The sequence below is a fragment of the Coprococcus sp. AF19-8AC genome (genome assembly GCF_003603115.1).
In the GTDB taxonomy this organism is placed as follows: domain Bacteria; phylum Bacillota; class Clostridia; order Lachnospirales; family Lachnospiraceae; genus Coprococcus; species Coprococcus aceti.
The window spans coordinates 2,501-60,171 of the sequence record NZ_QTMI01000002.1 but is presented as its reverse complement, the minus strand read 5'-3'; the positions used below and the strand labels follow the sequence as shown (position 1 = coordinate 60,171).

General features: G+C 44.8%; 48 protein-coding genes, 1 riboswitch and 1 other annotated feature (1 of these 50 cut by a window edge). Of the genes, 44 read left to right on the top strand and 4 right to left on the bottom strand.

Annotation, left to right across the window (positions count from 1 at the left end):
• Positions 1 to 202: 202 nt before the first annotated feature.
• From DWX57_RS05120 to DWX57_RS05040, 16 genes are all read left to right on the top strand, one after another.
• Complete coding sequence (locus DWX57_RS05120; protein WP_120123161.1) at positions 203 to 607, top strand: MerR family transcriptional regulator; 405 nt, start codon at positions 203 to 205, stop codon at positions 605 to 607.
• Positions 608 to 628: 21 nt separating this feature from the next.
• Positions 629 to 2,380: a 1-deoxy-D-xylulose-5-phosphate synthase gene (locus DWX57_RS05115; RefSeq protein ID WP_120123160.1), complete on the top strand. Its 1,752-nt coding sequence runs from the start codon at positions 629 to 631 to the stop codon at positions 2,378 to 2,380.
• A gap of 325 nt (positions 2,381 to 2,705) precedes the next feature.
• Positions 2,706 to 4,043, top strand: a complete 1,338-nt coding sequence (locus tag DWX57_RS05110; RefSeq protein ID WP_117549526.1) for a TrkH family potassium uptake protein — start codon at positions 2,706 to 2,708, stop codon at positions 4,041 to 4,043.
• A 15-nt stretch (positions 4,044 to 4,058) separates the two neighbouring features.
• Entirely contained in the window at positions 4,059 to 4,706 is a 648-nt protein-coding gene (locus DWX57_RS05105) for a potassium channel family protein (protein WP_015534220.1), read from the top strand.
• A 15-nt stretch (positions 4,707 to 4,721) separates the two neighbouring features.
• On the top strand, positions 4,722 to 4,976 hold the full coding sequence (locus DWX57_RS05100; protein WP_015534219.1) for a hypothetical protein: 255 nt from the start codon (positions 4,722 to 4,724) through the stop codon (positions 4,974 to 4,976).
• Positions 4,977 to 5,039: 63 nt separating this feature from the next.
• On the top strand, positions 5,040 to 7,016 hold the full coding sequence (locus DWX57_RS05095) for an ATP-binding protein (protein ID WP_120123159.1): 1,977 nt from the start codon (positions 5,040 to 5,042) through the stop codon (positions 7,014 to 7,016).
• Positions 7,009 to 7,710 carry a response regulator gene (locus tag DWX57_RS05090; RefSeq protein ID WP_015534217.1) on the top strand — a complete coding sequence of 234 codons (702 nt, stop codon included), beginning with the start codon at positions 7,009 to 7,011 and terminating at the stop codon, positions 7,708 to 7,710. Before DWX57_RS05095 ends, DWX57_RS05090 begins: the two co-directional genes overlap by 8 nt.
• Before the next feature lie 439 nt (positions 7,711 to 8,149).
• Positions 8,150 to 9,091: an EamA family transporter gene (locus tag DWX57_RS05080; RefSeq protein ID WP_120123158.1), complete on the top strand. Its 942-nt coding sequence runs from the start codon at positions 8,150 to 8,152 to the stop codon at positions 9,089 to 9,091.
• Positions 9,092 to 9,251: 160 nt separating this feature from the next.
• Positions 9,252 to 9,449 carry a zinc dependent phospholipase C family protein gene (locus tag DWX57_RS14375; protein WP_243105000.1) on the top strand — a complete coding sequence of 66 codons (198 nt, stop codon included), beginning with the start codon at positions 9,252 to 9,254 and terminating at the stop codon, positions 9,447 to 9,449.
• A 262-nt stretch (positions 9,450 to 9,711) separates the two neighbouring features.
• The gene (locus tag DWX57_RS05070; RefSeq protein ID WP_118649385.1) at positions 9,712 to 10,956 is read left to right on the top strand and encodes an ammonium transporter; all 1,245 of its coding nucleotides are present in this window, start codon (positions 9,712 to 9,714) and stop codon (positions 10,954 to 10,956) included.
• 139 nt (positions 10,957 to 11,095) lie between these two features.
• The gene (locus DWX57_RS05065; protein WP_004850656.1) at positions 11,096 to 11,443 is read left to right on the top strand and encodes a P-II family nitrogen regulator; all 348 of its coding nucleotides are present in this window, start codon (positions 11,096 to 11,098) and stop codon (positions 11,441 to 11,443) included.
• A 327-nt stretch (positions 11,444 to 11,770) separates the two neighbouring features.
• Positions 11,771 to 14,437: a cation-translocating P-type ATPase gene (locus tag DWX57_RS05060; RefSeq protein WP_120123157.1), complete on the top strand. Its 2,667-nt coding sequence runs from the start codon at positions 11,771 to 11,773 to the stop codon at positions 14,435 to 14,437.
• A 2-nt stretch (positions 14,438 to 14,439) separates the two neighbouring features.
• Positions 14,440 to 15,501, top strand: coding sequence for an inorganic phosphate transporter (locus DWX57_RS05055; RefSeq protein WP_118649383.1), 1,062 nt, complete (start codon positions 14,440 to 14,442; stop codon positions 15,499 to 15,501).
• A gap of 152 nt (positions 15,502 to 15,653) precedes the next feature.
• Positions 15,654 to 16,274, top strand: coding sequence for a DUF47 domain-containing protein (locus DWX57_RS05050; RefSeq protein WP_158579442.1), 621 nt, complete (start codon positions 15,654 to 15,656; stop codon positions 16,272 to 16,274).
• A gap of 313 nt (positions 16,275 to 16,587) precedes the next feature.
• Entirely contained in the window at positions 16,588 to 16,956 is a 369-nt protein-coding gene (locus tag DWX57_RS05045; protein WP_118758521.1) for a CidA/LrgA family protein, read from the top strand.
• Positions 16,949 to 17,641 carry an LrgB family protein gene (locus DWX57_RS05040; protein ID WP_015534210.1) on the top strand — a complete coding sequence of 231 codons (693 nt, stop codon included), beginning with the start codon at positions 16,949 to 16,951 and terminating at the stop codon, positions 17,639 to 17,641. Before DWX57_RS05045 ends, DWX57_RS05040 begins: the two co-directional genes overlap by 8 nt.
• A 19-nt stretch (positions 17,642 to 17,660) precedes the next feature.
• Here DWX57_RS05040 and DWX57_RS05035 read toward each other — a convergent pair whose 3' ends face one another.
• Positions 17,661 to 18,800, bottom strand: coding sequence for a PucR family transcriptional regulator (locus DWX57_RS05035; RefSeq protein ID WP_165852766.1), 1,140 nt, complete (start codon positions 18,798 to 18,800; stop codon positions 17,661 to 17,663).
• 271 nt (positions 18,801 to 19,071) lie between these two features.
• Between DWX57_RS05035 and DWX57_RS05030 the strand changes: the two genes are divergently transcribed.
• The 5 genes from DWX57_RS05030 (at position 19,072) to DWX57_RS14590 (ending at position 26,200) form a co-directional block, all read left to right on the top strand.
• Positions 19,072 to 20,427 carry an aspartate aminotransferase family protein gene (locus DWX57_RS05030; RefSeq protein WP_117549513.1) on the top strand — a complete coding sequence of 452 codons (1,356 nt, stop codon included), beginning with the start codon at positions 19,072 to 19,074 and terminating at the stop codon, positions 20,425 to 20,427.
• 188 nt (positions 20,428 to 20,615) lie between these two features.
• Complete coding sequence (locus tag DWX57_RS05025) at positions 20,616 to 21,170, top strand: XRE family transcriptional regulator (protein ID WP_022058947.1); 555 nt, start codon at positions 20,616 to 20,618, stop codon at positions 21,168 to 21,170.
• 358 nt (positions 21,171 to 21,528) lie between these two features.
• Positions 21,529 to 22,746: an aspartate aminotransferase family protein gene (locus DWX57_RS05020; RefSeq protein WP_022058946.1), complete on the top strand. Its 1,218-nt coding sequence runs from the start codon at positions 21,529 to 21,531 to the stop codon at positions 22,744 to 22,746.
• Positions 22,747 to 22,780: 34 nt separating this feature from the next.
• Entirely contained in the window at positions 22,781 to 23,374 is a 594-nt protein-coding gene (locus DWX57_RS05015) for a cytidylate kinase-like family protein (protein WP_022058945.1), read from the top strand.
• A 171-nt stretch (positions 23,375 to 23,545) separates the two neighbouring features.
• Positions 23,546 to 26,200 (top strand): bifunctional amino acid transporter/iron-containing alcohol dehydrogenase, encoded by a 2,655-nt coding sequence (locus DWX57_RS14590; RefSeq protein ID WP_120123155.1) that lies wholly within the window; start codon positions 23,546 to 23,548, stop codon positions 26,198 to 26,200.
• Positions 26,201 to 26,260: 60 nt separating this feature from the next.
• Here the strand turns inward: DWX57_RS14590 and DWX57_RS05005 are convergent, their stop codons facing one another.
• The gene (locus DWX57_RS05005) at positions 26,261 to 26,779 is read right to left on the bottom strand and encodes a type III toxin-antitoxin system ToxN/AbiQ family toxin (protein ID WP_118649377.1); all 519 of its coding nucleotides are present in this window, start codon (positions 26,777 to 26,779) and stop codon (positions 26,261 to 26,263) included.
• Between the two features lie 356 nt (positions 26,780 to 27,135).
• On the opposite strand from DWX57_RS05005, the gene DWX57_RS05000 reads away from it, so the two are divergent.
• Positions 27,136 to 27,807, top strand: a complete 672-nt coding sequence (locus DWX57_RS05000) for a YoaK family protein (protein ID WP_055224431.1) — start codon at positions 27,136 to 27,138, stop codon at positions 27,805 to 27,807.
• Positions 27,808 to 27,954: 147 nt separating this feature from the next.
• Here DWX57_RS05000 and DWX57_RS04995 read toward each other — a convergent pair whose 3' ends face one another.
• Positions 27,955 to 29,427: a DUF1846 domain-containing protein gene (locus DWX57_RS04995; protein ID WP_015534206.1), complete on the bottom strand. Its 1,473-nt coding sequence runs from the start codon at positions 29,425 to 29,427 to the stop codon at positions 27,955 to 27,957.
• A gap of 287 nt (positions 29,428 to 29,714) precedes the next feature.
• On the opposite strand from DWX57_RS04995, the gene DWX57_RS04990 reads away from it, so the two are divergent.
• The 6 genes from DWX57_RS04990 (at position 29,715) to DWX57_RS04970 (ending at position 33,745) form a co-directional block, all read left to right on the top strand.
• Positions 29,715 to 30,191, top strand: a complete 477-nt coding sequence (locus tag DWX57_RS04990) for a methylglyoxal synthase (RefSeq protein ID WP_055147786.1) — start codon at positions 29,715 to 29,717, stop codon at positions 30,189 to 30,191.
• Between the two features lie 169 nt (positions 30,192 to 30,360).
• Positions 30,361 to 30,519 (top strand): hypothetical protein, encoded by a 159-nt coding sequence (locus DWX57_RS14055; protein WP_158564602.1) that lies wholly within the window; start codon positions 30,361 to 30,363, stop codon positions 30,517 to 30,519.
• Positions 30,520 to 30,651: 132 nt separating this feature from the next.
• A complete protein-coding gene (locus DWX57_RS04985; RefSeq protein WP_158564601.1) occupies positions 30,652 to 31,587 on the top strand; it encodes a DUF4097 family beta strand repeat-containing protein in 936 nt (311 codons plus the stop codon).
• A gap of 26 nt (positions 31,588 to 31,613) precedes the next feature.
• Positions 31,614 to 32,144, top strand: a complete 531-nt coding sequence (locus DWX57_RS04980) for a GNAT family N-acetyltransferase (RefSeq protein ID WP_118758525.1) — start codon at positions 31,614 to 31,616, stop codon at positions 32,142 to 32,144.
• Between the two features lie 289 nt (positions 32,145 to 32,433).
• Positions 32,434 to 32,970 carry a TIGR01440 family protein gene (locus DWX57_RS04975; protein WP_117550523.1) on the top strand — a complete coding sequence of 179 codons (537 nt, stop codon included), beginning with the start codon at positions 32,434 to 32,436 and terminating at the stop codon, positions 32,968 to 32,970.
• Positions 32,971 to 32,998: 28 nt separating this feature from the next.
• Positions 32,999 to 33,745 carry an HAD family hydrolase gene (locus tag DWX57_RS04970; RefSeq protein WP_158579443.1) on the top strand — a complete coding sequence of 249 codons (747 nt, stop codon included), beginning with the start codon at positions 32,999 to 33,001 and terminating at the stop codon, positions 33,743 to 33,745.
• Positions 33,746 to 33,823: 78 nt separating this feature from the next.
• Here DWX57_RS04970 and panD read toward each other — a convergent pair whose 3' ends face one another.
• Positions 33,824 to 34,210 (bottom strand): aspartate 1-decarboxylase, encoded by a 387-nt coding sequence (gene panD / locus DWX57_RS04965; protein WP_015534201.1) that lies wholly within the window; start codon positions 34,208 to 34,210, stop codon positions 33,824 to 33,826.
• Between the two features lie 163 nt (positions 34,211 to 34,373).
• On the opposite strand from panD, the gene DWX57_RS04960 reads away from it, so the two are divergent.
• The 16 genes from DWX57_RS04960 to DWX57_RS04885 all read left to right on the top strand — a co-directional run.
• The gene (locus DWX57_RS04960) at positions 34,374 to 36,122 is read left to right on the top strand and encodes an alpha/beta hydrolase fold domain-containing protein (protein ID WP_022216758.1); all 1,749 of its coding nucleotides are present in this window, start codon (positions 34,374 to 34,376) and stop codon (positions 36,120 to 36,122) included.
• A 55-nt stretch (positions 36,123 to 36,177) separates the two neighbouring features.
• Positions 36,178 to 37,143 carry a glycoside hydrolase family 25 protein gene (locus DWX57_RS04955; RefSeq protein WP_022216759.1) on the top strand — a complete coding sequence of 322 codons (966 nt, stop codon included), beginning with the start codon at positions 36,178 to 36,180 and terminating at the stop codon, positions 37,141 to 37,143.
• Positions 37,144 to 37,225: 82 nt separating this feature from the next.
• A complete protein-coding gene (locus DWX57_RS04950) occupies positions 37,226 to 37,759 on the top strand; it encodes an N-acetylmuramoyl-L-alanine amidase family protein (RefSeq protein ID WP_015534198.1) in 534 nt (177 codons plus the stop codon).
• A gap of 84 nt (positions 37,760 to 37,843) precedes the next feature.
• Positions 37,844 to 37,981 (top strand) — a sequence feature (ribosomal protein L10 leader region).
• Between the two features lie 36 nt (positions 37,982 to 38,017).
• Positions 38,018 to 38,506 carry a 50S ribosomal protein L10 gene (gene rplJ / locus DWX57_RS04945; RefSeq protein ID WP_120123154.1) on the top strand — a complete coding sequence of 163 codons (489 nt, stop codon included), beginning with the start codon at positions 38,018 to 38,020 and terminating at the stop codon, positions 38,504 to 38,506.
• Positions 38,507 to 38,672: 166 nt separating this feature from the next.
• The gene (rplL, locus tag DWX57_RS04940; protein WP_015534196.1) at positions 38,673 to 39,041 is read left to right on the top strand and encodes a 50S ribosomal protein L7/L12; all 369 of its coding nucleotides are present in this window, start codon (positions 38,673 to 38,675) and stop codon (positions 39,039 to 39,041) included.
• A gap of 287 nt (positions 39,042 to 39,328) precedes the next feature.
• Positions 39,329 to 43,231, top strand: a complete 3,903-nt coding sequence (gene rpoB / locus DWX57_RS04935) for a DNA-directed RNA polymerase subunit beta (RefSeq protein ID WP_022216760.1) — start codon at positions 39,329 to 39,331, stop codon at positions 43,229 to 43,231.
• 17 nt (positions 43,232 to 43,248) lie between these two features.
• The gene (rpoC, locus tag DWX57_RS04930) at positions 43,249 to 46,971 is read left to right on the top strand and encodes a DNA-directed RNA polymerase subunit beta' (RefSeq protein WP_015534192.1); all 3,723 of its coding nucleotides are present in this window, start codon (positions 43,249 to 43,251) and stop codon (positions 46,969 to 46,971) included.
• Positions 46,972 to 47,150: 179 nt separating this feature from the next.
• Positions 47,151 to 47,693: a hypothetical protein gene (locus tag DWX57_RS04925; RefSeq protein WP_015534191.1), complete on the top strand. Its 543-nt coding sequence runs from the start codon at positions 47,151 to 47,153 to the stop codon at positions 47,691 to 47,693.
• 93 nt (positions 47,694 to 47,786) lie between these two features.
• Positions 47,787 to 48,206 (top strand): 30S ribosomal protein S12, encoded by a 420-nt coding sequence (gene rpsL, locus DWX57_RS04920; protein ID WP_004850608.1) that lies wholly within the window; start codon positions 47,787 to 47,789, stop codon positions 48,204 to 48,206.
• A 166-nt stretch (positions 48,207 to 48,372) separates the two neighbouring features.
• Entirely contained in the window at positions 48,373 to 48,843 is a 471-nt protein-coding gene (gene rpsG / locus DWX57_RS04915) for a 30S ribosomal protein S7 (RefSeq protein WP_004850607.1), read from the top strand.
• A gap of 92 nt (positions 48,844 to 48,935) precedes the next feature.
• Entirely contained in the window at positions 48,936 to 51,053 is a 2,118-nt protein-coding gene (gene fusA, locus DWX57_RS04910; RefSeq protein ID WP_071849530.1) for an elongation factor G, read from the top strand.
• 202 nt (positions 51,054 to 51,255) lie between these two features.
• On the top strand, positions 51,256 to 52,443 hold the full coding sequence (gene tuf / locus DWX57_RS04905) for an elongation factor Tu (RefSeq protein ID WP_004850603.1): 1,188 nt from the start codon (positions 51,256 to 51,258) through the stop codon (positions 52,441 to 52,443).
• A 456-nt stretch (positions 52,444 to 52,899) separates the two neighbouring features.
• Positions 52,900 to 53,703 (top strand): hypothetical protein, encoded by an 804-nt coding sequence (locus DWX57_RS04900; protein WP_133300873.1) that lies wholly within the window; start codon positions 52,900 to 52,902, stop codon positions 53,701 to 53,703.
• Between the two features lie 683 nt (positions 53,704 to 54,386).
• Positions 54,387 to 54,956 carry a helix-turn-helix domain-containing protein gene (locus DWX57_RS04895; RefSeq protein WP_120123153.1) on the top strand — a complete coding sequence of 190 codons (570 nt, stop codon included), beginning with the start codon at positions 54,387 to 54,389 and terminating at the stop codon, positions 54,954 to 54,956.
• A 262-nt stretch (positions 54,957 to 55,218) separates the two neighbouring features.
• A riboswitch (purine riboswitch) is annotated at positions 55,219 to 55,317 on the top strand.
• A gap of 90 nt (positions 55,318 to 55,407) precedes the next feature.
• Positions 55,408 to 56,781 carry an NAD(P)/FAD-dependent oxidoreductase gene (locus tag DWX57_RS04890; protein WP_120123152.1) on the top strand — a complete coding sequence of 458 codons (1,374 nt, stop codon included), beginning with the start codon at positions 55,408 to 55,410 and terminating at the stop codon, positions 56,779 to 56,781.
• Between the two features lie 366 nt (positions 56,782 to 57,147).
• Positions 57,148 to 57,671 carry the 5' portion of a Gfo/Idh/MocA family protein gene (locus tag DWX57_RS04885; protein ID WP_120123151.1) on the top strand. The gene runs 448 nt beyond the window's last position, so 524 of the gene's 972 nt are visible here — the first part of the coding sequence; its start codon is at positions 57,148 to 57,150; its stop codon lies beyond the right edge, outside the window.

The following is a 57,671-nucleotide window of genomic DNA, read 5'->3' as shown; positions in this document are numbered from 1 at the left end:
TATATCCTGTATGGGGTTAGGCACCTCCGTCCCCAGGGGGACACTGTATGGGGCAGGTACCTCCGTCCCCAGGGGGGAGAAAATTGGGGGTTGACTTGGAGTGAGCTCCAAGTGATATATTCAATGTAACATATAGGTATTGTGTGAGTGCATATAGCTATAAATAGAAAGGTTTTCTTGAAATTAGGAAAGAGGTGGCAATATGACTATCAAAGAAGTAAGTGAAAAGTTTGATATCACCGCTGATACGCTCAGGTATTACGAGAGAGTCGGGCTTATCCCTCCTGTCGCTAGAAATGCTAGTGGCAACAGGGATTATCAGGAAAAAGATGTCGATTGGGTTGAACACACTGTATGCATGAGAAATGCTGGTGTTCCGATAGAGGCGCTTATTGAATATGTAAAACTCTTCCAGATGGGAGATGCTACATTTGGCGCGAGGCTGGATCTCCTTGAGGAGCAGTATGAGAAGCTTGAGGAGCAGAGAAAACAGATCGAAGCCACCATGGATAGATTACATTACAAGATATCCAAATATGAGGAGGCCGTGAAGACCGGCAAGCTTGTATGGGACAGGAAAATTACCGATGGCGAATGCACTATGTAAAAACAGGAGGATAAAGAAAAAATGTATATTGAAAATATCAACGGACCACAGGATGTAAAGAAACTGACAGTAGACGAGATGGGAACACTTGCAGACGAGATGAGACATGCACTTCTCATCAGAGCTAGCAAACACGGCGGACATTTTGGACCAAACTTTGGTATGGTTGAGGCAGCCATAGCACTTCACTATGTATTTGAATCACCAAAGGATAAGATTGTGTATGACGTGTCACACCAGAGCTATCCGCACAAGATGCTTACTGGAAGAAAGGATGCATACCTCTATGAGGAGAACTATGATGATGTGACTGGTTACAGCAACCCGCATGAGAGCGAGCACGACTTCTTCACGGTTGGACATACTTCAACATCCATCAGTCTGGCTGCAGGCCTTGCAAAGGCAAGGGATCTCCAGGGGGCAGAGGGCAATGTGATAGCGGTGATAGGCGATGGCTCCCTGTCAGGAGGAGAGGCCCTTGAAGGCTTGGACTACGCTAAAGAACTGGATGGCAACCTTATCATAGTTGTAAATGACAACGATATGTCCATAGCCGAGAACCACGGAGGACTCTATACAAATCTCAAATTACTCAGAGACACTAATGGAACAGCAGAGTGCAATCTGTTCCGCGCCATGGGACTTGATTATTATTACGTGCATGAAGGCAATGATGTGGCAGCCCTCATAGACACATTCCAGAAGGTAAAAGATTCAAAGAAGCCTGTTGTGGTCCACATCAGAACCCTCAAGGGAAAGGGTTATGCCCCAGCTGAGGAGCACAAGGAGCAGTGGCACTACAGCGGACCATTTGACATAGAGGCAGGAAGATCATTATTTGAAGGTGACGAGGAGGACTACTCAAGCGTGTCCTGTGATTACCTGCTTGACAAGATGAAGAAGGATCCAAAGGTCGTTGCCATCACAGCGGGAACACCGACGGTTATAGGATTTACAGAGGATAAGAGACGTGAGGCCGGAAAGCAGTTTGTCGACGTGGGAATCGCAGAGGAGACAGCGGTGGCACTTGCGTCGGGAATTGCAGCAGGCGGCGGAAAACCAGTGTTCGGTGTGTACAGCTCATTTGTGCAGAGAACATTTGACCAGATATCCCAGGATCTCTGTATCAACAACAATGCAGCCACTATAGTGACATTTGCAGGATCTGTATATGGAATGAATGATGTGACACATCTGGGATTTCAGGATATCCCTATGCTTTCAAATATCCCGAATCTTGTATATCTTGCTCCGACAACAAAGGAAGAGTATATTGTTATGCTTGACTGGAGCATAGAGCAGAATGAGCATCCTGTGGCCATCAAGCTCCCAGGCGGTGCAATGGTAAGTGGAAGCCCTGTGACGAAGAACTTTGGAGATCTGAATAAATATGAGGTGACACAGAAGGGAAGCAAGGTTGCCCTACTCGGCCTTGGAACCTTCTACAGTCTGGCAAACGCTGCAGCAGACGAGATGAAGAGTGAGTTTGGAATAGATGCCACTGTCATCAATCCTTACTATATCACAGGTCTCGATGAGGAACTTCTTGAAAACCTCAAGGCAGAACACTCAGTTGTCATCACTATTGAAGATGGTATACTGGACGGCGGATTCGGTGAGAAGATTGCAAGATTCTACGGTGATTCAGATATGAAGGTGCTGAATTATGGTCTCAAGAAGGAATTCCTTGACAGGTACGATGTCGAAGAGGTTCTTAAGGATAATCGTCTTGATGCAGAGATGATCGTAGAGGACGTTAAGGGCCTTTTGTAAAGAGTATGATTATCTATGATAGATATGTTTATGTGAATAATTTATTAGTAGAAATATAGAACAGACATAAAATGCCCCATATAATTCTGAAATTATTTATTTCTGAATTTATATGGGGATATTTTATTTGAATGTCTGATCATGATATGATGCCAAGTTCTGTCAGAATGGATATAGCACCTTCGGCGTTTGCTATACTCTGCACTGTTTTTTCAAAGAATGAGCATCTTAATGCAATCTTAATACAGCACACCGGATCATTACACCGTTTTTTTATATTTCATAATATACTCTTTATAAACAAACAAAAACAGGAGAAGTATATATGTCTGAAATTACACATAGAAAAAAGCGACTGTCATCCTTTAAGCTGATCGTTTTGGGCTTTGCCGGGGTTATTCTGATCGGAGCACTGATATTGATGCTGCCGTTTTCATCGACTGCCGGAGTTGTTACGCCGTTTCACGAGGCGCTGTTCACATCGACCTCGGCCGTTTGCGTTACGGGGCTGGTCGTGCAGGATACGGGCAGTTATTGGTCCGCTTTCGGGCAGACGGTAATACTGCTGATGATCCAGATAGGCGGGCTCGGTGTTGTGACAGTTGCGGCATTTTTCGCCATGCTGTCTGGCAGAAAAATATCGCTGATGCAGCGCAGTACCATGCAGGACGCCATCTCTGCCCCGAAGGTCGGCGGGATCGTCCGCCTGACCCGCTTTATTGTACGGGGAACTTTTTTGATCGAGCTTATCGGAATGATCGTCATGCTGCCGACATTTTGCGGAAACTTCGGTATCAAGGGAATTTGGATGGCGGCATTTCATTCGATTTCCGCCTTTTGCAACGCCGGCTTTGACATACTCGGCACCGCAGAAAACAAATACCCGTCTCTTACGGGATACATCGGAGAGCCTACAATAAACATTGCAATTATGCTTTTAATTATTGTGGGCGGTATTGGATTTTTGACCTGGGACGATATTTGCACAAACAAGTGGCATTTCAAAAAATACCGGATGCAGAGCAAGGTCATATTGGTAACAACGGCAATCCTCATTATCGCTCCCGCAGTATTCTTTTTCTTCTGCGATTTTACGGGACTGCCGCTCGCCGAAAGGATTCTTGCGTCGCTTTTTCAGTCTGTCACACCGAGAACCGCCGGTTTCAATACCGCCGATCTTCCCGCTATGACCGGTTCCTCCAAGGCAATTATGATTCTGCTGATGCTCGTCGGCGGATCGCCCGGCTCCACGGCAGGCGGTATGAAAACGACCACGCTTGCCGTTCTGATTCTGAGTGCATTCTCCGTCTGTTGCAAAAAGGACGATGTCGAAGTCTGCGGCAGGCGCATTGACGGTTCGGCAGTGAAAAACGCCGCAGCCGTTGCCGTAATGTATTTCCTGCTGTTTTTTGTCGGCGGCATTGTTATCAGCACGGCAGAAGGTCTGCCGCTTAGCACCTGCCTTTACGAAACGGCGTCCGCTGTCGGAACGGTCGGGCTTACCCTTGGGATCACACCGCAGCTCGGTGTTCTTTCTCAGCTTATTTTGATCGTCTTGATGTATCTCGGCAGAGTCGGCGGACTTACCCTGATTTATGCGGCGATCTCCAATAAAAATCAGAGCGGTGCAAAGCTGCCGCTCGAAAATATCACAGTCGGATAAAGGAGTTACTATATTATGAAAAACATATTGTTGATAGGTCTCGGCAGATTCGGTAGGCATATCGCTTTGCAGCTGAATAAGCTCGGGCATGAGGTGATGGCGGTAGACAGCAACGAAGAAAGGGTCAATAAAATTCTGCCGATCGTTACTAACGCACAGATAGGTGACAGCACAAACACGGAATTTTTAAAGTCGCTCGGAATCGGAAACTTTGATGTGTGCATAGTCACCATAGGAGGAAATTTTCAAAATTCGCTGGAAACCACTTCTTTGCTGAAAGAACTCGGCGCAAAATTAGTTGTATCCCGTGCCGAGCGTGATGTGCAGGAGAAATTTCTTCTGCGTAACGGAGCGGACGAGGTCGTTTACCCAGAAAAACAGGTAGCAAATTGGGCTGCTATTCGGTACACCGCCGATCACATACGGGATTACATCGAGGTCGATGAGGCTCATGCCATTTTTGAGGTAGAGGTTCCGGAGGGGTGGATCGGAAAAACCGTCGGAGAGCTGGATATCCGCAGAAAATACAGCATCAATATCATGGCGACCAAGGAGAACGGAAAGATAAATATGGCAGTTTCACCGGAAACCGTTCTTACGAACAAGACCACTCTTTTGGTTCTCGGTGCTTACAAAGAACTGCAAAAGTGTTTTCGCATTTAACAGAGGTGAGTGAGGATGGCTGAACTATTGCTGATCGTCAGCCTGCTTGGCATATTTGCTTTCGGATTTTATCTTATGAGCAGGCTGGATCGATTTCTTGAAGAAAACAGAAAAGCATTGTTAAAGGAAAACGAATCCCGTGAGCCTTCCGAAATTCTGCTGCCGCAGGGGCTGTCCGAAAGTGAAATATTATGTGAGATCCGCCGTTTTCGTGAAACGCACGGAAATGTCGATATTATTCTTTCCGATGGGCAGAAGAATGATTTTTAGACTGCGGTAGATTTTTTTACAGTTTTACTGTATAATAATAAAATAAAAATGGCGGTGAAACCGATGAAAGTACAAAACGAACAGTCAAAATTCGATACAGACGAGCATATCCTTGTCTGCCTATCCTCTTCTCCGTCCAATGCAAGGATCATACACACCGCCGCAAAGATGGCTAAGACCCTTCATGCAAGATTTACCGCCATCTATGTGCAGACGGATACGGTCATAAATGATGAGGATCAGTCCCGACTTTCGCAGAACATACAGCTCGCGCAAAGGCTCGGCGCCGAGATCGTTATGACGCACGGCGAGGATGTACCGCTGCAGATCTCGGAATATGTCAGGCTTTCCGATGTCACAAAAATTGTGATCGGGCAAAGCAGTGCCAGACGCAGATGGCTGTTCGGAAGACCGACTCTTACTGAAAAGCTGATCTCCTCCGCCCCCGATGTTGACATTCATATTATTCCCGATGCACTGAACTACACAAAGCCGCACAGACGCCGTCTGTTCTTAGGTGCAGAGATACCGTCGCTGCGGGATATTGCCGTGACCGTCTTGGCGCTTGCCGTATGTACGGCGATCGGGTTTCTGTTCGACCATCTCGACTTTCCCGATACCAATATCGTTACGGTATACATCCTAGGTGTGCTGATGATCTCCGTTTTGACCAAAGGATACCTTTGCAGTATGGCAGGCTCACTTCTAAGTGTTGTATTGTTCGGATTTTTCCTTACCGAACCCAGGTTGTCCTTTCAGACCTATGCCGTAGGCTATCCCGTTACCTTTGCAGTCATGCTGGCGTCTTCCGTTCTCACCGGCACACTTGCTTCGAAGCTGAAAGATCATGCAAGGCTCTCGGCTCGCTCCGCGTTCCGTGTGCAGGTGCTGTTCGACACTGACCGTCTGTTGCAAAAAGCAAAAAGCAACGATGATGTTTTAAGCGTGACCTGTATGCAGCTCTCGCGGCTGCTTGACCGCAGTATTGTTGCCTATACGAAAGGCGAAAACGGAATGTTGTCCGGGCGGCTGTATGCCGAAAAAAAGGATACACACGCTGAAAAGCTGCTAAGCGATGCAGAGCGGCAGACCGCAGAATGGGTGCTTCAAAACGATTGCCGTGCAGGAGCAGCGACAGCACAGTTTGGAAAATCCGAATGTCTTTATCTTGCGATCCGTGCAGGCGGCAGAGTATACGGTGTAATCGGGATACCGATGAAACCCGAAAGGCCCGATTCATTTGAGAGCAGCATCGTACTGTCGGTTGTGAACGAATGTGCGCTGGCAATGGATAATGCTCACAACGCCGCCGAAAAGGAACGGGCGGCAGATCTTGCAAAAAGCGAGCAGCTGCGCGCCGACCTTTTGCGGTCGATCTCACACGATCTGCGCACGCCGCTTTGCTCCGTTTCGGGTAATGCGGACACGCTTTTGCATAACGGAAACTGCCTGGACGAAGCAACCAAGCAGCAGATCTATAAAGATATTTATGACGATTCCGAATGGCTGATCGGCGTGGTGGAAAATCTGCTGTATGTTACACGGCTGAATGACGGACGCCTGAAGCTGGAGCTTACCGACCAGCTTGTAGACGAAGTGGTCAACGAAGCCGTTTCGCACTTGAAGAAAAAATCCGTCGGACACAAGGTGACGGTAAGGTGCGACGATTTGATCCTTGCCCGTATGGACGCACAGCTTATCGTGCAGGTCATTGTCAACCTTATTGATAATGCTTTGAAATATACCGAACAAGGCTCCGAGATCTGCGTAAGTGCCGAAAAACAGGGTGGGGATGCCGTGATCCGAGTTACCGATAACGGAAACGGAATTGCAGACGATATGAAGCCGCATATTTTTGAGATGTTTTACACCGGAAAAAATACCGTCGCAGACAGCCGCAGAAGCTTCGGGATCGGGCTTACCCTGTGTAAATCTATCGTAGAGCTGCACGGCGGAACGCTGACGCTTACGGATAACGTACCGCACGGCTGCATATTTACCTTTACTTTACCGCTCAGCGAGGTGACTCTGAATGAATAAACCCCTTGTTCTCGTTGTGGAGGACGACCGTCCCGTCCGCAATCTGATCGTAACAACATTAAAGGCGCACGATTACCGCTACCTGACCGCGGAGAACGGACACAGCGCTATTATAGAAGCGACCTCCCATAACCCGGATATCGTTCTGCTGGATCTGGGGCTGCCGGATATCGACGGCACACAGGTGATCGAAAGCATCCGCTCATGGTCAAATATGCCCATTATTGTGATCAGTGCGCGCAGCGAGGATAAAGACAAAATCACGGCGCTGGATGCCGGGGCGGACGACTATCTGACAAAGCCCTTTTCCATAGAGGAGCTTTTGGCACGCCTTCGGGTCACGCAAAGACGGCTGCTGCTGCTTCAGGCAAGCGGCGACGCCGACTCACCCGTTTTCCAAAACGGCAAGCTTAAAATTGATTATGCTGCCGGCTGCGCTTATCTAAATGGGGAGGAATTGCACCTGACCCCGATTGAATACAAGCTTTTGTGTCTGCTCTCTCATAATGTCGGAAAGGTGCTGACGCACACCTATATCACGCAGCAGATTTGGGGCAGCAGCTGGGAAAAAGATATTGCTTCTCTGCGGGTGTTTATGGCGACCCTGCGCAAAAAGCTGGAGTCACAAAAGGACAGTCCGCAATATATTCAGACGCATATCGGCGTCGGTTACCGTATGCTGCGGGTAGACTGAGAAAAGCGAGGAAACAAGGATTTGAACTGATATGCAATAGAAAATCTTTTCGGAATTGAAGGGCTGAATATCGCTTGGTATGGACTCATTATCGCCTGCGGTATGGTGCTTGGCTTTGCTTTGGGGAGCATAAAACACAGCCTGTGCCAATTTGCCGTCCGAAACCTTAATCAAAGATCAAAATTTTTTCTAATCATTTTCCTGTTAGCTATAAAAAAGCACAACGCCACAGAGTTTTAAATCTCTGTGGCGTTGTGCTGCTCTCAATCGGTCACTTTTTGAAAGTGTCCTTATGTGAGCCTGCCTTTTATGCGGCTTTGAGCGGGGTTGCCGCAAGGATGGATTTGGAGCCAAAATAGTGTTACCCTATAGTAAAGATGATACAAAATGATAAATGTAAGTATGGCTTACGGTCACATATAAATGGGAGGCGCGTAAAATGTGGATATTATTTGCAGTGGGTTCTTCGTCATTTGCGGGGATCACGGCGATACTTGCAAAATGCGGTATAAGAAAGACGGATTCTGATGTGGCGACGGCTATAAGGACAGTTGTGGTTCTGCTGTTTGCTTGGCTGATGGTTCTTGTCACAGGAGCCTGGACTGCAGACACACATATCAGCGGTAAGACACTTCTCTTTCTGATCCTCTCCGGCCTTGCAACTGGAGCATCCTGGCTGTGTTATTTCAGGGCGCTGCAGAAAGGGGATATCAACAAGGTCGTTCCCATAGACAAATCAAGCACCGTGCTCACGATTCTGCTTGCCCTCATATTCCTACATGAGGGGATCACCTGGGTTAAGGGTATCTCAATAGTTATGATAGGTGTGGGCACCATGCTTATGATCACCAAAAAGAAAACTGCAGATGATCAGGAGATGTCAGGGAAAGATGTCGAATATATGTCAACAGACGGTGGCAGTGTGGCACAGAAACAGCGGGGAATGGGACTTTTTCATGGCAGCTGGCTGCTGTACGCGGTGCTCTCAGCTGTCTTTGCCAGTTTGACAGCGATACTCGGCAAGGTAGGGATATCGGATATCAACTCAAATCTGGGCACGGCGATCAGGACAACGGTGGTTCTTGTCATGGCTTGGCTTATGGTGTTTGTGTCAGGAAAACAGCATGAGATAAAGGGCATAGAGAAGAAGGAGCTGCTGTTTATTGCGCTCTCCGGAATAGCCACGGGAGCATCCTGGCTGTGTTATTACAGGGCACTTCAGGACGGACCGGCAAGCGTGGTAGTACCGATAGACAAGCTGAGCATGCTCATCACCATTGCATTTTCAGGAATCGTGTTCCACGAAAAGCTGACCAAGAAAGCGGCTGTTGGCGTGGTATGCATCACTGCTGGAACTCTCTTAATTGCCATGAATTTCTGAATATTTTACGGTCTATTTAGAAAGTATTTATAGTTTCTTCCTGTGGATTTTATATCTATCGTTTACACTATATACAACGAAAAAGATATAGAGGATACATTTGTACATGAGAAGCTTATCAAGCTGTGCTTGATGGCAGAACAGGCAGGAGGCGTTAAATATGAGAACAGCAGACCACATGAATCTGAGCAGATATATTATGGATCACATGGATGCCGGCGCATCTAAGCTGCAGAAGGCGGCGTTCATATTTGGCAGCATAGAGCCGGATATTAATATGGATGCCGGTTACGGCAAATGCAAGTATGGCAGCAGCTGGCAAGATTGGAATGGAGTCTACAGGGGTGGCGTAGGATAGCACGCCGTAAAAAAGTCCAGCATATCGAAATTGAGCCGACAACAAAGACTTGGTTAAGAAACTTCATAAAAACAACAAAACAGCTTGAGAAAAACAATTTTAAATTACCTCTTGCATTATTTTCTGAAGTCTGCTATTATAAATCACGACAAAGGCGTCAAATGAATCGAAAAGATTCGTTTGGCGCCTTTTCGCGTATGTAGTACCGGGAGAATGAGATATCGCATCCTTCGGGTGAATAAAGGTTAAGGAGGAAGAAACTATGAATACGGGAGATACTGGTTTTATTATGATCTGTGCGGCTCTGGTGTTCTTCATGACACCCGGACTTGCATTCTTCTACGGAGGCCTCGTCAGGAGGAAAAATGTTGTAAATACCATCATGGCATGTACAGCCATCATGGGACTTTCAGTTGTCATGTGGGTGCTGTTCGGTTACTCGCTCTCATTTGGCACGAACCACGGAGGTGTTATAGGAGATCTCAAGTGGTTTGCACTTAACGGGATAAAGATGGATGAGGCTGGTCCTTATGCGGACAATATACCTCACCTTGTATACGTTGCATTTCAGATGATGTTCGCCATGATCACACCGGCGCTTATCACCGGCTCACTGGTCGGACGTGTGAAGTTCAAGGCGTTGTTCTTCTTCATCATGCTCTGGTCGATCATCGTTTATTACCCAATGGCTCACATGGTATGGGGCCAGGGTGGTTTCCTCGGAGAGATCGGATCAGTTGATTTCGCGGGAGGAAATGTAGTGCATATAAGCTCAGGTGTGAGCGCCCTTGTATTCTCTATCATCCTTGGAAGAAGAAAGGGATACGAGAACACAGCATACAGAGTTCACAACATTCCATTTGTCGCACTCGGTGCATTCATTCTTTGGTTTGGATGGTTCGGTTTCAATGCCGGAAGTGCCCTCGGTGCAAATGGCCTTGCAGCACATGCATTTATGACAACAGCGATTGCCAGTGCCAGCGCAATGCTCTCATGGATGATAATAGATGTTATAAAGGACGGAAAGCCTACTCTGGTCGGTGCATCAACAGGTCTTGTAGTTGGTCTTGTGGCTATAACACCTGGTGCAGGATTCGTACCGATCTGGTCATCATTCATCATCGGTGCACTTGTCAGCCCGATCTGCTGCTTTACAATCTCATTCCTGAAGGGTAAGCTGAAGATAGACGATGCACTTGATGCATTTGGATGTCATGGTATCGGAGGTATCTGGGGAGGTATCGCAACAGGTTTATTTGCAAAGAGCTCGATCAACAGTGTAGCTCGTTGGGATGGTCTGGTATTTGGCGATGTACATCTGTTCCTGGTGCAGCTTTTAGGTATCGTTGTAACGATCGCGGTAGCCATAGTCGGAACACTTATCTGTCTTGGGATCGTGAGACTCTTCACACCACTCCGTGTAACAGACAGAGAAGAGAAGGTAGGTCTGGATATCTCAGAGCACGGTGAGAGTGCATATCCAACATTCAATGGACTTGATTCGTAGGACAGCAATGTCGAACTTGATATGTATTGATAGTTGAGATTGTTTAGCTAAACAATCTCAACTAGGTATATGTTATGAGGTTCGAATTGCATGTTTATTGGTATAGATAGATTTTAGAATAAGGAAGGAGAGATCTGATATGATGATAAAGGTTGAGGCTATCGTGCGCGAGGAGGTCTTTGAGGACGTCAAGGAAGCGTTGAATGCCATAGATGTAAATGGAATTACAGTGTCTCAGGTTATGGGATGCGGAGCACAGAGAGGATATAAGAAGCTTGTCCGTGGTACTGAGGTAGATGTGGTGATGCAGCCGAAGATCAAGTTTGAGATAGTTGTGTCATCTGAGGAATGGGAGAAGAAGACCATCGAGGCTATCCAGAAGGCGGCATATACAGGTGAGGTTGGAGATGGCAAGATATTCAGCTATGAGATCCGTACTGCAACTAAGATCCGTACAAAGGAGAGCGGATATGATGCGCTGAATTAAAAGTTTATAAATTCTTTACCAAATACTAGCCGGGAATCCTTTGACAATCAAAGGGTTCCCGTGTTATTATGTCGAAAATATCAGGGAGTAGTTCACATCGGTTATAAGATGTTGTGCGATCTCGTCATCACGTTTTCTGGCTGGGACATACCTGTGCAGGGAACCGGGACGCACGCTTTCGGAGTATATATAGTAGTGTATATAGAACTTGAAAGGAACGAGACTTTTATTGTGTGTTTATCATGCAATGAAGGTCTCGTTCCTTTTTCTTTGCATGACACACACAACCTGTTTACAGAGATTAAGAAGAAAAGGAGTCTGGTGTGTATGACAGAGAAAAATTTTTGGAACTGTTCCGGTGATGAATTACTAAAAGAATTCAAGACAGACAGCCGCGGACTGTCGACGGAGCGGGCAGAGGAGATCCGCAGTGAAAAGGGAGAAAATGTTCTCCAGGAAGGCAAGAGAAAGAGCACATTACAGGTGTTCCTCAGCCAGTTTTGTGACCTGCTGGTGATCATACTGATCATAGCAGCGGTCATTTCTATGTTTTCTGACAATATCGAGAGTACCATAGTAATCTTGGCGGTACTCGTCATGAATGCTGTGCTTGGAACGGTGCAGCATGTGAAAGCTGAGCGTTCGCTTGACAGTTTGAAACAGCTTTCATCCCCAAATGCAAAAGTTATGAGAGATGGTGTGAAGCAGGAGCTTCCGTCCCGCGAGATAGTTCCGGGTGATATCGTGCTGCTCGAGGCGGGCGATATGATAGTTGCCGATGGAAGGATACTCAGGAACTTCTCACTCCAGGTAAATGAGAGTTCACTCACCGGAGAATCTACAAATGTGGAAAAGAATGATGCAATAATAGAAGGTTCCGTGCCTCTTGCAGACAGGACAAATATGGTGTATTCAGGAAGTCTTGTTACATACGGACGAGCAGAGGTGCTTGTGACCGGAACAGGAATGGATACGGAGCTCGGTAAGATCGCAGGACTTATGAATGCGGCAAAGGAGAGAAAGACTCCGCTTCAGGAGAGCCTTGACAAGTTCAGTGCAAGGCTTGCGGCATTCATCATGATCGTGTGCGCGCTGGTATTTGTCCTCTGTATATACAGGAAGATGGCGGTGCTTGATTCCATGATGTTCGCAGTCGCCCTTGCAGTTGCAGCTATACCTGAGGCTCTTGGTTCGATAGTTACCATCGTGCAGGCATTTGGCACCCAGAAGATGGCGAAGGAGAATGCGATCATCAAGAACCTCAAGGCGGTTGAAAGCCTTGGATGCGTGTCAGTCATCTGCTCAGACAAGACCGGAACACTTACACAGAACAAGATGACCGTGCAGGAGATATATCTGGATGGAAAACTTTACAAGCCGGAGGAGCTTGATTCCCATAACCAGCTCCACAGATATCTGCTATATGATGCGGTTCTCACCAATGATTCCAGCATAGTGGATGGAAAAGGAATAGGAGATCCGACGGAATATGCATTGCTTGAGATGTTCCGTCAGGTCCACATGATGCCAGGCATGGAGACGGATGGTACAGGTATCTCTGTTCCTGCGGAGACTGTAAAATGGAGTCTGAAGGAGGATGTACTCAGGGACTGCATGGACAGAATGGAGGAGGTTCCGTTCGACTCGGACAGAAAGCTTATGAGTACAAAGTATCTGCTTCATGGGGTTCCGACCATACTCACCAAGGGTGCTGTGGATGTGCTGCTTGACAGATGCGTGAGCGTGAGATACAGCGATGGCGTAAAGCCTATGACAGATGAAGAAAAAGCGAAGATCAAGGCTCAGAACAAGGCATTCTCAGAGAATGGCCTCCGTGTACTGTCATTTGCATATAAGGAAAGTGATGAGGTACTGGGAGTTGATACTGAGTATGGATTTACATTCCTTGGACTTGTGTCCATGGTGGATCCGCCACGCCCGGAGTCTATGGCAGCGGTTGCCGATGCAAGGCGTGCGGGCATAAAGCCGGTCATGATAACCGGAGACCACAAGATCACAGCGGTTGCCATAGCGAAGCAGATCGGAATATACGAAGATGGGGACATGGCACTCACGGGAGAGGAGCTTGACGCTCTGTCTGATGAGGAGCTTGCACGTGACATAACAAAGATATCTGTATATGCCAGGGTGTCACCGGAGAATAAGATAAGGATAGTCGATGCATGGCAGAAGAACGGCAATATAGTAGCCATGACAGGCGATGGTGTCAATGATGCCCCTGCACTCAAGAAGGCAGACATAGGTGTTGCCATGGGAATAACCGGCACGGAGGTGTCCAAGGATGCGGCGGCTATGATACTCTCAGATGACAACTTTGCAACCATCATCAAGGCGGTGTCAAATGGACGAAATGTATACAGGAACATAAAGAATGCGATACTGTTCCTGCTGTCAGGAAACACAGCTGGAATACTGGCGGTGCTTTATACTTCGATAGCGGCCCTGCCTATTCCGTTTGCACCTGTACATCTGTTGTTCATCAACCTGCTCACAGATTCTCTTCCTGCGCTCGCGATAGGAATGGAGCCGGCTGATCCATCGCTGCTCTCAGAAAAACCGAGGGATCCTAAGAAGGGAATACTGACATCTGACTTTATGGCAAAGATGCTCTCGGAGGGCCTTCTCATCGCTATAGCGACCATGACAGCATTCCATCTTGGCCTGCCGGTGAGTCCGGCAAAAGCCACTACCATGGCATTTGCAACACTGACACTCGCCAGACTGTTCCACGGTTTTAACTGCAGAAGTGAGGAGTCGATGTTTAAGCTTGGATTTAGATCAAATAAATACAGCGTATATGCATTTTTAGCCGGAGTGGCATTTCTGGCTGCGGTCCTGTTCATACCGGGACTTCACAGTCTGTTCAGCGTGGTAAGTCTTGGAGCGGCGGATGTGCTGAAGATAGCGGGACTTGCATTTGCACCAACTGCGATAATACAGATCATTAAGGCCATACAGGACAAGAGGAGATAGACATGCTGGAGAATATTACATTTTCATATTTTGCAGAGCAGGTTGTGAGCCATCCGGCGCTTTTGATCGCCGTTCTGCTGACACTTGGAGTAATTCTGGTAAATGGATGGACGGATGCACCAAATGCCATAGCGACGTGTGTGTCTACCAGATGCATAGATGTGGATAAGGCGATAATTATGGCGGCTGCCTGCAATTTCCTTGGGGTTCTTATCATGTCGCTTGTCAATTCAAAGGTAGCCATGACTATCAAGAACATGGTGAATTTCGGCGGTGACACAGACTCAGCGATGATCGCTCTATGTGCGGCAATGACGGCGATCGTAATATGGGCAATCGGTGCATGGGCATTTGGCATACCGACAAGTGAGAGCCATGCACTGATTGCCGGACTTACGGGGGCAGCCATAGCACTTCAGGGAGGACTGGACGGTGTAAATCCTTCAGAGTGGATAAAAGTAATATATGGTCTTGTGCTGTCGACTGTTCTCGGATTCGCAGTCGGATTTGTGGTGTGCAAGCTGCTCACGGTTATCTGTTACCGCTTTGACAGAAGAAAGACAAATGCTTTCTTCTCAAAAGCACAGGTGGCCGGCTCGGCGGCGGTGGCATTCATGCACGGAGCCCAGGATGGCCAGAAGTTCCTGGGAGTTCTCCTGCTTGGGCTGTTTCTCGTAAATGGACAGAGCAGTGCAGAAAATGTAACGATACCAATATGGATGATGATACTTTGTTCGGTTGTCATGGGACTTGGAACATCAATTGGAGGAAAGAAGATCATCAAGTCTGTTGGAATGGATATGGTAAAGCTTGAGAAATACCAGGGATTTGCGGCTGATCTGTCGGCAGCACTCTGTATCCTGCTCTCGACGGTATGTGGAATCCCGGTCAGCACCACCCATGTGAAGACGACAGCCATCATGGGCGTGGGTGCTGAGAAGAGGGCATCTGCGATCAACCTCAAGGTGGTGCGCGATATGGTGCTTGCCTGGGTGCTCACATTCCCGGGCTGTGGTGTCATAGGATATGGCATGGCAAAGCTGCTGATCGTGTGGCTGGGGTAGGTTGTAGGTGGTTGAAAATGCAGGCGCCACCTAAGGACCGGCGGCTGCGTATTCCCCTGATTTGGTAATGCAAAAATCACTTACACTATTACAGCTTATGAGTTTTTCAATCACCTACGAATATAGAGTTTTGATTATAAGGAGAGAATATTGTGAAGAAGAAAAAGGACGAGTTTTATTTTAAGAATCTGAATACATGTGTGGAGATCTCGTATCAGGCCGCGGAGTTTCTGAAGAATGTAGTCGTGGATTTTTCGGTGGACACCATCAAGGAAGACCTTGATCGTATGCATGAGCTTGAGCAGAAGGCCGATGGCAAGAAACATAAGATGATGACTGTGCTCAGTCAGGCGTTCATAACACCGATTGAACGGGAGGATCTGGTTGCCCTGTCTAACTATCTGGATGATATTACCGATGCTGTTGAGGATGTGTTCCTGCAGATTTATATGTGCAATGTGGATACTATCAGAGAGGATGTACCCCAGATGGTAGAACTGCTCCTCGAGTGCATCAAGGCACTGCAGGATGTGATCGGAGAATTGAAGAGATTCAAGAGTTCAAAGACCATTGAGCAGAGCATAATCAGGGTAAATGATCTTGAGGAGCAGGGAGACAGATTGTATGTGGAGAATATGCACAGACTGTACGGTGAGAGTGACCTTAGGACTGTGGTCGTGTGGAAAAACATATATGCCTGCATAGAGAACTGTATGGATGTGTGCGAGCACGCAGCGGATATTGTGAACACAGTGATCATGAAAAATTCATAGGATGAGATTCCTGCAAAAATAATAGTCAATAGAAATATTTACGAAATATTTTCAGATTGAATTAAAAAAATTGTTATATTTATCAAAATTAAAAAAATGCAGAATATTCTATTGAATAAAATCAAAGTGAGAATATAATAATCAAAGGGTTAAAGGGTGGTTTGAATATACAGAGTAACTATATCTGTGTATCGAACCTCCTTTTTTATGAAAAAGGCTCGATATGTGGAGGTTGTATACAGGCATGTATACCAAGGTTGTGAATCGTTGCTCCATATGTGTATGATAAATATATAGAAGGAAGACAAAAAAGATGAAATATTTGAAGCAGTTTCTTATAATCCTCGCCATATCCTTTATCGGTGAGATACTTAAGTACATAGTTCCACTACCGATTCCGGCGAGTATATATGGTATGGTTATCATGTTTATCTGCCTACAGACCAAGATCCTCAAGCTGGAAGATGTGAAGAGTGTGGGCAAGTTTCTTATAGAGATCATGCCGGTCATGTTCATACCAGCTGGTGTGGGCCTTATGTCGTCGTGGGGAACGCTTAAGCCTGTGCTTGTGCCAGTCAGCGTCATAACGGTGGTTGTCGTCATAACGGTCATGCTTGCTTCAGGCTGGGTATCACAGCTTATAATAAGGAGAGACAGGAAGAAGGAGACTGAAAATGAGTGATATGTTTGAATCGTCCATATTTGCAGGGGTGACTATAAGCCTTCTGGCATATATGTTTGGAAGTGTACTTAAAAAGAAACTTAAGATAGCTATACTTAACCCACTGCTGGTGTCCATCATAGTGACTATAGTGGTGCTGGTTGTGGCTGATGTGGATTACGATGTGTACAATGAAGGCGCAAAGTATCTGAGTTGGTTCCTCACACCGGCTACAGTGTGTCTTGCAATCCCACTCTATGAGCAGTGGGAGCTTTTAAAGCACAATTATAAGGCTGTGCTCGGCGGTATAGTTGCCGGAGTTATAACGAGTCTGACTACAGTCCTTGTGTTGTGCAAGGTCATGGGACTTTCCCATAAAGATTATGTGACACTTCTTCCGAAGTCCATAACCACAGCTATCGGAATGGGTGTCTCGGAAGAGCTTGGCGGATATGTGACCATCACGGTTGCAGTCATAGTTGTGACCGGAGTGATCGGCAATATAATCGGAGAGATCGTGTTCAAGATATTCCGTATTAAAGAACCTATATCAAAGGGACTTGCCCTGGGATCATCAGCCCATGCCATCGGAACTGCCAAGGCTATGGAGATCGGCGAGGTTGAGGGAGCCATGAGCAGTCTGTCGATTGCAGTTACGGGAATACTTACGGTTATACTTGCATCTGTGTATGCACATTTTATGTAATGGATATAATTGGAGAGAGTTATACTTTTCGTATCTCTCTGAGCTTATATGCAGCCATGAGCTGGAATCTGACCTCCGCATTGGAGAGATCATATTCCAGCTCTTCTTTTATTATCCGGAGCCTGTAATTTATCGTATTCCTGTGGCAGAACATTTTCTCAGAGATGTGCTGAACACTGCCGCTGCACTTAAGATATTCGTACAGAGTGTCCGTCAGAGCTGAGTGATGGTTTTTGTCGTACTCTATGACACCACCGAGCTGCTCTGCGATAAATGAGTGTATGAGCTGGGCATCATTAACTTCCAGAAGAATACGCAGGAATCCGAGACTGTTGTAATCACAATATATGTTGTCTGCGGTAAATTCCCTTGCAGAAACTGCACGGCGGTAACTCAAGGGGAGTTCTGTCAGGGACAGAACCGGGCTTCCGGAACCCATATGTATGCTGCGGTCCGGGAACCTTGCAACCAGAGCCTCTGCGATGTCACTGCATTTGTCTGCGATGGATCCGGAGAAAGGGCATCTCAGGATAACTGTCGGATTGCCATCATATACAAATGCATGGAAGACAAGATCTGTATTGTTGCAGACCTTCTGCAGGATATACATGAACTCATCTGTTGCTTCTGTATCGATGGACAGAACGTTGTAGCAGCCATTGTTGAATCCGGAGCCTTTTATTGTGTCAGTCTGCTCGTCGGTCAGGGAATTCCCCATGAGGATATTCTGGAATGCTGCGGTCATGTTGCCATCATCCCTGGAGTCTTCAAATATCCTGTTGTAGTAGTCGTGGGTGATATCGAATATCCTTGTATCCCATGGCATGGTAAAAAGAGGAAATGAATAGCGGTGGCACAGTCTGACGATCTCATCGGTTATGTCCTCCTCAAATATATATCTGCCGGTATTCAGAATGAGTCCGCAGGTTCCCCTCTTTATGAGCTCTTTGATAAATGCCCTGAGCCAGTCCTCGCGTTCACCGGAGGTCACGCCGGTTGTGATGATGAGTTCCCCTCCGTTCAAGAATGTGGATGTGGATATATCCTCTGATATGTATACCCAGCTTACGATGTTCTCCATTCCCTTTCCACCGGATATCAGGTTAAGGTTGTATTTTCGTTTGGTATCATAGTACAAATCTCTCAGAAAAATGGCCATGTCAGTGTTCCCTCCTGTATTACGCGCACATATATAGTCTTGCGAAAAGCACATTATATATTATTATTACTGCATATCAGACCTGTGTCAATGGTGGAAAATGTGCTATGAGCACAAATGCGTTCTAATATTTTGTGCCTGGGGAATATGGCATAACACCTACGGTTGTGCGATTCTATATGCAGAGTAAAAAAGACAGCCGGTGTTTCAGAAAGGAAGCCTGACCCTGGTGCACAGGCTGCTGGTTGAAAAAATAAAGGAGGACAAAATTATGCTTAGAACAGATTTACCAGAGATAATCACAGAGACACTGCCGGGACCAAAGGCAGCGGAGGTAATAAAGAGAAGAGAGAAGGCAGTGCCATCTGCCATTAGGTGTGCGTATCCGGTTGTTATAGACAAGGGTGAGGGTGCCATGATACAGGATGTGGATGGCAACAAGTTCCTAGACTGGATAGGTGGTGTCGGAGTCCTGAATATCGGATTCTCACAGCCGGAGGTCGTTGAGGCTGTCAAGACACAGGCTGACAAATATTTCCACGGCATGTTCAATGTGGTAACCCATGAGGGATATGTGGCACTCGCTGAGAAGCTTGCGTCCATTGCACCAGTAAAGGGCGACGAGAAGAAGGTGTTCTTCGCAAACAGTGGTGCTGAAGCTGATGAGAATGCTGTAAAGGTTGCAAAGAGCTTTACAAAGAGACCAAATATCATCGTATTTTCGGGAGCTTTCCACGGCAGAACACATTACACAATGGCCATGACATCCAAGAAGGCTTATGCAAAGGGGATGGGTGAGCTTGCAAATGGAGTGTTCAGGGCACAGTTCCCATATTACTACAGGAATCCTGAGGGAATGCCACAGGAGGCAGCTCTTGATTACTATATGAATTCGCTCACAGATGTATTTGAACAGTGCGCAGCGGCAGATACCATTGCGGCAGTTGTTGTTGAGCCTCTTCAGGGCGAGGGTGGTTTCATACCTGCACCTATCGAGTGGGTAAAGGCTGTCAGAAAGCTCTGTGATGACCATGGAATCCTTCTTATTGCGGATGAGGTACAGAGCGGCTTCTGCAGAACAGGAAGAATATTTGCCAGTGTATATTGGCAGGAGGCAGGCGTACAGCCTGATATCATAGCAACAGCCAAGTCTATAGCAGCAGGTGTTCCGCTGTCAGCCATCATCGCAAGATCAGAGATCATGGAGGCTGTCGCTCCTGGAACAATAGGCGGTACATACTGTGGAAATCCGCTTGCCTGTGCAGCAGCCCTCAAGACTATCGAGATCATGGAGAGAGATGATCTTGCAGGACGTTCATGTGAGATTGGTGAGAAGGTTGTGGCAAGATACAATGAGCTCAAGGAGAAGTATGAGTGCGTTGGCGATGTCAGAGGACTCGGTGGAATGGTAGGAATAGAGTTTGTCAAGGATAAGAAGACCAAGGAGCCTGCTCCTGAGCTTACCTCTGCGGTCATCACCGAGTGCTGGAAACGTGGCTTGCTGGTTGAGGGCGCAGGAACTTACAATAATGTCATAAGATTCCTTGCACCGCTTGTCATCACAGATGAGCAGCTTGCCGCCGGCCTGGATATCTTCGAGGCAGCAGTGGAGGCGGCGTCTAAGTAGACGCTTGAAAAATTAGAAGATACACGACATAATATATCACAAGGAGGACCCGCGATAGCGGGAGATGCCTTGAGATAATGCGGGCGCCGCACGGAGTGCATAGGAATGCGCCCGCTCAGTAATATATCACAAGGAGGACCCGCGAAAGCGGGAAATGCCTTGTGATAATGTTGAGCGGGAGGGGTACGATGGATTATTTATCACATAATGTTGCTGTGAATCTGAATAGAATGAGGACCTCCAAAGGTATGAGCCTGGATGTGCTGTCTGAGCAGACGGGTGTCAGCAAGAGCATGCTGGCGCAGATTGAGAAGGGCACTGCTAATCCGTCTCTGGGTGTCATGGGCAAGATAGCCAGCGGCCTCAGAGTTGAGTTTCATGAACTTATTGATCCGCCGCCCATGGAGGCCTGTCTTGTGAATCCAGAGGAGCTTGTTCCAATCAAGGAGGCAAAGGGACAGTATAAAGTGTGGACGTGTTTTCCGTATGAGGACAGCCATGAGGTGGAGATATATCGTATAGACATTGAGCCGGGAGGCACATATGTCAGCGGCTCCCATGGTGAGAAGACAAGAGAATACCTGTCGGTTACAGAGGGTGTTCTGACTGTTGAGGCAGGTGATACAAAACAGAAGGTCGGCAAGAACCAGATATACAGGTTTGAGACTGATAAGGTTCATGTGTACAGCAACGATGGGAATGAAAAGGTGAGCTGTATATGTGTATTCCTGGACTATCACTAACATGGAAATATGAGCGGTATTAAGTGTAAAATAATGTACATACAATGTGGTTGTAAAAGATTATCATCTGTCCAATATAATGCACAAAATGTTCAATAAAATAATGTTCTGAAGTGCATGGTAATACAAATAAAGTCAGATAATAAGCCAATCTTAAGAAAATTAAGAAAATGTGTTGACATGTATTATATTGAGTGGTATCTTAAGTGTGTCAAATATAAAGAACAAGAATTTAAGGCAAAGGAGCCTGGACGAACATTCATCCGCAGTCTCCTTTGCCTTTTTTGATGCTTGGGGACAAAAACGATCCGGCACCATGATTCTTCTGATTTTACAAAATGTAGTGGAGGTAAGGATTATGAAATTAAAAGACACAGGATTAACATTTCAGGACATTAAGGACAAGGTAGACAAGTACATGATCGAGACATATGAGCGTTTCGATTTCCTCGCTGAGACAGCAAAGGACATGTACATATATGATGAGAACGGCAACGGATATCTTGATTTCTACGCCGGAATCGCAGTAAACAGCGCAGGTAACTGCAATGAGAAGGTTGTTGAGGCTGTCAAGGATCAGGTCGGTGACATCATGCACACATTCAACTATCCTTACACAATTCCACAGGCACTGCTTGCTGAGAAGGTTTGTACGACTATTGGAATGGACAAGATATTCTTCCAGAACTCAGGAACAGAGGCCAATGAGGCTATGATCAAGATGGCCCGTAAGTATGGTATTGAGAAGTATGGTCCAAACCGTTACCATATCGTGACTGCAAAGCAGGGCTTCCATGGAAGAACATTCGGCGCCATGTCAGCAACAGGTCAGCCGGGAAATGGCTGCCAGGTGGGATTTGGTCCTATGACATACGGCTTCTCATATGCACCTTACAACGACCTTCAGGCATTCAAGGATGCATGTACAGAGAACACTATAGCGATCATGGTTGAGCCTGTACAGGGCGAGGGCGGTGTACATCCTGCAACAATGGAATTCATGAAGGGACTCAGAGAGTTCTGTGATGAGAATGACATGCTTCTCCTTATAGATGAGGTTCAGACAGGTTGGTGCAGAACAGGAAATATCATGTCATACATGAATTACGGAATCAAGCCGGATATCGTGTCCATGGCAAAGGCTCTCGGCGGCGGAATGCCGATTGGAGCTATATGTGCAACCGCTGAGGTTGCAAAGGCATTTACACCTGGTTCACATGGAACAACATTTGGTGGACATCCTGTATCATGTGCAGCAGCACTTGCAGAGGTAAATGAGCTGCTTGACAGAGATCTTGCAGGAAATGCAAAGAAGATGGGAGATTACTTCGCAGCAAAGCTTGAGAAGATCCCACATGTAAAGGAAGTAAGACATCAGGGGCTCCTGGTTGGTGTTGAGTTTGATGATACGATCGGCGGTGTGGATGTAAAACATGGATGTCTTGACAGAAAGCTTCTGATCACAGCCATCGGAGCTCATATAATCCGTATGATCCCACCACTTATCGTGAACGAAGAGCAGTGTGATAAGGCTGTTGAGATCATCACAGATGCAGTGGCAGAATTAAGTAAATAGGGGAAACGCGAAGCCCCTGGAAGGAGCGATGTAGATGAAACATTTTGTTGTGACCGTTGGATGTGAATATGGCAGCGGTGGAATAGAGATTGGCAAGATGGTAGCGAAATCTCTGGGAGTTGAGTATTACGACAGAGATCTGATAGATAAGGTCGTTGAGGAGATTGGCGTTGACAGAGATCTTGTCAAGAAGGCGGATCAGGGCGAGACAGTCAAGTATGAATTTGATACAAGCTTTGGACCGCGATATGCAAACCTTACAAACAGGGTTATTTATAAGCAGTTTGAGGTTATCAATAAATTTGCAGAGAAATCTTCCTGTATCATCATAGGACGGTGCAGCAATTATATACTCAAGGACAGAGATGACTGTCTGAATGTATTCATATATGCACCTACAGAAAAGAGGATACAGTATGTCATGGAGAAGAAGGGGCTTGATCATGACAAGGCGGCTGAGCTTGTCAAGTACAACGATGGAATGCTCAGTTCCAGATATAACTACATGACAGGTGGAGATATGAGAGACTGCAGCATGCGAGACATGATGATAGACTCCAGTGTACTTGGCCTTGAGAAAACTGCAAAGTACATACTTCAGATGATAGATCTGAGATTTGAGGATTAAGCATAAAAGAAATTGTGAATTAACATATATATGCAATTCCAACTACATCGCGAATATAGAAAATGACAATGGCGTCAGATGAACACGGAAAGTGTGATTCCTGACGCCATTTTTTTAACATTTTAACAAACTGTGGATGGTGTGCTTGGATGTATTAGAAAGGATGATATTATGGCAGGAAAAAAATCAGAATTTGATAAAGTATTTTCTGCCTGGGACATACTGGTGATAGCCTTTGGAGCCATGATCGGCTGGGGCTGGGTAGTATCCTCAGGCGACTGGATCACGAGAGGTGGAGTAATAGGAGCGGCCATCGGATTTGCACTTGGCGGTGTTATGGTATTCTTCGTTGGACTCACATATGCAGAGCTTACAGCGGCCATGCCTCAGTGCGGCGGCGAGCATGTGTTCAGCTATAAGGCTATGGGACCTATAGGTTCTTACATATGTACATGGGCTATCGTACTTGGATATGTCAGTGTTGTATGTTTCGAGGCTTGTGCACTTCCAACCATCATCACTTATATATATCCAAAGTTCCTTCAGGGATATCTGTACACGGTGGCAGGTTTTGATATCTATGCATCGTGGCTTGCGGTTGCAATAATAGTTGCGATATTTATAACATATATCAATATAAAGGGCGCGAAGACAGCGGCACTTCTGCAGACCATACTTACAGTTGTGATCGGCGGTGTTGGTATTCTTCTCATAGTTGCATCAGTTGTGACAGGAGATGCTTCAAACCTTGACGGACAGATGTTCAACGGAGACTCCACAGGGGAGATATTTAAGACTATCCTCAGAGTTGCTGTTACCACACCATTCTTCTTCATTGGATTCGACGTAATCCCACAGGCTGCAGAGGAGATCAATGTACCTCTCAAGAAAATCGGTAAGATCATGATACTCTCAATTGTTCTTGCGGTTCTTTTCTATGCGCTTATCATCATAGGTGTAGGTTATGTCATGAATTCATCTGAGGTAGCTGCATCCATGGATGGATCAGGTCTTGTTACAGCGGATGCCATGGCAAAGGCGTTCAACAGCAGTATTATGTCGAAGGTTCTTATTGTAGGAGGTATGTGCGGTATCGTTACTAGCTGGAACTCGTTCCTCATCGGAGGAAGCCGTGCAATGTACTCCATGGCAGAGTCATACATGATCCCGAAGACATTTGCAAAGCTTCACAAGAAGCACAAGACACCTGTAAATGCACTTTACCTCATCGGTTTCCTCTCAGTTCTTGCTCCTCTTGCAGGCCGTAAGATGCTGGTATGGATAGTTGACGCAGGTAACTTTGGATGCTGTCTTGCATATTGCATGGTATCCCTTTCATTCCTGATACTCAGGAAGAAGGCACCGGATATGAAGAGACCATATAAGGTTAAGCATTATAAGATTGTTGGTGCACTGGCAGTCCTCATGTCTGGTTTTATGGTTGTGATGTACATAGTTCCAAATTCAGGAAGTGCACTCGTATGGCAGGAATGGGCTATGGCGGGTGGCTGGTCACTTCTTGGTGTGGTATTCTTCATAATATGTAAGCTTAAATATAAAGAAAAATTCGCTTCACATGTCGATGTCCTCATTGATGATGAGATCGTAGATGAGGAAGAGAACAGAGAGGAAGAGGTCAAGGCTGCTATCGAGCTTGTTATGGCTGAGGAGGATGAGACAAAATTTGTTCAGCCTATTGCCTTCAACTACAATCTTCCTGTAAATATTGCATTTGGTACCGGAAAGGTTGCCCAGACCGGTGAACTCACTAAGCCGTATGGTAAGAAAGCGCTCATCGTCACAGGCCGCAGCAGTGCAAAGAAGTCAGGCTTGTATGACAAGGTAAATGACAGTCTGAAAGCAGCAGGTCTTGAGACTGCACTGTTTGATAAGGTTGCACAGAATCCGCTCACTACAACAGCTATGGAAGGTGCAGAATTTGCCAAGACAAATGGCTGTGATGTGGTCGTTGCCATAGGTGGTGGAAGCATCATGGATTGTGCAAAGGCTATAGCGTTCCTGGCACTCAATGATGGAGATATCAACGATTACATATTTGGCAGAAAGGTCAGCGATACGGCACTTCCGCTTGTACTTATTCCTACAACCTGTGGAACAGGTTCAGAGGGAAATGGATTTGCGGTTCTCACCAATCCGGAAAATGGCGACAAGAAGTCACTCAGATGCAATGCCATCGTGGCAAAGGTATCCATCGTGGATCCGGACTGCATGAAGACCATGCCAAAGCATGTGCTTGCGGCAGTTGGATTTGATGCACTGTGCCACTGCATGGAGGCATACACATCAAAGATCTCGCAGCCATTTACAGATGCGCTTGCACTGTATGCGATTGATCTTATCGCCCACAATCTTGTGGATGTATATAAGGGCAGAGGAACCCAGGAGAGCTGGGAGAAGATAACACTGGCCAGCACCATAGGCGGTATGGTCATCAACACAGCCGGAGTCACATTGGCTCACGGAATGGAGCATCCAGCCAGCGGCCTTAAGGACATAGTTCACGGCAAGGGACTTGCAGCTCTGACACCAGTTATCATCGAGGCGTCCTACAAGGGAGATCACTTCAAGTTCGCGAAGATCGCCAGAATATTTGGTGGTATCACGGCGGATGATCTGGCACCGAAGATCAGAACTCTTCTGAAGAATCTTGATCTGGATGTCAAGCTTTCAGATCTCGGAATCGAGGAGAAGGATATTCCTTGGATGGCTGAGAACTGTATGAAGGTTTCGGCAGCCAGCATAGCTAACAACCCTGTGGTATTCACACAGGAGGAGATCGCTGAGATATATAAGAAGGCAATGTAAATTGTAATATAAAGGATAGCAAACCGCTGCAGCCGGATGGGTTTCCGACTGTGGCGGTTTTTATTGTGAATTATAGTGCTTGCATATCTTTTCTAATTCTGCGAAGTTTAAGCAATCATGCCTTCGTTTAAAATATTCGCCGGACATGTATTTGTTGTAAAGAACGTTGGCTTTGTTGACTATTTTGTCGTAATTTTCATTACACCATTGGAGCTCCTGCCTGTAGAGTTGCTTTCTTTTGGCAATTTCAGAGGTATCGTGCTTTCTTATTTTGGTATCTATTCTTGATAATTGGGATGTTTCAACTGGAATCATTCTGCTGAAATTGAGAGCGGCGATGATTTTGCTATTTATAATAATTCGAGAAAAATCAATCCTATCAGACATGTTTTCGTGTTTTGGTTTGAAGGATGTTAATGGTATACAATATTTTTGACCATTACAAGTGACTATAATTCCGATATATGGTCGAGTATGTTTAGCTAGTTGTGGACTTGAGTTGTATATTCTGTCATCTTTGGCGTGTAGATTGCGGATATATTTCATATCTATCCAATATAATTTTAATTCGTGTTTCAATATGCCTCCTTATAAAATGTAAAAGGACTATGCGTACATAGTCCTTTTTATAGTTCACCTGAAAGGTGACGCTATTCTGCTGAATGTCCACTTATATAATTGGCAGGACTCTCCATATGACTATAGAATAGCATAGAACCTGCATTTGTCAAGTTGTGTAAGTATAATAATTTGTTATGGTAAAAAATGCAATAACAGCCAAGGATATTTAACAGAATGTTTATAAAAGAATACATATTGTAAAATAAAGAATTTGTGTTATCTTGTTTAATTGGATTGCAGTTTGTATCAGGGAACTACCTACTGCATGAGACAGACTGCAAATATTAAATATAGATAGAAAAGAGACGATGCGTATGCTAAGAAAGAACAGAGAACTCAGACAGACATCCGAAACATTCCTGCTCAGTGCGATACTTGCGCTTTCGGGGGGATTTCAGGATGCATATACATACAATGCCAGAGATGAGGTGTTCTCCAACGCCCAGACAGGAAATGTGGTTCTCATGAGCCAGCATCTTATGATGGGAGATTTTAAGATTGCATTGAGATACCTTTTTCCGTTGATCGCATTTGCACTTGGCGTGCTGGTGGCGGAGAGGATAAGCCATAGATACAAGAATGCATCCCGCATACATTGGAGACAGATAGTTGTGCTGGTGGAGATCGTGATATTGTTTGCGGTTGGATTCATACCGGTGAGGTTCAATCTGCTCGCCACGATGCTTGTGTCATTTGCCTGCTCCATGCAGGTTCAGACTTTCAGAAAAGTAAATGGCTACGGCTATGCCAGCACGATGTGTATAGGAAATCTCCGAAGCGGAACGGAGAGTCTGTCGGTATACCTCAGGGACAAAGAGCCTGGGGCACTCAGAAAGGCCATGCACTATTATGGAATCATCATCATATTCGCACTTGGCGCCGGAGCTGGCGGCGTGTGCACGCTGCATCTGGGGTTCAAGTCGATCTGGATATCCAGTGCACTTCTTATGGTGGCACATCTCATGATGTATAAGGAGAAGAGATAACGCACTGTTTTTATCTGAAGAGTAGCTGGATGTTCAAAATATCACAAAATTATCGCTAAACAGCAAAAAAGCGGCAGAAAGATACAATTTTAAATTATTTTGTATCTTTCTGCCGTTTATTCATAAAAATGCGAAAATATTATGCGCTTACATCCTACCCTCATACACCGCTTCGTTCGTGAACTCGATTCCAAGCTTCTTGAATGTGTTCATATCAACCGCCGACAGTATGGCAGATGTGTGAAGCTGGCATCCGGCAAGCTTTGGAAGCTGCTGCAGAGCAAGCTTGGCATTTGGATCTGATACTGCACACATGGACAGGGCGATGAGAACCTCGTCTGTGTGGAGTCTTGGATTCTTGCTGCCAAGGTACTGAGTCTTGAGCTTCTGTATAGGCTCGATAAATGTTCTTGAGATCAGGTGTGTCTTCTTGTCGATGCCGCCAAGTATCTTGATGGCATTCAGGAGGACTGCTGATGAAGGTCCGAGAAGGTCTGAGGTAGAACCTGTGACGATGGTTCCGTCTGGCAGCTCAAGTGCAGCGGCAGCAGAACCGGTCTCTTCGGCAAGCTTGTTAGCAACAGGGACAACGGCGCGGTCATCCACGGTGATCTTTGCCTGCTTCATGATGAGTTCTTGCTTGTAGACCTCATCCTTTGTAGCCTCGTCTCTGACAAATCTGTTCACGGACTGATAATATCTTCTGATGATCTCCTGCTTTGAAGCCTCCTGACAAGCCTCGTCGTCAACGATGCAGTTTCCTGCCATGTTGACACCCATGTCTGTAGGTGACTTGTATGGGCAGTGTCCGTAGATTCCCTCGAACATAGCCGCAAGGACAGGGTAGATCTCTATATCACGGTTGTAGTTGACTGTGGTCTCACCGTATGCTTCCAGATGGAACGGATCAATCATATTCACATCGTTGAGGTCGGCAGTTGCAGCCTCGTATGCCAGGTTTACAGGGTGCTTGAGAGGAATATTCCAGATAGGGAATGTCTCAAACTTTGCATAGCCAGCCTTCACACCGCGCTTATTCTCATGGTAGAGCTGGGAGAGGCATGTAGCCATCTTGCCGCTTCCAGGGCCAGGTGCTGTGACGATGACGAGAGGTCTGGTAGTCTCAACATACTCGTTCTTGCCGTATCCCTCATCGCTGACGATCTTTTCTACGTTGTTTGGATATCCATCGATTGAATAGTGGTGGTAAACCTTGATCCCTATTGCTTCAAGCTTCTTCTGGAAAACATCCGCAGAAGACTGTCCAGCGTATCTGGTGATTACCACACTGCTCACATACAGTCCCTTTTCTTTGTATACGCCTATAAGTCTGATGACATCCTGATCGTAAGTGATGCCGAGATCGTGTCTGATCTTGTTGCGCTCTATGTCGGCAGCATTTATAGATATGATCATCTCAGCCTGGTCTGCAAGCTGGAGAAGCATCTGAAGCTTACTGTCCGGAGCGAATCCTGGAAGGACTCTGGATGCGTGATAGTCGTCGAATAACTTTCCACCAAATTCCAGATACAGCTTGTCTCCGAACTGTCCGATCCTCTCTCTGATATGCTCAGACTGCATGGACAGATATTTGTCATTGTCAAAGCCAATTTTTCTCATCTTGTGAATCTCCTTAAACTATAATTGAACAGACATATGGTTTTGTCTGTGTATCTCTTTATGAAATAATGTAATAAGTAAGAATACTTAAATTTATAAAGCGTCCTATAAGAGAATACCACACAGATGGGAGAAAAAACAGAGGAAAGTTCGGCAAAATTGCAAATGTAATAATGCAGTAAATTTTTTCTGTATTATAGTGTTTTATATTGAAAATGATGGATGGATTGGGTAGAGTAAGGGTATGGGAGTAATGCTCGCAAATAGCAGGAACAGGAGGTACAGACATGAGTGCAGATTACATCACAATGACCATACCAAAGCAGAAAAGGATAGCTCTTATCGCCCATGATGCGAAGAAGGAAGAGCTCATCAGATGGTGCGAGGACAACAGGAACATACTGAGCCAGCATGAGCTGTGTGGAACGGGAACTACAGCCCGCATGATAACAGACAGGACAAATCTTCAGGTGAAGGGCTACAACAGCGGTCCGCTTGGAGGAGACCAGCAGATAGGTGCGAAGATTGTTGAGGGTAGGATAGATTTCGTAGTATTCTTCTCTGATCCGCTCACGGCAGCACCACACGATCCGGATGTGAAGGCTCTGCTCCGTATCGCTCAGGTGTACGACATACCGATGGCGAACAACAAAGCCACAGCGGACTTTATGATCCAGTCCAAGCTGATGGATGAGCCATACGACCATAAGGTCATCAACTTCCAGAAGAATATCGACAACAGGGCGAACACGCTGGGGAAATAATTGTATAGTGATAATGAAGTCTAAGAATCCACAGGATATCTGGCAAATGTCAGCCGACCTGTGGATTTTTTCTATTTTAGGCAGAGATAGTGGAGGGGCCTGGTTCCATCGGCGGTATAATTTTTCCGGAATGTTGTCAAAAAAATTATGTGAATAAAAGGAGAGGCTTATGAGAAGGATGAAACGATTTATGGCATTTGCACTGTCGGCGGCTATGATGCTGGCCACGGTGAATATGCCGGAAGTGACCGCCTGGGCACAGGATACCGGCAAGGTGACATATTATTCAACATGGAGTGCTGCAAAAAATACTGTGGTTAAGAAATAATGAACCACATGGCACTGGATATATAGAATTATAGAGTTACAACACGCGGATGTATTGCAGGATTTGCAATACATCCGTTTTGTATATATAATGGGGTGGATGTAAAACATATTTGTATTGAGGTAAATGCATTTGAAAGTTGCAAAATGGATCATGCGGGCCATAGTTGTTCTGGTGGTCGGAGTCATGCTGACTGCGGTGATCATATCCGCCGGGCTTGGAAGACAGGCGCGTATGACGATGAAAGAAGAAAAAAAGGCAAAAGCGAAAAGCTCTTACACAGAAAAAGAGATGACCATAACTGAGAAGTTCCGGGACATTAACATACAGGTGGCAGACGACATGGATGTGAAACTGGTGGAATCCGACGATGACAAATGTCACATCACATATTTTGATTCGCCCGACGTCGTACATTCCGTGACGGTGCAGGATGATGCGCTGGTCATGACCTGTGCCGACAACAGGATATTTGGCTCAGACATAGGCTTTGGAGACGATCCTTATGTCGTGGTGAGTATACCGGAGGGAGAGTATGGAGATATATCCATGACCTCGAAGACGGGAACTCTGGTGTCCAGTGTGCAGATATCCTGTGGGACATTTGAAGTAACTGAGGTGAATGGCGGAGCGTATCTGTCCAATATAACCGCAGAAAATGTAAATGTCGTCACAGATTCCGGTGAGGTCACCATGGCTTCTGTGGATGCGGATAGTGTGAAGGTGAATGGCAGCAGCGGCGACTTTTCGATAATGAACGTCCACGGCGACAATGTCATAATATCTGCGGGCAAGGGTTTGCTTGAGGGGTATAATATAAAGGCGGCAAAGGTTGGACAGTTCATGACATCTTCAGGAGATATAAATGTAGATGCGTGCGATGGACATATGCTCTGGTTTGCGACGGAGAGTGGTAACGTGGATATATCATTCTTGTCGGAGAAACGTTTCCTTGTGAACAGCAAGAGCGGAGAGGTGGACATACCTGAGTCCCATATGGAAAATGAAAACAAGTGCATTGTCGATACCACATCGGGAGATGTCCAGATAAAATATGTTGACAGATAGAACGACTGAGTTTGGAAGGTTATAATATGGAATTAAAATTTGTTGATATTGATGATTATAGAAAACAGGTAAAGCACCTGTTCGTGACTGCGTTCCCAAGGGAAGAAAGACCTCCTATGTGGATGCTCACCAGAAGATGCAGACAGGGAAAGGCGAGGTTTCGTGCGGTTGTGGACTCAGGCAGGTTTGTCGGACTGACATATGTGATAGGTGATGACAGGGTGAAAACGCTCATGTTCCTTGCGATAGATGAATCGGCAAGAGATGGTGGATACGGCTCTGCAATATTAAAAAGGGTGAGAACAGAGTATCCGGATCAGAAGCTGTTTCTGAATATCGAGCCCCTTGATGAGAATGCGCCGAATTACGACCAGAGGTGCCGGAGAAAGGCGTTCTACGAGCGCAATGGCCTGTCCTGCCTGGATTACCAGGTCAGAGAAGCCGGTGTTACATATGAGATGATGACCTACGGAGAGTACGTGACACGGGACGAATACGAAGAGGTTATGAGAGTTATGTATGGCTCTCTTCTATATAAGATAATAAAGCGCATGTAAATGCAAATGTACAGGAAAGGAGATCTGTGACATGGCAAAGATGGTGAAGATAATAAAAAAGAAAGATGAATACTCAATGGAATATGAAGTGGGCGATGTGCTCAAGGTGGACAGCACATGGTACGGCGGCGTGACTGTGCTCGGCAAGACCGGTGTGCCGGTGTCCATAGATAAGGATGAATATGAGGAGGTTCAGGATATTTCTGAGCCGGAGAAAGCTGAACCTACGAGCATTGAGGAAGGACTCAGACCTGCGGGACAGGGCGTTTCAACAGAAGCCTTTGACCATTTGAAGGAGATCGAAGATGAGGTCCGCGGCGCTGTGAAGGATCTTCTTGCAGTTGCGGGACTTGAACCCGGCGATGCACTGGTGGTCGGCTGCTCATCCAGCGAAGTTGCAAATATGAGGATAGGCTCATTCTCCAGTGAGGAGATCGGCAAATGTATAGCGGGAGCAATACTCGATGAACTCAAAGACACAGGTGTCTACATGGCGGCGCAGTGCTGTGAACATCTGAACAGGGCAATAATAGTTGAGAAGGAATATGCAAAGGCGAACAGGATACCGATAGTCAATGTTGTGCCACAGCTCAAGGCGGGCGGTTCATTTGCCACAGCGGCATACGCAGATATGAAGGAGCCAGTGGCTATCGAGGCTATACAGGCACAGGCAGGCATTGATATAGGAGATACTCTCATAGGCATGCATCTTGCGCCGGTGGCCGTTCCGGTCAGATCTGAGCACAGCATGGTTGGAAGTGCACATGTGGTTATGGCGAGAACCCGTGCAAAATACATTGGCGGTGCGAGAGCCTGCTATCGCTAAAAAATAAAGAATTACCCGGAGGTATGACGTGTACGACAATATTATATTTGACTTATATGGAACATTGATAGACATTCACACTGATGAGGAGGACATCGCTGTGTGGAAACATATGTGTGAGTTCTATGCGCAGCACGGAGTGAAATACAATCCGGCAGGACTCAGATCAAGGTACAAGAGACAGATCAGACGCGCAGAACAGGCCATGGCAAAGAAGAGGTTCAAATTCCCTGAGATACAGATACTTGAGGTATTTGAGCAGCTCACGTTGAAAAAAGATCAGACACCGTCCGATTGTGCAGAGCTGACAGTGGCTGCGGCTCAGGAGTTCCGCAAGGCGTCTACAGGATATATAAGACTGTATGACGGCGTGACGGATATGCTCGAACAGCTCAAGCAGGCCGGAAAGAAATTATACGTTCTGTCAAATGCACAGAGAGTTTTCACCTTCCCTGAGGTTCAGTCACTTGGCATAGAGGGATATTTTACAGATATATCGCTCTCTTCGGATTTCGGTGCAATGAAGCCGGATGCAGCGTTCTATCAGCAGCTTCTGGACAGAAATCATATCAATCCGAACAGATCCATAATGGTGGGAAATGACGCGGTATGTGATGTGCTGGCGGCGAAGCAGGTCGGACTCCACACCTGTTATGTACACTCCAATATATCCCCGGTGGATGATGCCGACAGAGACATAAAAGCAGACATAATTATGGATGAGGTAAATGTGCCGGAGATGTGCAGACTTATCCTTGATGATGCCGACAGATAAGACCGGTCATATCCGAATATAAAAAAGAACTATTCGTCTTTAGTTAAAACGAATAGTTCTTTTTATTCTATATAGGATCTAGCTGAAAAGCTCTCCGTGCTTCTCGTAATCGGTAATACGTGAGATGGAGTTGTCATCATTTACAAATACGACCTTAGGCGTGTGCTCCTTTGCCTCCTCAGGGGTCATTGATGCGTAGCACATGAGAATGATGTGATCTCCGACCTGGACCTGACGGGCAGCAGCACCGTTGAGGCACATAACTCCTGATCCCGGCTCTCCGGCTATGGTGTATGTCTCGAAACGATTACCATTTTCTATGTCAACAATCTGTACTAATTCATACTCGAGGATTCCGGCGGCCTTTAAAAGCTCAGAATCTACAGTTATACTGCCGACGTAATTGAGCTCAGCCTGAGTTACAACTGCGCGGTGTATCTTACTCTTTAACATCGTAATATTCATAAGATTTGCCTTTCTATGCTGTATGCATCCTGTTTACCGCAATTATAATATCATAAATTGACAATATTGCAACAGTAAATAAAATCATTTCTTGATTATATTATTGACATGTGCAAAAATAACTGAAAGAGAGTTGTAGACCGGACATTTGGAAAGGTGGACAATGGAGAGTCAGAATTACTTAACTATTGCAATAGAAAAGATGGGGCACGTCATGCTTGATGACAGGCATATGAAAGCCTCTGACATATATAAAACAGCGGTTAAGCTTCACAAAAAAGAGGATTATAATCCGCCTTCTTATAATGAAGATAAGTTTAAGGTCAGATCGGTGTTTGAGAAGGGCGGACTGTGCTTTTATGTGATGCCTAAAGACGGCAGGGCGACGGAGTTCTTCATGTATATACACGGCGGAGGATTTGTGTCGAGGATAACACACAATGAATGGAAGTTTGTGTTCGACACGGTGGAGAGAACCGGCTATGGGGCGGTGGTTCCGATATACCCGCTTGCGCCGGAGCATTCGGTGACAGAGGCACTGGATATGCTTACGGGTGCGTATGACAAGCTGTGTGACTCGGAGGATGTCCAGCGTCTGGTGCTTCTCGGACATTCATCCGGAGGCTGTCTGGCGTTATCGCTTGCCATACAGTTGTGGAAGAAGGGCAGGAGAAGACCGGACAAGCTCATACTGTGCTCCCCGGTTCTTGACACGGAATTTGAGGACACGGAGCTTGAACAGAAGATGAGTGACAAGAGCCGTTTTATGTACAGATATTACTACACGCCGGGGATAAAGCATTTCCTCTCTGCTTACTGGGTGAAGGATGCGGCAGGCAGGACGGATATGACAAGTCCCGTGTATTACGACATAACGGATATATGCGATGAGATGGATATATTCACGACAAATGACGACATGCTCAACTGCTATGCCAGAAGGCTGTATGATAACGCGAGCAGGACGAATATGAAGGTGCATTACTATCAGTATTATGCGGTGACACACGATTATCTCGAGCATCCCCTCATACCGGAGTGCAAGACCATCATGAAGAAGATCGCCGGCTGCATCAAGGGAGATTCGGATTTTGTACCTGCTGACATAGAGAATGACATTTGGTGCAGGGCGATGATGGCGGAGCGTTATCCAAAGTTATATGAGGACAACGAGGCCATAAAGCTCACGGACAAATTAGGCATCGAGCATAAGAAGAGGAATGCCAGATACACATTTTACGACAGGACAGTCATGATGGAGAGGCTGGTCGCTGTGGACGAGAGGGTCCGAAACTTCATAAACAGATATGCGGACGGAATTATCGTCAATGTCGGATGCGAACTGGATACCATGTTTTCCCGTGTGGATAACGGCCGTATAAAGTGGTACAATGTTGATCTCCCGGAGCGCATAGATATAAGAAGAAAATACATGGAGATCCGGGACAGAGAGGTCAACATAGGAAGTTCAATATTTGATTACGAATGGCTTGATGAAGTGCAGAAGCCTCAGAATGTGGCGATCCTGTTTGTTGTATACGATATGATGAGATATTTTGACAAGGACAAGCTGAAGTTGTTCCTGGATGCGATATGGAAGAAGTATCCGGGGGCTGAGGTTGTATTTGATGCCAAGAATTCGGTTGCAAAACATAGATGGAACAGAAGCGTGTTCATGGGTAAAAACAAAGGAACGATGCTGCGGGTGAGCATAGATAACTGCACAAGTCTTATGTATGACTGGAACATCAAGTACAAGATACTCTGTGATGAACCGATACTCAGAGAAGCGGATCTTGAGAGAATGTTCTCACACAGTGAGGCGAGAAGGTTCAGACATGCCATAAAGAAGAAGTATGACAAGGTCATACATTTGCGGCTTGGCACGGAACATTTCCTTGATAATATGTAATCAGTGTATGCGGACTAAGGCGGACTAAGCTAAGAAGGAAGAGACAGGTAGAGATATGGACACACAACAGATAAAGAAATTTACCAGAAACTGGTGCATACTGGTTGGATCGGTATGTCTTATTGCTGGAATTGTTATAGGAATATTTATAGGAAGAGCGGGAGGATTTACCAACTCCAAGGCATCTCCGGGGCTTTCCTATGAATCGGGATATACGCTCGAGGATACGGAGATAACCAGTCTTATATATGACAATTACTGGAACTATATACCGACAGCGTACATCAATGTCGGAGAACTCGGCCCTGATGCGCTGCTGTACAAGATCAGCGACAAGGTGGAGAGAAACAATCTCGATGTTGAGAAGTTCTACACGGGCGACGATGGATATATGCATTACAGCGATGACAATATAAAGGACACACTGGTGGGTGTGGATCTGTCAACATTCCAGTCAGACATAGACTGGGAGACTCTGGCGAAGAACAAAGACATAGATTTTGTTATGCTCAGAGTGGGTTACAGAGGCTACACGCAGGGCGGACTGATGCTGGATTCAAGCTTTGAGGACAGCAAGGCGGCCGTCATCAAATACAAAATACCGACAGGGCTTTACTTCTTCACCCAGGCGATAACATATGACGAGGGTGTAGAGGAAGCGAATTTTGTCCTCAAACAGATAGGCAAGATGAACGTCAAGTATCCTATAGTTATCGACTCGGAGCTTATCGGCGACAGTGAGGCGAGAGGCGACAACGCATCGAATGATGAGAGAACGGATGGCATAGTCGGCTTCTGTGAGACGATAAAGGCGGCAGGCTACACGCCGATGATATATGCCAGCAGGAATATGTTCGCACAGTGCCTTGACATGGACAGACTCGGGGATTACGAGCTGTGGCTTGCACACTATGCAAATGTTCCTAATTTCCCATACAAATATACAGGATGGCAGTACACCGAGTCCGGAACCGTTGACGGTATATCCGGAGACGTGGATCTGGATCTCTGGTTCAAATAATAAACCTTGAATAAACGTGTTATCACAGCCCCGGTTGTTACATATTATAAATGGAATAAACAACCGGGGCTGGATATTTTATATGGCAACAAAAATTATGATAGATGCCGGGCACGGCGGATATGACAACGGTGCATCGTATGAGGGCAGGCTTGAGAAGAATGATAACCTGAACCTGGCGCTGGCACTTGGGGATGAACTCACCCGCAGGGGATATGATGTGGTATACACCAGAACGGAGGATGTATACGATTCTCCGGTCCGCAAAGCACAGAAGGGAAATGAGAGCGGAGCAGATTATTTTATATCGCTTCACCGCAACTCTGCACCGGAGGCCAACAAGTACAGCGGAGTGCAGACCCTTGTCTACGATAAAAGCGGAGTGAAATACAATCTTGCACAGGAGATCAACAGCGAGCTTGAAAAGCTGGGCTTTCGAAATATAAATGTTGAGGAGAGGCCGGGGCTGGCGGTGCTGCGCCGGACTGAAATGCCCGCAGTGCTCATAGAAACAGGCTTTATCAACAACGATTACGACAATTACCTGTATGATTACAATTTTGAAGCCATAGCAGACGCAATAGCAAATGCTGTGGATGAGACGATCGGCGCGTGAGCGTGAGCCTGGCAATAAACGGATTTGAGTCAGGCCGGGTAAAAAATAAAAAAATTGTTGACATTGCATTTGCATTGTGTTACATTAAGCAACGATGAACTGCCGAAGACAGTAGGTGCCCCAGGGCGTAAGATGTTATATCACCTACCGAGGAAAGATATCGTTATTGAATTAACAATCTACTCTCAGGTCTTAGGGCTTTGAGAGTTTTTTTATATCTTGGAATGTGCAGTCATTAGTAAAATAAGGAGGCGCATTATGGCAAAGGTAGAGTTAAAGAAGCCAATAGTAGAAGAGATCAAGGCAAATCTTGAAGGCGCTGCTACTGCAGTAGTTGTAGACTATCGTGGTCTTACAGTTGAGCAGGATACACAGCTCCGTAAGAATTTAAGAGAAGCTGGTGTTGTATACAAGGTATACAAGAACACAATGGTTAACTTCGCTATCGATGGAACAGAGTTCGAAGGCCTTAAGGGTTGTTTAGAGGGACCAACTGGTCTTGCAATCTGCAAGGATGACGCTACAGCGGCTGCAAGAGTTCTTGCAGACTTCGCAAAGAATGCCCCAGCTCTTGAGCTTAAGGGCGGCGTTGTAGAAGGTACATTCTACGATGCAGAAGGAATCCAGGTTATTGCAAAGATCCCTTCAAGAGACGCGCTTATTTCCAAGTTCCTTGGAAGTATCCAGTCACCTATCGCAAACTTCGCTCGTGTTATCAAGCAGATCGCAGAGCAGAAGGAGGCTTAATATTAAGCCTGATAGAACATCTGATGTATATATCGGCACTGCCGGGATCATATGCTGTCAGATATTCAACTGTCTATATCATGGACAAAGGGTATCCGCATGATACGAGAATGATGTGTGGATGCATTACAAAATAACAAATTATATTATATGGAGGAAAAACATAATGACAACTCAGGAAATTATTGAAGTAATCAAAGGTTTATCAGTATTAGAGTTAAACGACTTAGTTAAGGCTTGTGAAGAGGAGTTCGGCGTATCAGCAGCAGCAGGTGTTGTAGTTGCAGCAGCAGGTGCAGACGGTGCAGCAGCAGCCGAGGAGAAGGATTCATTCAACGTAGAGCTTACAGAGGTTGGTCCTAACAAGGTTAAGGTTATCAAGGTTGTTCGTGAGCTTACAGGCTTAGGTCTTAAGGAAGCTAAGGACGCTGTAGATGGTGCTCCAAAGGTAATCAAGGAGGACGCTACTAAGGAAGAGGCTGAGGAAGCTAAGACAAAGCTCGAGGCTGAGGGCGCTAAGGTTACATTAAAGTAATTTGATCCTTATTTTATTATCAGACTTTATTCGGCCTGGCGGAGATGGATCTCATCCCGCCGGGCCGGTTTTTCTATACATCTTTTCTCAATTAATAAAAAAATCTAAAAAAATTCCAAAATATAGTTGACAAATATTGCATTTGCTGTTAGGATAGTAAACTGTCACTATTATGGCTTCGTGTGCATACACATCATAATAGGGTGATAAATGGCTTTAAAACACTTATTTAAACTAAGGTTTGTCTTAAAAAGCATAAAAATAAATTCCAAGGGGTGAATGTGTCGATGGAAAAGAACAGAATTAGTCCTGTCAAGTCTGGAAAAGGCTACAGAATGAGCTACGCTAAGCAGAAGGACGTCCTGGAGATGCCTAACTTCATAGAGGTTCAGAAGAATTCATACAACTGGTTCTTAACTGACGGTCTGAAGGAAGCATTCAGGGATATTTCTCCTATCACTGATTACTCTGGACAGTATAGTCTTGAATTCGTAGATTTTCAGTTCTGTAAAGATGACTTGAAGTACAGTATCGAGGAATGCAAGGAGAGAGATGCAACATATGCGGCGCCTCTCAGAGTCAAGGTCAGACTCAGAGTCGGAGATGCTAAGGAGATGTCAGATCATGAGATATTCATGGGTGATCTTCCTCTTATGACAGAGACAGGAACATTCGTTATCAATGGTGCAGAGCGAGTTATAGTAAGCCAGTTAGTGCGTTCACCTGGTATTTACTATGATATAACACATGATAAGGTTGGTAAGAAGCTGTATGCATGTACAGTAATTCCTAACAGAGGTGCATGGCTGGAGTATGAGACAGATTCCAACGATGTATTCTATGTTCGTGTGGATAGAACCAGAAAGGTACCTGTGACTGTTCTTATCCGTGCACTTGGTCTTGGAACAGATCAGGAGATCATAGATTTATTTGGCGAGGAGCCAAAGATCATGGAGAGTCTTAACAAGGATCCTGCAAAGTCATATGCAGAGGGCGTGGTAGAGCTTTACAAGAAGATCAGACCGGACGAGCCTTCAGTAGTTGAGAATGCAGAGAGCCTTATTAATGCTATGTTCTTTGATGCGAGAAGATACGATCTTGCAAAGGTTGGACGTTACAAGTTCAACAAGAAGCTCGCTCTCAAGGCTCGTATAGCAGGACATGTCCTTGCTGAGGATGCTATCGATCCTAGCACAGGAGAGGTTATCGCTGAAGCTGGAACAACAGTATCAGAGGAGCTTGCAGACACAATTCAGGATGCAGCAGTTCCTTATGTTATGATCCAGACAGAGGAGAGAAACGTTAAGGTTCTTTCTAATATGATGGTCAACATTGCCAACTATGTGGATTTTGATCCTGCTGAGCTTGGCATTGTGGAGAGAGTATATTATCCGGTTCTCGAGGGACTCCTCGAGGAGTATGGCGATGATACAGAGAAGCTCAAGGCTGCCATAGAGAGAGACATGTCAGACCTCGTACCAAAGCATATTACAAAGGAAGACATATTTGCTTCCATAAATTACAACATTCACCTCGAGTATGGCATTGGTAATGACGATGACATCGACCATCTGGGCAACAGACGTATCAGAGCGGTTGGAGAGCTTCTTCAGAACCAGTATAGAATCGGTCTTTCAAGACTTGAGAGAGTTGTAAGAGAGAGAATGACAACACAGGATGCTGAGTCTATCACACCTCAGTCCCTTATCAATATCAAGCCTGTAACGGCTGCTGTTAAGGAGTTCTTCGGAAGTTCACAGTTGTCACAGTTTATGGATCAGAATAACCCTCTGTCAGAGCTGACTCATAAGAGAAGACTTTCAGCCCTTGGCCCTGGTGGACTTTCACGAGACAGAGCTGGATTCGAGGTCCGAGATGTACACTATACACACTACGGTAGAATGTGTCCTATCGAGACCCCTGAGGGTCCTAACATCGGACTTATCAACTCACTGGCTACATATGCGCGTATCAACGAGTATGGTTTCGTTGAGGCTCCATATAGAAAGCTTGATAAGACAGATCCTTCTAACCCTGTTGTTACAGATGAGGTTGTTTACCTTACAGCAGACGAGGAGGATAGATACAGAGTAGTACAGGCTAATGAGCCTATAGATGAGAATGGACACTTTGTCAAGAACAATGTATCAGGAAGATTCAGAGCTGATACAACCGAGTTCCCTAAGTCAAAGGTTGATCTCATGGATGTATCACCTAAGATGGTATTCTCAGTTGCTACATCGATGATCCCATTCCTTCAGAACGATGATGCTAACCGTGCCCTCATGGGATCAAACATGCAGCGTCAGGCGGTTCCTCTTATGATGACAGAGTCAGCAGTGGTTGGAACAGGTATGGAGGCAAAGGCTGCTGTAGATTCAGGTGTCTGCGTCGTTGCCAAGAGAGACGGTGTTGTAGAATATTCAAACAGCACAGAGGTCTGTGTAAGAGCAGATGAGGATGGAACAAAGGATGTATATCACATCATCAAGTTTGCACGAAGCAACCAGGGTAACTGTATGAACCAGAGACCTATCGTGTTCAAGGGTGACCACGTAAAGGCTGGAGAGGTTATCGCAGATGGCCCTTCAACATCTGGCGGAGAGATCGCACTTGGTAAGAACCCACTGATCGGTTTCATGACATGGGAAGGTTACAACTACGAGGATGCGGTTCTTCTCAGCGAGAGACTTGTACAGGATGATGTATACACATCAATTCATATAGAGAAATACGAGTGTGAGGCTCGTGATACCAAGCTTGGTAAGGAGGAGATCACAAGAGATCTTGCAGGTCTGTCAAATGATGTCCTCAAGGATCTTGATGAGAATGGTATCATCAGAATCGGCGCAGAGGTTCGTGCCGGTGATATCCTCGTTGGAAAGGTTACTCCAAAGGGAGAGACTGAGCTGACAGCAGAGGAGAGACTTCTTCGTGCCATCTTCGGTGAGAAGGCAAGAGAGGTAAGAGATACATCACTGAAGGTTCCACACGGAGCATTCGGTATTGTTATAGATGCAAAGGTATTTACACGTGCTGATGGAGACGATCTTCCGGCAGGCGTAGACAAGAAGGTCAGAGTATATATAGCACAGAAGAGAAAGATCCAGGTCGGAGATAAGATGGCTGGTCGTCATGGTAACAAGGGTGTAGTTTCACGAGTGCTCCCTGTTGAGGATATGCCATTCCTTCCAAACGGACGTCCTCTTGATATCGTGCTTAACCCACTGGGCGTTCCTTCACGAATGAACATCGGACAGGTCCTCGAGATCCATCTCGGACTTGCTTCACAGGTTCTTGGATTCAAGGTATCCACTCCTGTATTCAATGGTGCTACAGAGTTTGACATCATGGATACACTGGAGATGGCCAATGACTATGCAAATGGTACATGGGAAGACTTCGAGGCTAAGTACAAGGATACAGTAAAGCCTGAGGTTATGGATTACCTCTACACGAACAGAGACCACAGAGCAGAGTGGAAGGGCGTGCCTATCAACAGAACAGGTAAGGTTCAGCTCCGTGATGGTAGAACAGGTGAGAACTTTGATGCCCCTGTAACTATCGGTTACATGCATTACCTCAAGCTGCACCATCTGGTTGATGATAAGATCCATGCTCGTTCAACCGGTCCATACTCACTGGTAACACAGCAGCCACTGGGTGGTAAAGCTCAGTTTGGTGGACAGCGTTTTGGAGAGATGGAGGTTTGGGCTCTTGAGGCTTATGGTGCTTCATACACACTGCAGGAGATTCTGACAGTTAAGTCTGATGATGTTGTAGGACGTGTTAAGACATATGAGGCTATTATCAAGGGCGACAATATACCAGCACCTGGTGTGCCTGAGTCATTCAAGGTACTTCTCAAGGAGTTCCAGGCTCTCGGACTTGATGTAAGAGTCGTAAGAGAGGAAGAGGACGAGGAAGGCAACAAGAAGATGGTTGAAGTTGATCTCAGCGAGACCATGGAAGCTTATGATTACAACACAAGTATCAAGAGACTTCTCAGCGACAGATCATCAGACAGAGACGATGATATGGATGAGAGCGATGCACCTGAGGTGTTCAGAGGCGATGACGCAGATGAGCTTCAGGCAAGCGGATTCTCAGAGGTTGATGAGAACGGCGATATAAGTGATATGGAAGACCTCGGCGATTCAGATTATATGGATAATAATGAGGAAGAATAAGAAAGGAGCTTTGTAAGATGCCAGAATACAATGTAGACAATGCAGAACAGGAAAAGTCATTGAACTTTGACGCAATAAAAATCGGACTTGCATCTCCTGAAAAGATAAGAGAATGGTCACATGGTGAGGTAAAGCGCCCTGAGACTATCAACTATAGAACACTTAAGCCTGAGAAGGACGGTCTGTTCTGTGAGAGAATATTTGGACCACAGAAGGACTGGGAGTGTAATTGTGGTAAGTACAAGAAGATCAGATTCAAGGGAATCGTGTGTGATAAGTGTGGAGTTGAGGTAACAAAGTCCAACGTTCGTAGAGAGCGTATGGGACATATTGAGCTCGCTGCTCCTGTATCACATATATGGTACTTCAAGGGAATCCCTAGCCGTATGGGACTGATCCTTGATATATCACCAAGAGTGCTTGAGAAGGTACTGTACTTCTCATCATATATAGTAACAGATCCAAAGGATACTCCGCTTGCTTACAAGCAGATTCTCAACGAGCAGGAGTTCAGAGAGGCAGAGAAGGAGTATGGTTACGGTTCATTCGTTGCAGAGATGGGCGCAGAGGCTATACAGAAGCTTCTCAAGGCAATAGACCTTGATGCCGAGAGCGCAGAGCTTAAGAAAGAGCTTGAGACATGTAGCGGCCAGAAGCGTACAAGGATCATCAAGAGACTTGAGGTAATGGAGGCATTCAGAACATCAGAGAACAGACCTGAGTGGATGATCATGAATGTAATCCCTGTTATCCCACCAGATATCAGACCTATGGTACAGCTTGAAGGTGGAAGATTTGCAACATCAGACCTCAACGATCTGTACAGAAGAATCATCAACAGAAATAATCGTCTCCGCAGACTCCTTGATCTCGGTGCTCCTGAGATCATCGTGAGAAATGAGAAGAGAATGCTTCAGGAGGCAGTTGATGCACTTATAGATAACGGTAGACGTGGACGTGCGGTAACAGGCCCTGGTAACAGAGCACTGAAGTCACTTTCAGAGATGCTGAAAGGTAAGCAGGGACGTTTCCGTCAGAACCTTCTTGGTAAGCGAGTTGACTACTCAGGACGTTCAGTTATCGTAGTTGGACCAGAGCTTAAGATTTACCAGTGCGGTCTCCCTAAGGAGATGGCTATCGAGCTGTTCAAGCCATTTGTTATGAAGGAGCTTACAGCTACAGGTAAGGCAAACAATATCAAGCAGGCAAAGAAGATGGTAGAGAAGCTTGAGCCACAGGTTTGGGACATTCTTGAGGATGTCATCAAGGAGCATCCGGTTATGCTTAACCGTGCCCCTACACTTCACAGACTTGGAATCCAGGCATTTGAGCCAGTGCTTGTAGGCGGTAAGGCTATAAAGCTTCACCCACTCGTATGTACAGCCTTCAATGCCGATTTCGATGGAGACCAGATGGCTGTCCATCTTCCACTTACAGTAGAGGCACAGGCTGAGTGTAGATTCCTTCTGCTTTCACCTAACAACCTGCTGAAGCCATCAGATGGTGCGCCTGTTGCCGTTCCTTCACAGGATATGGTACTTGGTATCTACTATCTGACAATGGAAAAGGAAGGCGAGATCGGAGAGGGAAGATATTTTAAGTCCAAGAATGAGGCAATACTTGCATATGAGAATGGTGGAATTACACTTCACACCAAGATCCATGTAAGAAGAACCGGTGAGTTCGAGGGCGAGGAAGTTACAGGTGTTATCGATACAACACTTGGAAAGCTCCTCTTCAATGAGATCATTCCACAGGATCTCGGATATGTAGACAGAACTGTTCGTGAGAACGCTCTGAAGCTTGAGATAGATTTCCATGTAGGAAAGAAGCAGCTCAAGCCAATCCTTGACAAGTGTATCAATACACATGGTGCAACAAAGACTGCGGAGGTTCTTGATGATGTCAAGGCAATAGGATATAAGTATTCAACAAGAAGTGCTATATCAGTATCTATTTCAGATATGAAGGTGCCTGATGAGAAGAAGGATATCCTTGAGGATGCACAGAAGCTCGTTGACCAAATCACCAAGAAGTTCAGACGTGGTCTTGTATCAGACGAGGAGAGATATCAGGCAGTAGTTAAGATCTGGGAGAAGGCAGATAAACATCTGCAGGATCTCCTGTTCGCAGGTCTTGATAAATATAACAATATATTCATGATGGCTGATTCTGGAGCCCGTGGTTCTAATCAGCAGATCAAGCAGCTTGCAGGTATGCGAGGACTGATGGCAGATACAACAGGTAAGACCATTGAGCTCCCAATCAAGTCTAACTTCCGAGAGGGACTTGACGTTCTGGAGTATTTCATTTCGGCGCATGGTGCTCGTAAGGGTCTGTCAGATACAGCTCTTCGTACAGCCGATTCAGGATACCTGACAAGACGACTTGTAGATGTATCACAGGATCTTATAATCAGAGAGCCTGATTGTAGTATAGGAAGAGATTCAATTCCGGGTATGGTCATTGAGGCCTTCAGAGAGGGCAAGGAAATGATCGAGGAGTTTCAGGAGAGAATCACAGGACGTTACCTTGCAGAGTCTGTATATGATGCAGAGGGCAACATGCTTGTCAAGATAAATCATATGGTAACTCCTAAGAGAGCTGAGCTCATTGTTAAGAAGGGTGTCGATGCCAACGGCGTTCCATTCACCGTTAAGGATGACGATGGAAACGAAGTTGTAAGATCAGATGCAAAGCTTAAGATCAGAACAGTCCTCACATGTAAGTCACACCTCGGTGTGTGTGCAAAGTGCTACGGTGCGAACATGGCAACAGGAATGCCTGTACAGGTTGGTGAGTCAGTTGGAATTATCGCTGCACAGTCAATTGGTGAGCCTGGTACACAGCTTACAATGAGAACATTCCATACAGGTGGTGTTGCCGGTGGCGATATCACACAGGGTCTTCCAAGAGTTGAGGAGCTTTTCGAGGCCAGAAAGCCAAAGGGACTTGCGATCATTGCAGAGTTTGGCGGAAAGGTACAGCTCCGTGACAACAAGAAGAAGAGAGAGGTTGTCATAACAAACGATGAGACAGGTGAGTCAAAGGCATATCTTATTCCTTATGGTTCACGTATCAGAGTTCTTGATGACCAGGTACTTGAGGCTGGTGATGAGCTTACAGAGGGATCAGTTAATCCACATGATATCCTTAAGATAAAGGGTGTTCGTGCAGTTCAGGATTACATGCTCCGTGAGGTTCAGAAGGTTTACAGACTTCAGGGTGTTGATATCAATGATAAGCACATTGAGATCATCGTAAGACAGATGCTTAAGAAGATCATAATTGATGAGCCGGGAGATTCAGATTATCTTCCAGGAACACAGGCAGATCTGCTTGAGTTTGAAGATACAAATGAGAAGCTTATCGCAGAGGGCAAGGAGCCTGCAACTGGAACACAGATAATGCTTGGTATAACAAAGGCATCACTTGCAACTGATTCATTTATGTCGGCTGCATCATTCCAGGAGACAACAAAGGTTCTTACAGATGCTGCGATCAAGAGTAAGGTTGATCCACTTATCGGACTTAAGGAAAACGTTATCATCGGAAAGCTTATACCTGCTGGTACAGGAATGAAGAGATATCGTTCAGTAAAGCTTGACACTGATATGGAAGAGCTTAACTTCTTTGATGAAGATGAGGATACAGATGATTACGAAGAGTTAGAGAATGTAAATTCAGAGGAGATCGTATTTGAGACCCTCGATACAGCCGGAGATGCTGACGAAGAGTAATCACTCATTTGCTTGGATGTATATAAAAAAGTAGTGGCTGCGAAGCTGCTCGACATGAAGGATATAAGGGGAATCCGGGATATGTCAATTTCTCATAAAGGTATTCAGATATACCTGTGAGAAATAGAATATGCCGGATTTCTTTTTGGAAATATTTAGTAAGAAAGAAATGGAATAATATGGCTGCTGTAAAGAAAATCAATAAAGAAGGTATATTAGAAGCGGCGTATAACCTTGCCAGAAGAGAAGGAATTGCCGCAATAACAGCAAGAAAACTGGCAAAAGAGATTTCCTGTTCAACACAACCAATATATGAGAATTTTGTTGATATGGGAGCTGTTATAGAGATTACAACAGAGCGTATAAATGAGGTTTACGGTTCCCTGAAGACAAGTCTGTGTAAGAAAGAGAATGCGGATTATGTCAGCCAGACCACTATTGTCTGTGAGTTTGCAGACAGTGAGAGGGTGTTGTTCAGACAGCTCGTTGCAGACAATGACTCGGGACATGGACTGTTTAAGGATACCAGGACAGAGAAGATGTTAGTTGAGACACTTCACTGTGATGAGATTGTTGCAGATCAGATAAATGAGGAAATGCACAAATATATAATGGGACAGGCGTTTCTTGTAAATGAAGGTTATACAGAATTTGATCAAGCCAGACTGGCAATGGAAACAGAGAGAGTCTTTGAGTTCGTTAAGAAAATATTTGTCAAATAAATGCTTGACAGAGAAAATACTCGACTATATAATGATAAAGCATGCGTAAAAACATGCTTTATCATTTTTAATTTATATACAGGAGGTGAAAACATGCCAACATTTAACCAGTTAGTTAGAAAAGGAAGACAGACAGTAGAGAAGAAGTCAACTGCACCAGCTCTTCAGAGAAGTTTCAATTCACTTAAGAAGAAGCCAGTAGAGACAAGCTCACCACAGAAGAGAGGAGTTTGTACAGCAGTTAAGACAGCTACTCCTAAGAAGCCTAACTCAGCTCTTAGAAAGATCGCCAGAGTACGTCTTTCAAACGGAATCGAAGTAACAAGTTATATCCCAGGTGAGGGTCATAACCTTCAGGAGCATAGCGTTGTACTTATCCGTGGTGGAAGAGTAAAGGACTTACCTGGTACAAGATACCATATCATCAGAGGTACTCTTGATACAGCAGGTGTAGCAAAGAGACGTCAGGCTCGTTCAAAGTATGGTGCAAAGCGTCCTAAGGATGCAAAATAAAACATGCTAGAACACAATTCTAATTTGTGCTGGTAAGGTCATGTTTTTATATAGATAATAATTCAGATAGAAACAGTTAAGACAGATAACAGCACGAACACATTCCATAATTATAGAGAGAATGTGAGTACCGAAGATTTAATAAATAATTAAGGAGGGAAGAACCGTGCCACGTAAAGGACATATCGCAAAGAGAGACGTATTAGCGGATCCAATTTACAACAATAAGGTCGTTACAAAGCTTATCAACAACATTATGTTAGATGGTAAGAAGGGTGTAGCACAGAAGATCGTCTACGGTGCATTTGATCGTATCGCAGAAGAGACTGGTAAGCCTGCATTAGAGGTATTCGAAGAGGCTATGAACAACATCATGCCACTCCTCGAGGTTAAGGCTAGACGTATCGGTGGTGCAACATACCAGGTACCTATCGATGTAAGACCTGACAGAAGACAGGCTCTCGGACTTCGTTGGTTAACAGCTTTCTCACGTGCAAGAAGTGAGAAGACTATGGAAGAAAGACTTGCGAAGGAGATCATGGATGCAGCTAACAACACAGGTGCATCTGTAAAGAGAAAAGAAGACATGCACAAGATGGCAGAGGCAAACAAGGCATTCGCTCACTACAGATTCTAATTGTCTGTGTGAGAATGCATTTGTATGCATGCTTATGTGTATATGGGACACAATAGATGTGTTACGAAAAATAGCAAAAGGAGGACAATCCGTTGGCTGGAAGAGAATATCCATTGGACAGAACAAGAAACATTGGTATTATGGCTCATATCGATGCCGGTAAGACAACTCTTACAGAGCGTATCTTATACTATACTGGTGTTAACTATAAGATTGGTGATACTCATGACGGTACAGCTACCATGGACTGGATGGAGCAGGAGCAGGAGAGAGGTATAACAATTACTTCAGCTGCTACAACATGCCATTGGACACTTGAGGATCATCACAAACCAAAGGCTGGCGCGTTAGAGCACAGAATCAACATCATCGATACTCCGGGACACGTTGACTTCACTGTTGAGGTTGAGCGTTCACTTCGTGTACTTGACGGAGCTGTAGGTGTATTCGATGCTAAGGCTGGTGTAGAGCCTCAGTCAGAGAACGTATGGCGTCAGGCTGACACATACAATGTACCTCGTATGGCATTCATCAACAAGATGGATAAAATGGGTGCAGACTTTTTCTACTCAGTTCAGACAATTATTGATCGTCTGGGCAAGAATGCAATTCCAGTACAGATCCCTATCGGAAAAGAGTCAGACTTCATCGGTCTGATCGATCTGTTCGAGATGGAAGCGTACTACTACAAAGATGATAAGGGCGAGGACATCGAGATCACAACTATCCCTGATGACCTTAAGGAGCTTGCAGACAAGTGGCATGAGAACCTTGTCGAGAAGATCTGCGAGTTAGATGACGACTTAATGATGATGTACCTTGAGGGCGAGGAGCCATCAATCGATGAGATGAAGAAGGTTCTTCGTAGAGCAACTATCGCATGTGAGGCAGTTCCTGTATTCCTTGGTTCAGCTTACAAGAACAAGGGTGTTCAGAAGATGCTTGACGGTGTTATCGAGTACATGCCAGCACCAACAGATATCCCTGATATCACAGGTGTTGATCCAGACGGTAACGAGGTTGTTCGTCATTCATCGGATGATGAGCCATTCTCAGCTCTTGCATTCAAGATCATGACAGATCCATTCGTTGGAAAGCTTGCATTCTTCAGAGTTTACTCAGGTACACTGAACTCAGGTTCATATGTACTGAATGCAACAAAGGATAAGAAGGAGCGTGTAGGACGTATCGTACAGATGCATGCCAACGCTCGTAAAGAGATTGATAAGGTTTACTCAGGAGATATCGCAGCTGCTGTAGGTTTCAAGCTTACAACTACAGGTGACACAATCTGTGATGAGCAGCATCCAGTTATCCTTGAGTCAATGGAGTTCCCAGAGCCAGTTATCGAGCTTGCTATCGAGCCTAAGACCAAGAATGATCAGGGTAAGATGGGTGAGGCACTCGCAAAGCTTGCTGAGGAGGATCCTACATTCAAGGCTCATACAGACAAAGAGACAGGTCAGACAATTATCGCCGGAATGGGTGAGCTTCACCTTGAGGTTATCGTTGATCGTCTTCTCCGTGAGTTCAAGGTTGAGGCAAACGTTGGTGCACCTCAGGTTGCTTACAAGGAGACATTCACAAAGCCAGTTGATATCGACAGCAAGTATGCTAAGCAGTCAGGTGGTCGTGGACAGTACGGTCATTGTAAGGTTAAGTTCGAGCCTATGGATCCTAACGGTGAGGAGACATTCAAGTTCGAGTCAACAGTTGTCGGTGGTGCTATTCCTAAGGAGTACATCCCAGCAGTTGGAGAGGGTATCGAAGAGGCAGCTAAGGCTGGTATCCTTGGCGGCTACCCAGTACTTGGTGTTTATGCTAACGTATACGATGGATCATACCATGAGGTCGATTCATCAGAGATGGCATTCCACATCGCTGGTTCTATGGCATTCAAGGAGGCTATGGCTAAGGCTGACCCAGTTCTTCTTGAGCCTATCATGAAGGTTGAGGTTACAATGCCTGAGGAGTACCTCGGTGATGTAATCGGAAGCTTAAATGCTAAGAGAGGCCAGATCGAGGGTATGGATGATATCGGCGGTGGTAAGATCGTCAGAGCATTCGTTCCACTTGCAGAGATGTTCGGATACTCAACAGAGCTTCGTTCATCAACACAGGGTCGTGGTAACTACTCAATGTTCTTTGAGAAGTACGCTCAGTGTCCAAAGAGCATTCAGGAGAAGGTTATCGCAGAGCATTCTAAGTAAGATATTTGACGAAAGACATTTTCCTGGTCTTTCAGGTCATATAAATAAAAAATTATATATGCTGGCAGGTTAAAGAATACATATCGTTAGCCTGCTGGTATAAAGAGATAAAAAATGGTTGAAAATCTCTAGTATTTTCTATATAATGATTTTTAGCCGAGTAACCCGCGTGGGGTATAATTTTTAAGGAGGATTTTATATCATGGCAAAGGAAAAGTTTAATAGAAGTAAGCCACATTGTAACATCGGTACAATCGGACACGTAGATCACGGTAAGACTACTCTTACAGCTGCTATCACAAAGGTTCTTTCAGAGAGAGTTGCTGGTAACACAGCTACAGATTTCGAGAACATTGATAAGGCTCCAGAGGAGAGAGAAAGAGGTATCACTATCTCTACAGCTCACGTTGAGTACGAGACAGAGAAGAGACATTATGCACACGTTGACTGTCCAGGACATGCTGACTACGTTAAGAACATGATCACTGGTGCAGCTCAGATGGATGGTGCTATCCTTGTTGTTGCTGCTACTGATGGTGTTATGGCTCAGACAAAGGAGCATATCCTTCTTTCACGTCAGGTTGGTGTTCCTTACATCGTTGTATTCCTTAACAAGTGTGATATGGTAGACGATGAGGAGCTTATCGAGCTCGTTGAGATGGAAGTTACAGAGCAGCTTGAGGAGTACGGATTCAATGATTGTCCTATCGTTAAGGGTTCAGCTCTTAAGGCTCTTGAGGATCCAATGGGACCTTGGGGAGACAAGATCATGGAGCTTATGGATACAATTGATTCATATATTCCAGATCCACAGAGAGATACAGATAAGCCATTCATCATGCCTGTAGAGGACGTATTCACAATCACAGGTCGTGGTACAGTTGCTACTGGTAGAGTAGAGGCTGGTGTAATTCACCTCAATGATGAAGTTGAGATCGTTGGTATCAAGCCAGAGATCCAGAAGACAACAGTAACAGGTATCGAGATGTTCAGAAAGCTCCTTGACGAAGGTCAGGCTGGTGATAACATCGGTGCCCTTCTTCGTGGTATCAAGAGAGAGGATATCGTAAGAGGACAGGTTCTTTGTAAGCCAGGTTCAATTACATGTCATACAAAGTTCACAGCACAGGTTTACGTTCTGACAAAGGACGAGGGTGGTCGTCATACACCATTCTTCAACAACTATCGTCCACAGTTCTACTTCAGAACAACAGACGTTACAGGTGTATGTAACCTTCCAGCTGGTACAGAGATGTGCATGCCTGGTGATAACGTAGAGATGACAATCGAGCTCATCCACCCAATCGCTATGAGCCAGGGTCTTACATTCGCTATCCGTGAGGGTGGTAGAACTGTAGGTTCAGGAAGAGTTGCAACTATCATCGAGTAATCGCTGATAAACCGCATAAATAAAGGATTTTCAGACCTTCGAGGGTTTGCCCTCGGAGGTCTTTTTTTTCTGCTTAAAAATGGGTTTTGACCCTATTTTGACCCTAATTTAGAGCAAAAAATGAGCTTTGACCCGACAAATGACATAAAAATCTCAGAGGGAAGATCTAAGGATAGGAGATTTGCAGATAGGATATTAAGGGTACAGGGGATAAAATACTTTGACATACACGTAGATGCGTGTTAATGTGAATACAGAAAAAGGTGCTACCGATAGACGGTTAGCACCCATGTCCCGATTGTAGCATCCTGTAATTATGAGGGCAACACGGAAAAGTTGAAAAACGTCGAAAAATAAAAATAAAAAACGTTATAGAAACTTTAGATAATGTTCAAACACAATTAGATACTTTAGTTAAAGAAACTCATAAAGCAATTATAGATACTTGAGTAGCATTTGAAAAAACAGATAAGGATAATATTAAGTTTTGGAAAGGATAGCGACATGCGAAAAAAAAGTGCATTATTTTTGATTTGTTGTTTTATTATATGTTTAGTAGGGTGTGGTGTAAAAATAAAAACAGAACATTCACAGAAGAATTCTCAAGTAGAATTAACAAGTAGACAGAAGAAAATATTAAAGGAAGCGGGATTATCCACCAATTATGATGATTTGTTATCTTCACAGAGGATTGCAATCAAAAGAATTGAGGAATTATATAAGTATTTAGATAGTGAATATGATGAAGAATTTATTTATGAAGGTTATATTGCTCCAAACTCGCTACAAGATGAACAATTAATAGTTTATCCACAAGGATTAACAGAAAGTGATATTGTAACAGTAACGGTTTCTAAGATAGATGATAAAGAGATTATAACTGATGATTATTTGAATCTATTATTAAGAGATGATTATGAATCATATATAAAAAATATTATAGTAAAATTAGTTAATTCAGAAAATGTAAAAGTATATTCAGAGATAACTGAAGTTAAAGATAAGAATAATTCGGAATATGATAACAATGTTTCTGCAATGAATAAAATCTTTATTCTCAACACAGATGATAATAAAGAAATACTTGACAAGCTTAATAAGAAATACAAAGAAAGTTTAGAATCTCATAAACTGTATAGCGTTAATAAGTTTTATATAATGGAAGAAAATGCATTTGAAAAAATAACCAAGTATAATTATGATGAGTACTTGAATGATGATAATATAGTAGCAAAATTCAGATGTAGTTTATCTGAATAAAAAAATGAATCGTTAAATAATAAATGTAAAGCGGAAACAAAAATAGAAAGTGTGTCTAATAGAATGTGATATATAGTAGCTGAAAATAATTTCAATAATTGGAGATTATATATTGTAATAGCTAGATTTATAAGAATTATAATATAGAACATTGTTAAATATTATTTTGGGGAGTAAATGAAGAATTTCTACTCCCCGGTTATGGCAATTTCCAGTACAATGATCCGGCGAATGGCAATGACAATTACAATCCGTATGGCAATGCTCAGTATGGTGCCGGATATGGTGGTAATTATAAAAATAGCTAATTATTATTTATATAGAAGAGACGCAATATAGAAGAAAAACAATAATATAATACGTATAGATCTATAATATGGCTGGGGTATTTATCGGCTGCTGATAATAGTTGACTACGACAATAAAAATGTCGTGGTCAACTATATTTTTATGTATGGGACTTAAAATGATAAAAAAGACTAAACCTGATTTAGTGATCTGGTGTATTTACATATTTGCTGAAAACAGCCAATTCCCGCATCATGTCCTGTAAAAAACACCCGAAAAACCCTATTCTGTCAATGAATGTGTCAAGTTTTTAGCAAAAGCTTGACATGTAGCATCAGCCCTTGTCGAAGGCAACTTAAAATGGGCTGATGTTCAATAGAAAGGAGGCAACAGATATGGATCAGAAAAAGACCGGTTCATTTCTAAGAGAACTGAGAAAGGAAAAACAGCTTACCCAGGAACAGCTTGCTGAGCGGTTTGGAGTAACAAGCCGCAGTGTGTCAAGGTGGGAGACAGGCAGCAATATGCCGGATCTCAGTATCCTGGTGGAGCTGGCAGATTTCTATGATGTTGATATCAGGGATATCATTGATGGAGAAAGGAAGGGTGAGGACATGAATAAGGAAGAGAAAGAGAGATTGCAGCTTGTAGCGGATTATGCAGAAACTGAGAAGAATACATTGTTGATGAGGTTGCGTATATTCAGCATAGTGGGGTTGGTTTCACTGATTGCAGGATTGACGATGATGGTGATCAGCAGAGATAACAATCTTCCGGTCTATGATTATTTGATGGGGACGCTTATGGGAGTTGCTATAGGTGCGTTGCTGGTTGCGGTGTTCTATTCAACCGGAGTTTTAGAAAACATGAGGAAGCGAAAAAGAATACTTATGAAAGTGCTTTTGGTAATAAGCATATTAATCCTGCTTGGAACATTCATCGCGGCAATCATAGCATCGTTATGATATAATGAGCGCAAGTGAGCCAACATGCTTGCATGATTGGCGAGCGGCGAATTGGATCATGATAGTTGCGACAGCAACGGAAAGCACCGTAGGTGCGAATCATGATATAATGAGCATTGCGACGGTTGAGCTTGCGCAAACTAAATGTAATATGCTATAATTTTTAAGGATGCAATGTGGACGATCAGTTTGTGGCATCCACATGAGCACAGATATTTTGCGTGAGATATAGTAAATATGAATAGTGCAATCATTTTTTATGACGAAAGAATTACAATTATATATGTATAAGCCCATAATATGGTTGGGCGTATCTACCAGCTACCGATAATAGTTGACTACGACATGGATTGCCGTGGTCAACTATATTTTTGTGTAAAAATATGTGTGTGGATACAGAGCGTGGATAAGGTTTAACAAAAAATATAAAATGATTTTGGAGGGTGCGCGTATGAGGTATGATGTGATAATTATTGGAGCGGGACCAGGAGGAATATTTTCTGCATATGAGCTGACAAAGCAGGCTCCGAATCTCAAGGTTGCAGTGTTTGAGGCTGGACATGAGCTTAAGAGAAGAAAATGTCCGATAGACGGCACAAAGATCAAGAGCTGCGTGGGATGTGATAGCTGTTCGATCATGAGCGGATTTGGCGGTGCAGGTGCATTTTCCGATGGAAAGTACAATATTACAAATGACTTTGGCGGAAGTCTGTATGAGTACATCGGCAAGAACGAGGCCATAGACCTCATGAAGTATGTGGATGATATCAATATGGAGTACGGCGGAGAGGGTACGAAGCTTTATTCCACTGCCGGCACAAGATTCAAGACAGTGTGTCTGCAGAACAGGCTTCATTTGCTGGATGCCTCTGTCAGACATCTTGGCACGGACATCAACTATATAGTTCTAGAGAATCTGTATGCATATCTTCAGGACAAGGTAGAGTTTTATTTTGACACACCTATACAGACAGTGGAAAAGCTGGACGATGGAACATATAGTGTATGCTGCAAGAAGGGTACATTTGCTTGTAACAAATGTATCATATCCGTTGGCAGAAGCGGAAGTAAATGGATGGAGACAGTGTGCAAGGATCTTAATGTGCCTACAAAATCTAACAGAGTAGATATAGGAGTCAGAGTAGAGCTTCCTGCAGCCATATTTGCACATTTGACGGATGAGCTCTATGAGAGCAAGATAGTATACAGAACGGAGAAGTATGGAGACAAGGTGCGAACTTTCTGCATGAACCCAAGGGGCGCCGTGGTTACTGAGAATACTAATGGAATCATAACGGTAAATGGCCACAGTTATGAGGATCCTGCAAAACAGACGGATAATACAAACTTTGCGCTCCTTGTGGCAAAGCATTTCTCAGAGCCGTTCAAGGACTCCAACGGATACGGCGAGAGCATAGCGAGACTCAGCAACATGCTGGGCGGCGGAGTAATAGTGCAGAGATTTGGCGACCTCATAAGGGGACAGCGCTCCACCCAGAGCAGGATAGAGGAAGCGTTCATCACACCTACGCTCAATGCCACACCGGGAGATCTGAGCCTTGTCCTTCCAAAGAGAATTCTGGATGGAATAATCGAGATGATCTACGCTCTTGATAAGATAGCCCCAGGAACGGCAAATGAAGATACACTGTTGTATGGAGTTGAGGTCAAATTCTACAACATGGAGGTTGAGGTAGATGACAAGCTAGAGACGATATATAAGGGACTGTATATCATAGGCGATGGAAGTGGTATAACCCACTCGCTGTCCCATGCATCTGCAAGCGGTGTATACGTAGCAAGAAATATTGCACATGGCGAATAAAACGAATAGATATATTTATATAGAAGAAAGTCATTCAAAACAGAGTATCGTGATAGGGGTTCCAGATACTCTGTTTTTATTTGATAAATGAGTTTCAAGCGAAAATACATTTGTTTGACTGGATGGGAGAAGGATGGTAGAGTTGTAAAAGGTATGAAAATAGATTTAAAGTCTGCGGCAAATATGAAAACAAATTTAACTGAGAAAATTATTAGGGGCATTGTATAGATGACACTATATGATGGATTATTTTCGAAAGAAGAAAGGAAATAGGAACAGGCGATGGCCTATACAAAGGAGTGACATGATGCTTATGTATAGTGTATATACAATCCAAATACATAATTATATATGGAGGAAACAGACATGAAAGATATCAAGTGGGCAGTTCTTGGAACAGGAGTTATCGCAAATGAGATGGCAGTGGCACTCAAAAAGAATGGCAGGAGCATTTATGCGGTTGGTAACAGGACGTATGACAAAGCGGTGGCATTTGCTGGGAAGTATGGCATAGATAAGGTTTATTCAGACTACAATGAGATGTTCACGGATCCGGAGGTGGACGTGATATACATAACGACACCACACAATACACACATACAGTTTATGAGAAAAGCAATAGAGAATGGTAAGCATATATTGGTGGAGAAGTCTATAACATTGAACAGCGATGAACTCGAAGAGATGGTAAAACTTGCAGAGCAGCATAATGTGATCATAGGTGAAGCGATGACTATTTATCATATGCCTATTTACAGAAAACTTAAGGAGTTAGTGGACTCGGGTGCACTTGGCAAAGTCAATCTCATAACCATGAATTTTGGAAGCTTCAAAGACTATGATATGAACAATCGATTCTTCAACAGAAACCTTGCGGGAGGGGCAATGCT

Excerpts from the sequence above, each read along its gene's own strand:
- DWX57_RS04960 (WP_022216758.1), top strand. The coding sequence starts at position 34,374 with ATGGAGAGTCAGAATTACTTAACTATTGCAATAGAAAAGATGGGGCAC.
- DWX57_RS05095 (WP_120123159.1), top strand. The coding sequence starts at position 5,040 with ATGAAAGTACAAAACGAACAGTCAAAATTCGATACAGACGAGCATATC.
- rpoB (WP_022216760.1), top strand. The coding sequence starts at position 39,329 with ATGGAAAAGAACAGAATTAGTCCTGTCAAGTCTGGAAAAGGCTACAGA.
- DWX57_RS04980 (WP_118758525.1), top strand. The coding sequence starts at position 31,614 with ATGGAATTAAAATTTGTTGATATTGATGATTATAGAAAACAGGTAAAG.
- tuf (WP_004850603.1), top strand. The coding sequence starts at position 51,256 with ATGGCAAAGGAAAAGTTTAATAGAAGTAAGCCACATTGTAACATCGGT.
- rpsL (WP_004850608.1), top strand. The coding sequence starts at position 47,787 with ATGCCAACATTTAACCAGTTAGTTAGAAAAGGAAGACAGACAGTAGAG.
- DWX57_RS05030 (WP_117549513.1), top strand. The coding sequence starts at position 19,072 with ATGCTTAGAACAGATTTACCAGAGATAATCACAGAGACACTGCCGGGA.
- DWX57_RS14375 (WP_243105000.1), top strand. The coding sequence starts at position 9,252 with ATGAGAACAGCAGACCACATGAATCTGAGCAGATATATTATGGATCAC.
- DWX57_RS04955 (WP_022216759.1), top strand. The coding sequence starts at position 36,178 with ATGGACACACAACAGATAAAGAAATTTACCAGAAACTGGTGCATACTG.
- DWX57_RS05060 (WP_120123157.1), top strand. The coding sequence starts at position 11,771 with ATGACAGAGAAAAATTTTTGGAACTGTTCCGGTGATGAATTACTAAAA.
- DWX57_RS04995 (WP_015534206.1), bottom strand. The coding sequence starts at position 29,427 with ATGAGAAAAATTGGCTTTGACAATGACAAATATCTGTCCATGCAGTCT.
- DWX57_RS05045 (WP_118758521.1), top strand. The coding sequence starts at position 16,588 with ATGAAATATTTGAAGCAGTTTCTTATAATCCTCGCCATATCCTTTATC.
- panD (WP_015534201.1), bottom strand. The coding sequence starts at position 34,210 with ATGAATATTACGATGTTAAAGAGTAAGATACACCGCGCAGTTGTAACT.
- DWX57_RS05110 (WP_117549526.1), top strand. The coding sequence starts at position 2,706 with ATGTCTGAAATTACACATAGAAAAAAGCGACTGTCATCCTTTAAGCTG.
- DWX57_RS05015 (WP_022058945.1), top strand. The coding sequence starts at position 22,781 with ATGAAACATTTTGTTGTGACCGTTGGATGTGAATATGGCAGCGGTGGA.
- DWX57_RS05120 (WP_120123161.1), top strand. The coding sequence starts at position 203 with ATGACTATCAAAGAAGTAAGTGAAAAGTTTGATATCACCGCTGATACG.
- DWX57_RS04890 (WP_120123152.1), top strand. The coding sequence starts at position 55,408 with ATGAGGTATGATGTGATAATTATTGGAGCGGGACCAGGAGGAATATTT.
- DWX57_RS04950 (WP_015534198.1), top strand. The coding sequence starts at position 37,226 with ATGGCAACAAAAATTATGATAGATGCCGGGCACGGCGGATATGACAAC.
- DWX57_RS05065 (WP_004850656.1), top strand. The coding sequence starts at position 11,096 with ATGATGATAAAGGTTGAGGCTATCGTGCGCGAGGAGGTCTTTGAGGAC.
- rplJ (WP_120123154.1), top strand. The coding sequence starts at position 38,018 with ATGGCAAAGGTAGAGTTAAAGAAGCCAATAGTAGAAGAGATCAAGGCA.
- DWX57_RS05080 (WP_120123158.1), top strand. The coding sequence starts at position 8,150 with ATGTGGATATTATTTGCAGTGGGTTCTTCGTCATTTGCGGGGATCACG.
- rplL (WP_015534196.1), top strand. The coding sequence starts at position 38,673 with ATGACAACTCAGGAAATTATTGAAGTAATCAAAGGTTTATCAGTATTA.
- DWX57_RS05040 (WP_015534210.1), top strand. The coding sequence starts at position 16,949 with ATGAGTGATATGTTTGAATCGTCCATATTTGCAGGGGTGACTATAAGC.
- DWX57_RS14055 (WP_158564602.1), top strand. The coding sequence starts at position 30,361 with ATGAGAAGGATGAAACGATTTATGGCATTTGCACTGTCGGCGGCTATG.
- DWX57_RS04925 (WP_015534191.1), top strand. The coding sequence starts at position 47,151 with ATGGCTGCTGTAAAGAAAATCAATAAAGAAGGTATATTAGAAGCGGCG.
- DWX57_RS04895 (WP_120123153.1), top strand. The coding sequence starts at position 54,387 with ATGGATCAGAAAAAGACCGGTTCATTTCTAAGAGAACTGAGAAAGGAA.
- DWX57_RS05035 (WP_165852766.1), bottom strand. The coding sequence starts at position 18,800 with ATGGCCATTTTTCTGAGAGATTTGTACTATGATACCAAACGAAAATAC.
- DWX57_RS04990 (WP_055147786.1), top strand. The coding sequence starts at position 29,715 with ATGAGTGCAGATTACATCACAATGACCATACCAAAGCAGAAAAGGATA.
- DWX57_RS05105 (WP_015534220.1), top strand. The coding sequence starts at position 4,059 with ATGAAAAACATATTGTTGATAGGTCTCGGCAGATTCGGTAGGCATATC.
- DWX57_RS05090 (WP_015534217.1), top strand. The coding sequence starts at position 7,009 with ATGAATAAACCCCTTGTTCTCGTTGTGGAGGACGACCGTCCCGTCCGC.
- rpoC (WP_015534192.1), top strand. The coding sequence starts at position 43,249 with ATGCCAGAATACAATGTAGACAATGCAGAACAGGAAAAGTCATTGAAC.
- DWX57_RS05070 (WP_118649385.1), top strand. The coding sequence starts at position 9,712 with ATGAATACGGGAGATACTGGTTTTATTATGATCTGTGCGGCTCTGGTG.
- DWX57_RS05100 (WP_015534219.1), top strand. The coding sequence starts at position 4,722 with ATGGCTGAACTATTGCTGATCGTCAGCCTGCTTGGCATATTTGCTTTC.
- DWX57_RS14590 (WP_120123155.1), top strand. The coding sequence starts at position 23,546 with ATGGCAGGAAAAAAATCAGAATTTGATAAAGTATTTTCTGCCTGGGAC.
- DWX57_RS05000 (WP_055224431.1), top strand. The coding sequence starts at position 27,136 with ATGCTAAGAAAGAACAGAGAACTCAGACAGACATCCGAAACATTCCTG.
- DWX57_RS05115 (WP_120123160.1), top strand. The coding sequence starts at position 629 with ATGTATATTGAAAATATCAACGGACCACAGGATGTAAAGAAACTGACA.
- DWX57_RS05020 (WP_022058946.1), top strand. The coding sequence starts at position 21,529 with ATGAAATTAAAAGACACAGGATTAACATTTCAGGACATTAAGGACAAG.
- DWX57_RS05055 (WP_118649383.1), top strand. The coding sequence starts at position 14,440 with ATGCTGGAGAATATTACATTTTCATATTTTGCAGAGCAGGTTGTGAGC.
- DWX57_RS05025 (WP_022058947.1), top strand. The coding sequence starts at position 20,616 with ATGGATTATTTATCACATAATGTTGCTGTGAATCTGAATAGAATGAGG.